General features: G+C 67.7%; 47 protein-coding genes, 1 other RNA gene, 1 pseudogene and 1 riboswitch (1 of these 50 only partly in view). Of the genes and pseudogenes, 31 read left to right on the forward strand and 18 right to left on the reverse strand.

From position 1 onward, the window contains the following. The 7 genes from AC5P9I_RS06210 to pncB form a co-directional block, all read left to right on the forward strand. Positions 1 to 509, forward strand: partial view of a PilN domain-containing protein gene (locus AC5P9I_RS06210; RefSeq protein ID WP_049464292.1) — the final stretch only. 637 nt of this gene lie to the left of the window's left edge; 509 of the gene's 1,146 nt are visible here — the last part of the coding sequence; its start codon lies off the left edge, out of view; the stop codon is at positions 507 to 509. Further along, the gene (gene gspM, locus AC5P9I_RS06215; RefSeq protein ID WP_049464295.1) at positions 484 to 1,197 is read left to right on the forward strand and encodes a type II secretion system protein GspM; all 714 of its coding nucleotides are present in this window, start codon (positions 484 to 486) and stop codon (positions 1,195 to 1,197) included. The genes AC5P9I_RS06210 and gspM overlap by 26 nt, the downstream gene beginning before the upstream one ends. Then, positions 1,187 to 1,984: a type II secretion system protein, XpsN-like gene (locus AC5P9I_RS06220; RefSeq protein ID WP_049464297.1), complete on the forward strand. Its 798-nt coding sequence runs from the start codon at positions 1,187 to 1,189 to the stop codon at positions 1,982 to 1,984. The genes gspM and AC5P9I_RS06220 overlap by 11 nt, the downstream gene beginning before the upstream one ends. 9 nt (positions 1,985 to 1,993) lie before the next feature. Continuing rightward, a complete protein-coding gene (gene gspD, locus AC5P9I_RS06225) occupies positions 1,994 to 4,204 on the forward strand; it encodes a type II secretion system secretin GspD (RefSeq protein WP_049464299.1) in 2,211 nt (736 codons plus the stop codon). A gap of 665 nt (positions 4,205 to 4,869) precedes the next feature. Continuing rightward, positions 4,870 to 5,706, forward strand: a complete 837-nt coding sequence (locus tag AC5P9I_RS06230; protein ID WP_049466191.1) for a glycosyltransferase family 2 protein — start codon at positions 4,870 to 4,872, stop codon at positions 5,704 to 5,706. Positions 5,707 to 5,717: 11 nt separating this feature from the next. Then, on the forward strand, positions 5,718 to 6,557 hold the full coding sequence (locus AC5P9I_RS06235; protein WP_049466192.1) for a glycosyltransferase family 2 protein: 840 nt from the start codon (positions 5,718 to 5,720) through the stop codon (positions 6,555 to 6,557). A gap of 105 nt (positions 6,558 to 6,662) precedes the next feature. After that, positions 6,663 to 7,844, forward strand: a complete 1,182-nt coding sequence (pncB, locus tag AC5P9I_RS06240) for a nicotinate phosphoribosyltransferase (RefSeq protein ID WP_053462135.1) — start codon at positions 6,663 to 6,665, stop codon at positions 7,842 to 7,844. 22 nt (positions 7,845 to 7,866) lie between these two features. Here the strand turns inward: pncB and AC5P9I_RS06245 are convergent, their stop codons facing one another. Next, complete coding sequence (locus AC5P9I_RS06245) at positions 7,867 to 8,232, reverse strand: hypothetical protein (RefSeq protein WP_495217346.1); 366 nt, start codon at positions 8,230 to 8,232, stop codon at positions 7,867 to 7,869. Positions 8,233 to 8,690: 458 nt separating this feature from the next. Between AC5P9I_RS06245 and AC5P9I_RS06250 the strand changes: the two genes are divergently transcribed. The 8 genes and pseudogenes from AC5P9I_RS06250 to AC5P9I_RS06285 all read left to right on the forward strand — a co-directional run bounded on the left by AC5P9I_RS06250 (position 8,691) and on the right by AC5P9I_RS06285 (position 22,360). Further along, positions 8,691 to 9,230: a fimbrial protein gene (locus AC5P9I_RS06250; protein ID WP_005415238.1), complete on the forward strand. Its 540-nt coding sequence runs from the start codon at positions 8,691 to 8,693 to the stop codon at positions 9,228 to 9,230. Between the two features lie 85 nt (positions 9,231 to 9,315). Further along, the gene (locus AC5P9I_RS06255) at positions 9,316 to 10,044 is read left to right on the forward strand and encodes a fimbrial biogenesis chaperone (protein WP_049468303.1); all 729 of its coding nucleotides are present in this window, start codon (positions 9,316 to 9,318) and stop codon (positions 10,042 to 10,044) included. Positions 10,045 to 10,136: 92 nt separating this feature from the next. Next, positions 10,137 to 12,701 carry a fimbria/pilus outer membrane usher protein gene (locus AC5P9I_RS06260; RefSeq protein WP_053462136.1) on the forward strand — a complete coding sequence of 855 codons (2,565 nt, stop codon included), beginning with the start codon at positions 10,137 to 10,139 and terminating at the stop codon, positions 12,699 to 12,701. Beyond that, the gene (locus AC5P9I_RS06265; RefSeq protein ID WP_057493413.1) at positions 12,692 to 13,726 is read left to right on the forward strand and encodes a fimbrial protein; all 1,035 of its coding nucleotides are present in this window, start codon (positions 12,692 to 12,694) and stop codon (positions 13,724 to 13,726) included. The genes AC5P9I_RS06260 and AC5P9I_RS06265 overlap by 10 nt, the downstream gene beginning before the upstream one ends. A 266-nt stretch (positions 13,727 to 13,992) precedes the next feature. Beyond that, a complete protein-coding gene (gene wecB, locus AC5P9I_RS06270) occupies positions 13,993 to 15,177 on the forward strand; it encodes a non-hydrolyzing UDP-N-acetylglucosamine 2-epimerase (protein WP_064237632.1) in 1,185 nt (394 codons plus the stop codon). Beyond that, positions 15,174 to 17,375 (forward strand): annotated as a pseudogene (locus tag AC5P9I_RS06275) (hypothetical protein). The gene wecB and the pseudogene AC5P9I_RS06275 overlap by 4 nt, the downstream one beginning before the upstream one ends. 6 nt (positions 17,376 to 17,381) lie before the next feature. Next, positions 17,382 to 19,529: a glycosyl transferase family protein gene (locus tag AC5P9I_RS06280; RefSeq protein ID WP_049468298.1), complete on the forward strand. Its 2,148-nt coding sequence runs from the start codon at positions 17,382 to 17,384 to the stop codon at positions 19,527 to 19,529. Then, positions 19,526 to 22,360 (forward strand): NfrA family protein, encoded by a 2,835-nt coding sequence (locus AC5P9I_RS06285; protein WP_088476241.1) that lies wholly within the window; start codon positions 19,526 to 19,528, stop codon positions 22,358 to 22,360. The genes AC5P9I_RS06280 and AC5P9I_RS06285 overlap by 4 nt, the downstream gene beginning before the upstream one ends. Here AC5P9I_RS06285 and AC5P9I_RS06290 read toward each other — a convergent pair. The 4 genes from AC5P9I_RS06290 to ettA form a co-directional block, all read right to left on the reverse strand. After that, the gene (locus AC5P9I_RS06290; protein ID WP_049468293.1) at positions 22,354 to 23,319 is read right to left on the reverse strand and encodes a DUF4434 domain-containing protein; all 966 of its coding nucleotides are present in this window, start codon (positions 23,317 to 23,319) and stop codon (positions 22,354 to 22,356) included. The two genes, AC5P9I_RS06285 and AC5P9I_RS06290, sit on opposite strands and share 7 nt — an antisense overlap. A gap of 319 nt (positions 23,320 to 23,638) precedes the next feature. Then, positions 23,639 to 24,955 carry an NCS2 family permease gene (locus tag AC5P9I_RS06295; RefSeq protein WP_049468292.1) on the reverse strand — a complete coding sequence of 439 codons (1,317 nt, stop codon included), beginning with the start codon at positions 24,953 to 24,955 and terminating at the stop codon, positions 23,639 to 23,641. 65 nt (positions 24,956 to 25,020) lie between these two features. After that, positions 25,021 to 25,710, reverse strand: a complete 690-nt coding sequence (locus tag AC5P9I_RS06300; protein WP_049468291.1) for an outer membrane protein — start codon at positions 25,708 to 25,710, stop codon at positions 25,021 to 25,023. A gap of 236 nt (positions 25,711 to 25,946) precedes the next feature. Then, positions 25,947 to 27,611, reverse strand: a complete 1,665-nt coding sequence (gene ettA, locus AC5P9I_RS06305; protein ID WP_005415249.1) for an energy-dependent translational throttle protein EttA — start codon at positions 27,609 to 27,611, stop codon at positions 25,947 to 25,949. 254 nt (positions 27,612 to 27,865) lie between these two features. Between ettA and AC5P9I_RS06310 the strand changes: the two genes are divergently transcribed. The 7 genes from AC5P9I_RS06310 to ribD all read left to right on the forward strand — a co-directional run bounded on the left by AC5P9I_RS06310 (position 27,866) and on the right by ribD (position 33,104). Continuing rightward, the gene (locus AC5P9I_RS06310) at positions 27,866 to 28,336 is read left to right on the forward strand and encodes an RcnB family protein (RefSeq protein ID WP_049468289.1); all 471 of its coding nucleotides are present in this window, start codon (positions 27,866 to 27,868) and stop codon (positions 28,334 to 28,336) included. A 187-nt stretch (positions 28,337 to 28,523) separates the two neighbouring features. Further along, the gene (glyA, locus tag AC5P9I_RS06315; RefSeq protein ID WP_057494411.1) at positions 28,524 to 29,777 is read left to right on the forward strand and encodes a serine hydroxymethyltransferase; all 1,254 of its coding nucleotides are present in this window, start codon (positions 28,524 to 28,526) and stop codon (positions 29,775 to 29,777) included. Positions 29,778 to 29,894: 117 nt separating this feature from the next. After that, positions 29,895 to 30,368 (forward strand): hypothetical protein, encoded by a 474-nt coding sequence (locus tag AC5P9I_RS06320; protein ID WP_130768506.1) that lies wholly within the window; start codon positions 29,895 to 29,897, stop codon positions 30,366 to 30,368. 6 nt (positions 30,369 to 30,374) lie between these two features. Then, a complete protein-coding gene (locus AC5P9I_RS06325; protein ID WP_130768505.1) occupies positions 30,375 to 30,830 on the forward strand; it encodes a hypothetical protein in 456 nt (151 codons plus the stop codon). Continuing rightward, complete coding sequence (locus tag AC5P9I_RS06330) at positions 30,823 to 31,272, forward strand: hypothetical protein (protein ID WP_049468281.1); 450 nt, start codon at positions 30,823 to 30,825, stop codon at positions 31,270 to 31,272. The genes AC5P9I_RS06325 and AC5P9I_RS06330 overlap by 8 nt, the downstream gene beginning before the upstream one ends. Positions 31,273 to 31,418: 146 nt before the next feature. Continuing rightward, positions 31,419 to 31,940: a transcriptional regulator NrdR gene (nrdR, locus tag AC5P9I_RS06335; RefSeq protein ID WP_005415256.1), complete on the forward strand. Its 522-nt coding sequence runs from the start codon at positions 31,419 to 31,421 to the stop codon at positions 31,938 to 31,940. A gap of 78 nt (positions 31,941 to 32,018) precedes the next feature. After that, positions 32,019 to 33,104 (forward strand): bifunctional diaminohydroxyphosphoribosylaminopyrimidine deaminase/5-amino-6-(5-phosphoribosylamino)uracil reductase RibD, encoded by a 1,086-nt coding sequence (gene ribD / locus AC5P9I_RS06340; RefSeq protein ID WP_130768504.1) that lies wholly within the window; start codon positions 32,019 to 32,021, stop codon positions 33,102 to 33,104. 35 nt (positions 33,105 to 33,139) lie between these two features. On the opposite strand, the gene AC5P9I_RS06345 is transcribed toward ribD, so the two are convergent. The 5 genes from AC5P9I_RS06345 to AC5P9I_RS06365 all read right to left on the reverse strand — a co-directional run bounded on the left by AC5P9I_RS06345 (position 33,140) and on the right by AC5P9I_RS06365 (position 36,715). After that, the gene (locus AC5P9I_RS06345) at positions 33,140 to 33,529 is read right to left on the reverse strand and encodes a hypothetical protein (RefSeq protein WP_057494409.1); all 390 of its coding nucleotides are present in this window, start codon (positions 33,527 to 33,529) and stop codon (positions 33,140 to 33,142) included. 212 nt (positions 33,530 to 33,741) lie between these two features. Continuing rightward, positions 33,742 to 33,948, reverse strand: coding sequence for a hypothetical protein (locus AC5P9I_RS06350; protein WP_074725563.1), 207 nt, complete (start codon positions 33,946 to 33,948; stop codon positions 33,742 to 33,744). A gap of 293 nt (positions 33,949 to 34,241) precedes the next feature. Continuing rightward, complete coding sequence (locus tag AC5P9I_RS06355; protein WP_130768503.1) at positions 34,242 to 34,892, reverse strand: hypothetical protein; 651 nt, start codon at positions 34,890 to 34,892, stop codon at positions 34,242 to 34,244. Between the two features lie 165 nt (positions 34,893 to 35,057). Continuing rightward, positions 35,058 to 35,942, reverse strand: a complete 885-nt coding sequence (locus AC5P9I_RS06360) for a hypothetical protein (RefSeq protein ID WP_130768502.1) — start codon at positions 35,940 to 35,942, stop codon at positions 35,058 to 35,060. A 152-nt stretch (positions 35,943 to 36,094) separates the two neighbouring features. Beyond that, a complete protein-coding gene (locus AC5P9I_RS06365) occupies positions 36,095 to 36,715 on the reverse strand; it encodes a hypothetical protein (protein ID WP_049468274.1) in 621 nt (206 codons plus the stop codon). Between the two features lie 303 nt (positions 36,716 to 37,018). Further along, positions 37,019 to 37,163: riboswitch (FMN riboswitch) on the forward strand. Between the two features lie 77 nt (positions 37,164 to 37,240). Here AC5P9I_RS06365 and AC5P9I_RS06370 point away from each other — a divergent pair. The 5 genes from AC5P9I_RS06370 to thiL all read left to right on the forward strand — a co-directional run bounded on the left by AC5P9I_RS06370 (position 37,241) and on the right by thiL (position 41,103). Beyond that, entirely contained in the window at positions 37,241 to 37,843 is a 603-nt protein-coding gene (locus tag AC5P9I_RS06370) for a riboflavin synthase (protein ID WP_049468273.1), read from the forward strand. After that, on the forward strand, positions 37,840 to 38,940 hold the full coding sequence (ribB, locus tag AC5P9I_RS06375) for a 3,4-dihydroxy-2-butanone-4-phosphate synthase (RefSeq protein WP_049468272.1): 1,101 nt from the start codon (positions 37,840 to 37,842) through the stop codon (positions 38,938 to 38,940). The genes AC5P9I_RS06370 and ribB overlap by 4 nt, the downstream gene beginning before the upstream one ends. 136 nt (positions 38,941 to 39,076) lie before the next feature. After that, on the forward strand, positions 39,077 to 39,544 hold the full coding sequence (ribH, locus tag AC5P9I_RS06380; RefSeq protein WP_010481977.1) for a 6,7-dimethyl-8-ribityllumazine synthase: 468 nt from the start codon (positions 39,077 to 39,079) through the stop codon (positions 39,542 to 39,544). Then, positions 39,541 to 40,020 carry a transcription antitermination factor NusB gene (nusB, locus tag AC5P9I_RS06385; protein ID WP_130768501.1) on the forward strand — a complete coding sequence of 160 codons (480 nt, stop codon included), beginning with the start codon at positions 39,541 to 39,543 and terminating at the stop codon, positions 40,018 to 40,020. The genes ribH and nusB overlap by 4 nt, the downstream gene beginning before the upstream one ends. A 120-nt stretch (positions 40,021 to 40,140) precedes the next feature. After that, complete coding sequence (gene thiL, locus AC5P9I_RS06390) at positions 40,141 to 41,103, forward strand: thiamine-phosphate kinase (RefSeq protein WP_130768500.1); 963 nt, start codon at positions 40,141 to 40,143, stop codon at positions 41,101 to 41,103. A 118-nt stretch (positions 41,104 to 41,221) separates the two neighbouring features. Here the strand turns inward: thiL and AC5P9I_RS06395 are convergent, their stop codons facing one another. Further along, on the reverse strand, positions 41,222 to 41,632 hold the full coding sequence (locus AC5P9I_RS06395) for a hypothetical protein (RefSeq protein ID WP_130768499.1): 411 nt from the start codon (positions 41,630 to 41,632) through the stop codon (positions 41,222 to 41,224). 456 nt (positions 41,633 to 42,088) lie between these two features. After that, a complete protein-coding gene (locus AC5P9I_RS06400) occupies positions 42,089 to 44,422 on the reverse strand; it encodes an autotransporter family protein (RefSeq protein WP_235644964.1) in 2,334 nt (777 codons plus the stop codon). 414 nt (positions 44,423 to 44,836) lie between these two features. Between AC5P9I_RS06400 and AC5P9I_RS06405 the strand changes: the two genes are divergently transcribed. Together AC5P9I_RS06405 and AC5P9I_RS06410 are read left to right on the forward strand one after the other, a co-directional pair. Continuing rightward, positions 44,837 to 48,052: an autotransporter family protein gene (locus AC5P9I_RS06405; protein ID WP_130768496.1), complete on the forward strand. Its 3,216-nt coding sequence runs from the start codon at positions 44,837 to 44,839 to the stop codon at positions 48,050 to 48,052. A gap of 196 nt (positions 48,053 to 48,248) precedes the next feature. Then, entirely contained in the window at positions 48,249 to 50,270 is a 2,022-nt protein-coding gene (locus tag AC5P9I_RS06410) for an acyltransferase family protein (RefSeq protein WP_130768495.1), read from the forward strand. A 79-nt stretch (positions 50,271 to 50,349) separates the two neighbouring features. Here the strand turns inward: AC5P9I_RS06410 and AC5P9I_RS06415 are convergent, their stop codons facing one another. The 4 genes from AC5P9I_RS06415 to AC5P9I_RS06430 all read right to left on the reverse strand — a co-directional run bounded on the left by AC5P9I_RS06415 (position 50,350) and on the right by AC5P9I_RS06430 (position 54,494). Beyond that, complete coding sequence (locus AC5P9I_RS06415; RefSeq protein ID WP_130768494.1) at positions 50,350 to 51,735, reverse strand: FAD-binding oxidoreductase; 1,386 nt, start codon at positions 51,733 to 51,735, stop codon at positions 50,350 to 50,352. After that, on the reverse strand, positions 51,732 to 52,340 hold the full coding sequence (locus tag AC5P9I_RS06420; protein ID WP_130768493.1) for a metal-dependent hydrolase: 609 nt from the start codon (positions 52,338 to 52,340) through the stop codon (positions 51,732 to 51,734). The genes AC5P9I_RS06415 and AC5P9I_RS06420 overlap by 4 nt, the downstream gene beginning before the upstream one ends. Positions 52,341 to 52,414: 74 nt before the next feature. Then, positions 52,415 to 52,783: a YraN family protein gene (locus tag AC5P9I_RS06425; RefSeq protein ID WP_057494395.1), complete on the reverse strand. Its 369-nt coding sequence runs from the start codon at positions 52,781 to 52,783 to the stop codon at positions 52,415 to 52,417. Next, entirely contained in the window at positions 52,773 to 54,494 is a 1,722-nt protein-coding gene (locus tag AC5P9I_RS06430) for a penicillin-binding protein activator (protein ID WP_130768492.1), read from the reverse strand. The genes AC5P9I_RS06425 and AC5P9I_RS06430 overlap by 11 nt, the downstream gene beginning before the upstream one ends. 81 nt (positions 54,495 to 54,575) lie before the next feature. Between AC5P9I_RS06430 and rsmI the strand changes: the two genes are divergently transcribed. Continuing rightward, the gene (gene rsmI, locus AC5P9I_RS06435) at positions 54,576 to 55,394 is read left to right on the forward strand and encodes a 16S rRNA (cytidine(1402)-2'-O)-methyltransferase (protein WP_074725577.1); all 819 of its coding nucleotides are present in this window, start codon (positions 54,576 to 54,578) and stop codon (positions 55,392 to 55,394) included. Positions 55,395 to 55,526: 132 nt separating this feature from the next. Here the strand turns inward: rsmI and AC5P9I_RS06440 are convergent, their stop codons facing one another. Together AC5P9I_RS06440 and AC5P9I_RS06445 are read right to left on the reverse strand one after the other, a co-directional pair. Beyond that, the gene (locus AC5P9I_RS06440) at positions 55,527 to 56,396 is read right to left on the reverse strand and encodes a nucleotidyl transferase AbiEii/AbiGii toxin family protein (protein WP_130768491.1); all 870 of its coding nucleotides are present in this window, start codon (positions 56,394 to 56,396) and stop codon (positions 55,527 to 55,529) included. Next, positions 56,393 to 57,052 carry a type IV toxin-antitoxin system AbiEi family antitoxin domain-containing protein gene (locus AC5P9I_RS06445; RefSeq protein ID WP_130768490.1) on the reverse strand — a complete coding sequence of 220 codons (660 nt, stop codon included), beginning with the start codon at positions 57,050 to 57,052 and terminating at the stop codon, positions 56,393 to 56,395. The genes AC5P9I_RS06440 and AC5P9I_RS06445 overlap by 4 nt, the downstream gene beginning before the upstream one ends. Positions 57,053 to 57,197: 145 nt before the next feature. On the opposite strand from AC5P9I_RS06445, the gene rnpB reads away from it, so the two are divergent. Then, an RNA gene (gene rnpB / locus AC5P9I_RS06450) (RNase P RNA component class A) lies at positions 57,198 to 57,549 on the forward strand. The last annotated feature ends 122 nt before the right edge of the window (positions 57,550 to 57,671 follow it).

A 57,671-nucleotide genomic window follows, 5' to 3' on the forward strand; every position in this document is an offset into this window, starting at 1 on the left:
GGAACCTGCTGCTGGCGGTGGCGGCAGCGGTGATGCTGGTGCTGGCAGCAGTGCAGCTGCTGGACAACCGCCGGGCCGCCGCCGACGCGCTGCGTGAGCAGGTCGAGCGCAGCGCGCGGAGTGCGCGTGGCGTGGCCAGCGAACGCGCGCAGCTGCAGGCGCTGATCGATGGTGCCGCGTTCCTGGAGAAACAGCGCAGCCAGCGCGCCGGTACCGTGGAAATCTGGAATGAACTGACCCGGCGCCTGCCGGAAGGCACCTATCTGGAAAAGCTGGCGATCGAGAACAACAACCTGCAGCTGATCGGCCTGAGCCGCGAGGCATCGCAGCTGGTGCAGCTGCTGCAGGATGCACCTCAGTGGCGCAAGGTCAACCTGACCGGGGTGCTGCAGGCCGATGGCGCCGCCAGTGGCCGTGACCGCTTCACCATGACCGCCGAGCTGCAGCCCTTGCCGGCCGCGGCACCGAGCCCGGAGGCGGCCGATGCCGATGCCAAGCGCACGCCGTGACCGCTGGCTGGCGCTGGCACTGCTGCTGGCCGTGCTTGGCGTGGCGTATCTGTTGCTGGTGCACCCATGGTTCACACAGCCGCTGCGTGCGATCGATGCCGATGTCGCCGCGCTGCGCGAGCGCGAGGCGCGCGTGCAGGCGCAGCTGCAGCAGCAGCCGCAGATCGAACAGCGCCTGCGTGCCACCCGCGAGGCATTGCAGCAGCGGCCGGGCTTCCTGCGCGAAGCCACGGCCGAAGCCGCTGCCGCCGCACTGGGTGCCCGCCTGCAGGATGCCGTGGCGATGGCCAGCCCGGGCAACCGCAGCTGCACCATCAGCAACCGCACGCCGCTGGCCGACAACCGCCGCGATGCCGAGTTCGTGCGTGTCGCGATGCAGGTGCGGCTGCGCTGTGGCGTGGCCGAACTGGCCACCGTGCTGCACAGCCTTGAAACCGGCAGCCCACGCCTGTTCGTCGACAACCTCAACCTGATCGCGCAGCGTTTCCAGCAATCGCCGAATGAATCGGGGCTGGGCCTGGACGTGTCGTTCGAGCTGGCCGGCTACCTGCTGCCGGGCGCCGCCGCCGACGGCGCGGCGACAACGCCTGCCGCAGCGCCCGCAGTGCTGCCTTCACCGGCCGAGGCGACCCCTGCGCCGCCGCCGGCCGCCCCGTCCGAAGGACAGGAGGTGGCCGATGAAACGTGAACAGATCAGCCTGCGCACCGGCTTCCTGCTGGCGTTGGCCGGTTGGGCCGCCGCCGTCTGGCTGGCCACCGGCTTCGGGCTGGGCAGCCATCTGCCCGGTGCCGGCGGTGATGCCGACGCCGCGCCTGCGCTGCCGTCATTGCCGCCGCTGGCGGCCGAGCGCATGGCCAGCGCCGACAGCTACAGCGCAATCGGCGAGCGCCCGCTGTTCGCCGAAGACCGCAGGCCGCGCCCGTACCTGCTGGGTGGCAGCGAACCCGCGGCCAGTGCCGCGCTGCGCCTGACCGGCGTGCTGTTGACCGGCGACTTCGGCATGGCCACCTTCACCACCGAGCAGAACCGCTCGCTGCGGCTGCGCCTCAACGGCGAAGCCGTGGACGGCTGGCAGCTGGTGGCGCTGCAGCCGCGGCAGGCGACCGTGATCGGCCCCGGTGGCAACCAGGTCCTTGAACTGGCGGTATTCAACGGCCAGGGCGGAGAGCCGCCGACCGTGCTGCGGGGTGCCAATGGCGCGGTGCCGCCAGCGCCGGGCAGCGGGGCACCGCCACCGGTGCAGCCCCCCGCAGCGCCGGTCGCTGCACCGGGGGTCAGTGCACAGCGCGGTACCGGCAATGCCGCTGCCGCCGCCGCGGCGGCCGCACCCACGAACACGCCACCGGCCAACACCAACGGGCCCAGCGAAGCGCAGATGCAGGCCATCCGCGAACGCATCCAGGCCCGCCGTCGCCAGCTGCAGCAACAGCAGCAACAACCGTCGCCGCCCCCGGGCGATGGCACCAACCGATAGAGTGAATGCATGAACCTGCGTTTTCTTCCCTGGTCCTTTGCCCTCGCGCTGCTGGTCGGCTGCAGTACGGTGTCCGCGCCGCACGTGCAGCGCAACGGCAACCTGTCGCCCAGCGCCGGCGCCGGCGCCGGCCAGGCGGCCGATGGCGTCGCCGATGCCGCCCGCGAGAGCCAGGGCGCGCCGCAGGCGGTGATCCGCCGTGGCACCGGCACGATGATCAACCGTGAGGCCGCGCGCGCCCCGGCACCGGCGCTGCATGGCGCCAGCACCGGCGAGGCCACTTTCAACTTCGAGGGCGAATCGCTGCATGCGGTGGTCAAGGCCATCCTCGGCGACATGCTGGGCCAGAACTACGTGATCGCACCGGGCGTGCAGGGCACGGTCACCCTGGCCACGCCCAAGCCGGTCTCGCCGGCGCAGGCGCTGAACCTGCTGGAGATGGTGCTGGGCTGGAACAACGCGCGCATGGTCTACAGCGGCGGGCGCTACAACATCGTCGCCGCCGACCAGGCCCTGGCCGGCACGGTGGCACCGAGCACCGCGCCGGCCGCCAGCGCGCGCGGCTTCGAGGTCCGCGTGGTCCCGCTGCAGTTCATTTCCGCCACCGAGATGAAGAAGGTGCTGGAGCCGTATGCGCGCCCCAACGCCATCGTCAACGTCGACAGCGGGCGCAACGTGATCACCCTCGGCGGTACCCGCGCCGAGCTGGAAAATTACCTGCGCACCGTCGAGATCTTCGATGTCGACTGGCTGTCGGGCATGTCGGTGGGCGTGTTCCCGATCCAGTCGGGCAAGGCCGAGCAGGTCGCTGCCGACCTGGAGAAAGTGTTCGGCGAGGAGAGCAAGACGCCCAGCGCCGGCATGTTCCGCTTCCTGCCGCTGGAGAACGCCAACGCCGTGCTGGTGATCACCCCGCAGGTGCGCTACCTGGACCAGATCCAGCAGTGGCTGGACCGCATCGACACCGCCGGCGGCAGTGCCCGCCTGTTCTCCTACGAACTGCGTTACATCAAGGCGCGCGACCTGGCCGAGCGCCTCAGCGAGGCCTTTGCCAGCAGTGGCAACCGGGGCGGTTCCAGCCCGGCCTCGCTCGCGCCGGGGGCGATCCCGTCGCAGCTGGGCAGTGACGGCGATCGTGGCATGGATACCACCAGCAGCACCCTGGGCTCGACGCTGGGCGGTACCAGTGGCAGCGGCGGCAGCGGCAATGGCAGCCTGAACCTGCCGCAGCGCCAGCCCGGCAACGTCAGCGTCAGCCTGGAAGTGGAAGGCGACCGCGTCGGCGTATCGGCGGTGGAGGAAACCAACACCCTGCTGGTGCGGTCCAGCCCGCAGGCCTGGCGCTCGATCCGCGAGGTGATCGAGAAGCTGGACGTGATGCCGCTGCAGGTTCACATCGAGGCGCAGGTGGCCGAAGTCGCGCTGACCGGCGACCTGAAGTACGGCGTGAACTGGTTCTTCGACAATGCCGTGGCCGGTCGCGCGCTCACCGGAGCCCTGGCGGGCCTGACCCTGCCGCCGGCTTCAGGTGGTTCGTGGAACACCTTCGCCGGCGGCGTCACCGGCAACGACGGCGTCGGCTGGGCCTTCACCGGCCACAACGCGGCCGCGGTGGTCAGTGCGCTGGACAAGGTGACCGACCTGCGCCTGCTGCAGACGCCGTCGGTGTTCGTGCGCAACAACGCCGAGGCCACGCTCAACGTGGGCGACAAGGTGCCGATCAATACCACCACGGTGAACACCGGCGTCGGCACCAGCACCTACAGCTCGGTGCAGTACATCGACACCGGCGTGATCCTCAAGGTGCGCCCGCGCGTGACCCGCGACGGCACCGTGTTCCTGGACATCGTGCAGGAAGTCAGCAGCGCCTCGGACGTGCCCGACAGCTGCAACCCCACCGAGCGCAACTGCAACCCGCGCATCTCGACCAAGAAGCTGTCCACCGAAGCAGCGGTGCAGAGTGGCGACACCATCATGCTGGCGGGCCTGATCACCGACTCGGCCACCGATGGCAGCAGCGGCATTCCGGGCCTGAGCAGGATTCCGGTGGTCGGTGCGCTGTTCGGGCAGAAGACGCGCACCAGCCGTCGTTCGGAAGTGATCGTGCTGCTGACGCCGACCATCGTCCGCAACAACCAGGAGTCGCGCAACCTGACCGACGAGTACAGCAAGCGCTTCCGTGCGATGGAGCCGCTGAACGCGCCGCGCGCGAAGAAATAAGGGAGTTACGGCCGGGCGGCGCCCGGCACCCGCGGTAGTGCCGGCCGCTGGCCGGCAACAGCAACGGCGACAGCCAAAGCCAAAGCAACAGCGGGTTTACTGAGGGAGGTGGGTCGGCGTGGGGTGGCAGAACACGCCGTAAACCCCCAGACCGGCCCAGCCGCTGGCGGCTGTGCGTTCGGGCGCTTGCGAAGCAGTGTTTCGCAAGCAAAGCGCCCTCACCCCTGGGGGCGCGATGGCGCCATCCATGGCGCCATCGGTCCTGCCCACCCACACCGCCCCGCCTCTGACAGATCCCTGCGGCTGTTGGTAGGTGTCGACCTTGGTCGACACATCTGTCAGATATCGAAATGGAACCGGGGTCAGATCCGTTTTCCTTCGGAAAACGGATCTGACCCCATGACGTCCCGACAGACCGCAGGAAACTGTCGAAGGCGGGGTGGGTCCGGTTGCGGGGGTGTCCGCGGCATGGATGCCGCGGCCAAGCCCCCATGGATGGGTTTACGGCGTTCCCCGCAACCGGACCCACCCCGCCAACCCACGGAATGTGGGCCTCTGCTCTTGATGTTGCCGGCCAGCGGCCGGCACTACCGCGGGTGCTGGGTGCAACCCGGCCGATACCCGCCCGGTGCTACGCTGTGGCCACCGACAACCACGGAGGCGGGATGGGGGCGATCGTGTTGTTGCCGCTGTGCGTGGACGATACCGCGCTCGACCGCTGCTTGGCCGCGCTGGATGCCGGCACGGCGCCGGGCACCGCGGTCTGGCTGGCCGATGACGCGCAGACCGGGCCGCGTGCGCAGGCTGTGGTCGAACACTGGTTGGCACATACGCCGTTGCAGGCCGAATACACCCGGCGCGCGCGGCCACTGGGCGAAGTTGCCCATCTGGACGAAATGCTGCGCGCCTGCGATGGCCTGGACGTGGCCGTGCTCGCACCGGACAGCGTGCCCGCGCCGGGATGGCTGCAGCAGCTGCAGGACGCCTTCGCCCGCGATGCCTCCATTGCCACCGCGACGCCCTGGTGCAACGCCGGCGAGACTGCGGCCTGGCCACGGCTGGGCGAGATCAATCCCGAACCCCATGACCCCGCGGTGCTCGCGCAGACCTGCGCCGCGCTGCCGACGCTGCATCCGGAACTGCCTTCTGCAGTCACCCATGCGGTGCTGGTGCGCGGCAACGCGCGCCGTCGTGCCGGTGGCCTGGACGTGGAGAGCTATGCGGGCTGGAATGCCGCGCTGGTCGATCTCAGCCTGCGCATGGCTGGCCTGGGGTGGCGCAATGTGTTGTGCGAGACCGCCTTCGTCACCCGGGCAGGGGAGGCGGTCAGCCGCGACGGTGATCTGGAAGCGCTGGCGGCGCGCTGGCCGGCCTGGGTGCCGCGCCTGGCCGACTTCCTGATGCATGATCCGCTGCACGGGCTGCGTGCCGACCTGCAGCAGCGCATGCGGCAGGCGATAATGCCGCGGGAACAGGGCGACCTGTTCGTTCCGTCCGCGTAGGAGTTCCCCGTTTGAATGCAGCCATTGCCGCCATCGTCGTCACCTACCAGAGTGGCAGCACCATCGATGCCTGCCTCTCGCGGCTGCGCCAGGCAGAGGAGGTGGCCGAGATCCGGGTGATCGACAATGGTTCGCTGGACGGCACCCTGGACATCGTGCAGCGCCATGCCAGCCACGATGCGCGCGTACGCTTCGTCGGCAACCCGGACAATCCCGGCTTCGCCGCCGCCAACAACCAGGGCGTGGCCGACTCGCACAGCCCGTGGCTGGCCTTCATCAACCCGGACCTGATGGTCGAGCCGAGCACGCTGGCCGAGCTGCGCCGCCGGACCGAAGCGCTGGGTGACTGCCTGCTGGGCGTCGAACAGGTGGACGAGCAGGGTCATGCCGACGAGGCGGTGCGTCGCCGCGATCCGGATTTCCTGATGATGCTGCGCTCGCCCGGCAAGGGCTCGAAGCTGGCGGTGGCGCGCGACCCGCACCAGGCACTGCAGCGGGTGCCGGCACTGTCCGGCGCGCTGTTGATGATGCCGCGCGCGCTGTTCGACCGTATCGGCGGCTGGGACGCGGGCTACCGGCTGCATGCCGAGGACCTGGACCTGTGCCGGCGCGCGCGCCAGGCCGGTGCGGTGGTGGCCATCGCCAATGATCTGCAGGTTACCCATGTGCGCGGTGTCTCCAGCCGCTCGCGGCCGTTCTTCGTGGAGTGGCACAAGCACAGGGGGCTGTGGCGCTATTTCCAGAAGTTCGAAGCCGGGCAGCGTTCGCTGCCGGTGCGGGCTGCGGTGTGGGCCGCGATCTGGGCACACGCGCTGATGCTGGTGCCGCGCCTGCTGCGCAGGTCGCTGTAGCACCGGGCCCACGCGCGGCTCAGGCAACGCTCGGGCCGAGCGTGGCTCGGCCCTACGGAAGGCGGCGCGCCCACGGTTCACTCCGCCGGGCGCATAATCCGCCCCATGCCTATCATCCAGTCCCTGCTCGACACCGATCTGTACAAGTTCACCATGATGCAGGCGGTGCTCCACCAGCACCCCGGCGCCCAGGTGCAGTACCGGTTCAAGTGCCGCACCCCCGGCATCGACCTGGCCCGTTACATCGACCAGATCGACGAAGAAATCGACCACCTGTGCAGCCTGCGTTTCAGCGACGCGGAACTGGACTACATGCGCGGCCTGCGCTTCGTGAAGCCGGACTTTGCCGATTTCCTCGGCCTGTTCCATCTGGACCGCAAGTACATCCAGCTGCGCGCGTCGACGGCCGTGCCCGGCGAGATCGAGCTGGACATCACCGGCCCGTGGCTGCACACCATCCTGTTCGAAGTGCCGCTGCTGGCGATCATCAACGAAGTGTGGTTCCGCAACACCACCACGGCCGACTTCGCCGAAGGTGAGCGCCGCCTGCAGGCCAAGGCCGCGCTGCTGCGCGATACCCCCGGCTTCGAGCAGTGCCGCATTGCCGACTATGGCAGCCGCCGCCGCTACTCGCGTGACTGGCATGCCCGCCTGCTGCCGCTGCTGCGCGACGCCCTCGGCCCGCAGCTGGTCGGCACCAGCAACGTGCACTTCGCCCGCCTGTACGGCATGACCCCGCACGGCACCATGGCGCACGAGTACCTGCAGGCATTCCAGGCACTGGGCCCGCGCCTGCGGGATTCGCAGGTGGCGGCGCTGGAATCGTGGGCGCGCGAATACCGTGGCGACCTCGGCATCGCGCTGTCCGACGTGGTGGGCCTGGACGCGTTCCTGCGCGATTTCGACATGTATTTCTGCAAGCTGTTCGACGGCGTGCGCCACGACTCCGGCGATCCGTTCGACTGGGGCGACCGCATGCTGGCGCACTTCCAGCAGCGCCGGGTTGATCCGCGCAGCAAGGTGCTGGTGTTCAGCGACGGGCTGGACATTGCCAAGGTGATGCGCCTGTACGATTACTTCCGCGGGCGCTGCCAGGTCGCGTTCGGCGTCGGCACGCACCTGACCAATGATCTGGGGCCGACGCCGCTCAACATCGTCATCAAGATGGTCCGCTGCAATGGCCAGCCGGTGGCCAAGCTCAGCGATTCGCCGGGCAAGAGTATGTGCGACGACCCGGGTTACCTGGCCTACCTGCGCCAGGTTTTCGAGCTGCCTCAGCCGGCGTAACGCCGCCGGCCCTCAACGGCGCTTACAGGTAGTCGACCACCACCAGGTAGGCGCCCTGCAGCGGCTGCTGCTTGGCGGCCTGCACGCTGTAACGCTCGGAGAAGGCGATATCGCCGGCGCGCATCGCGCTGGCCGACACCGACAGCTTCTGGCCCTGGCGCTTGCCATCGCGCAGCGTCGCGGCCTGGCCATCGGCCAGCGCCGTCACGGCCACCGTCGAGCCCTTGGCCGATGGCGGGCACCCGGCCAGGCTCAGCTCACCCTGGGACAGGTTCGTCGTGCAGCCCGGCTCGGCGATGCGGCCGCTGAAACGGATGCTGCCACTGCTGGCCTGGGCCAGCGCACTGACGGACATCAGGGCCACGCACAGCAGAATGGAGTTCCTCATGACACGTTCTCTGGTTCGGTGTGTCCTAGTTAGCGACAGGTTCGATCAGCCTTTAATAGGACGATTCCGAATCTGCTAGGGCCATCACCAAGAAAGAGTGATGCGCATCAAACAAAGCGATTTCCGCCTGAAAAAGCCTGTTTTCGCGCATGCCGAACGCGTCAGCCATTGCGTCATTTACGGTCGCTTGTGCCCCGCCCATGGCTGCGTCAATTCTCCCGCGCGCCCAGGGATACGATTTCGCCTATCACGTCACACTTGGAGCGTCAATAAATCGACGTTCAGAAAAATAATGAGACTTTCATCACAGTTGTGCATATACTTGCGTCACGGATTCAGGGAGAGGTACGTCCGAGTCCGGCCACAGGTGAGACGCAAGGATGGGTCTTGTTAGCCCGGCAGTGCTCCTTGCTTCCTCCTCTACTTCTCATCTCTTCAGTAGGGTTAGGTAAAAGCGAATGCACAAGATCAACCTCATTGCCGCTCTGATGCTGGCCGCCGCTCCGCTGGCCGCCAACGCCGCCGACGGCACCATCACCTTCAATGGCAAGGTGACCGACAAGACCTGCACCATCTCGACCCCGGGCGGCAAGGACTTCGCCGTGACCCTGCCGACCGTGTCCAAGAACACCCTGGCCACCGCCGGTGCCGTTGCGGGCCGTACCCCGTTCGCCATCAACCTGACCAAGTGCAGCGCCGGCAACGTCGCCACCTACTTCGAGCCGGGTTCGACCGTTGACTTCAACAGCGGCCGTCTGGTCAACCAGGCGTCGGCCAACGCCGCCACCAACGTGCAGCTGCAGCTGCTGGGCTCGAACAACCAGTTCCTGCCGATCAAGGCTGCTGGCGCTGGCCTGGCCCAGACCAACTCGCAGTGGGTCACCGTCGGCACCGACGGCTCGGCCGACCTGAACTACTACGCTGAGTACTACGCCACTGCCGCCGCCACCCCGGGCGACGTCACCAGCAGCGTCAAGTACACGATCATCTACAACTGATCGCAGTCGTGCCCGCACTGGCCGGCGTTCGCGCCGGCCGGTGTTCCGCGGCCCCTGGCCACACCCCTCGAGCGTAGTACTTCCGATGAAAGCACTCTTTCCCCGGGCGCTGCTGCTGGCAGCGTTCACGCTGCCCTTCTGCCAGAACGCACTGGCCGGCGTGGTGGTCAATGGCACGCGGGTGATCTACCCGGCACAGGCGCGCGAAGTCACCGTGCAGGTGGACAACGTGGGCGACTCGCCCGCACTGGTCCAGGCCTGGATCGACAGTGGCGACGCCAACCAGACCGCCGACACCAGTGATGCCCCGTTCGTGCTGACGCCGCCGATCGCGCGCGTCGAACCGGGCCGCAGCCAGGCGCTGCGCCTGATCTTCTCCGGCGCGCAGCTGCCGACCGATCGCGAGACCGTGTTCTGGCTCAACGTGCTGGACGTACCGCCGTCGCCGGACAACGCCGACAGCGGCGACCAGAATTACCTGCAGGTCGCGTTCCGTTCGCGACTGAAGCTTTTCTACCGGCCGCAGGGCCTGAAGGGCGTCGCCAACGACGCACCGGCAGCGCTGCGCTGGACCCGCGCCGGCGACCGCCTGCGGGTGGACAACCCGAGCCCCTTCCACGTCACCCTGGCCGAAGTCCATGCCGTGACCGGCAGCAGTGAAAAGGCGGTCGAGGACAAGGGCGCGATGGTCGCGCCGAAGCAGAGCCTGGAGTTCGCCGCACCGGCGGGCACGCAGCAGGTGCGCTTCATCACCATCAATGATTACGGCGGCCGGGTCGAGCACACCGTCCGCCTCGACAGCACCGGGGGCTGAACGCGCCGCGCCGGCCATGGGCCTGCGCATCCCGCCACCGCCGCCGTGCGGCGAATTGAAGGAATGTCAGTGTGATCGGAAACAGATTGACATTGTCGATCCATCAGGCGCTTTGCCTGTTGGTTGTTGGCGCGGCCTGCCCAGGATGGGCGTTGGCGGCACCGGCCAATCTCGGCGAACAGGCGCTGATGGCGCAGAGCGGTGCGGCCACTGCGCGTGCACCGGAATCGGCCCAGTTCAATTCCAGCTTCCTGTCCGGCCAGGCCAAGCAGGTCGACCTGGCCGCCTTCAGCAACGGCAACCCGATGGTGGCCGGCAATTACCGCGTCGATGTCTACGTCAACGGCGCCTGGCAGGGCCGCCGCGACCTTCAGTTCAAGGCCGATGCACAGGGGCGCGTGGACGCCTGCCTGCCGCTGCCGATGCTGGAAGAAATGGGCGTGGACAGCGAGGCCGTCCTGCTGCAGCAGGACCCGACGCTGCCGACCGACACCACCAGCTGCGTGCCGGTGCAGCAGCGCATGGCCAACGCCTACGGTGTCTACGACAGCGGCAACCTGCGCTACGACCTCAGCATTCCGCAGGTGTTCCTGCGCCGTGAGGCGCGCGGCTACGTCAACCCGGCGCTGTGGGACCGCGGCATCAATGCCGGCTTCGTCGGCTACAGCTTCAATGCCATCGACAGCAACAGCCGCGTCGAAGGTGGCCAGCGCAACCGCAGTGCCTATCTCGGCCTCAATGCCGGCCTGAACCTGGGCGGCTGGCAGTTCCGCCACGATTCCAACCTGACCTGGTCCGAAGGTGACGGCCGCCATTGGCAGAGCATCGCCACCTACGCACAGCGCGGCATCCCGCAGGTGCGCGGCATGCTCACCATCGGTGAGGCCTACACCACGGGCGAGCTGTTCGACTCGATCGGCTACCGCGGTGCCAGCCTGGCCAGCGACGACCGCATGCTGCCCGATTCGCTGCGCGGCTACGCACCGGTGGTGCGCGGCATCGCCGAGACCAATGCGCGCATCGAAGTGCGCCAGAACCAGCAGCTGATCTACTCCTCCACCGTCTCGCCGGGCAGCTTTGTCATCGACGACCTGTACCCGACCGGCTACGGCGGCGACCTGGAAGTGAGCGTGATCGAGGCCGATGGCCGCCGCCGCGAATTCAAGGTGCCGTTCGGCTCGGTGCCGCAGATGCTGCGTGAGGGCGTGTCGCGCTACTCGCTGACCGCAGGCCAGGTGCGCAACAAGCTGCTGGCCGACGAACCCTGGCTGGTGCAGGGCACCTACCAGCGCGGCATCGGCAACCAGCTGACCCTGTACGGCGGCAGCGCGCTGAGCGATGGCTACCTGTCGCTGCTGTACGGTGTCGGCCTGTCGACCCGGGTCGGCGCGTTCGCTGCCGACGTCACCCATGCGCGTACCTCGTTCGACCACTACGGCAGCCACACCGGCGCCAGCGTGCGGCTGAGCTACAGCAACATGATCGGCGAGACCGGCACCAACCTGACCCTGGCCGCCTACCGTTACTCGACCGAAGGCTTCTACAGCCTGCAGGACGCCCTGTATGGCCGTGATTCGGACGCGCGCGGCATCGATCCGACCACCCGTGGCCGCCAGCGCAGCCAGTTCCAGGTCACCCTGAACCAGCCGCTCGGCCGCCGTGGTGGTGCGCTGTACGTGACCGGTTCGGTGCGTGACTTCTACGACCGTTCCGGCACCTCCAAGCAGTACCAGGTGGGCTACAACAACGCCTGGCGTTCGGTGAACTACGGCTTCTCGGCGCTGCGCACCGAAGAGGGCGTGCTCGGCCGTTCCGATACCCAGTACCTGCTGTCGATGAGCGTGCCGCTGGGCCGGGGTACCCACCCGGTGTCGTTCAGCGCCGATCTGGGCATGCGCGATCGTGGTGGCTACGACAACAGCCGCGTCGGCATCACCGGTTCGGCCGGCGTCGACAACAACTTCAGCTACGGCGTGGCCCTGTCCGATTCCCGCGAGGGTGGCACCACCGCGGTCGGCAATGCCGAGTACCGCAGCCGCTACTCCGCGTTGAACGCCACCTACAGCCACTCGCGTGATTTCCGCCAGGCGTCGGTCGGTGCCAACGGCAGCGTGGTCGTGCATCCGGGTGGCTTCACCTTCACCCCGCAGCGGGGCGACACCATGGTGCTGGTCGAAGCACCGGGCGCGCGCGATGCGATCGTCAGCAATGCCCCGGGCCTGCGCGTCGATGGCCGCGGCTATGCGGTGGTGCCGTACGTGTCGCCGTACCGCCTCAACACCGTCACCCTCGACCCGCAGGGCATGGCCCACGACGTCGAACTGGAAAGCACCAGCCAGTCGATCGCACCGTTTGCCGGCGCCATCAGCTACCTGCGCTTCGACACCCGCAAGGGCAACGCGCTGCTGATCCAGGTGCGCAACCCGGATGGCCGCAGCATGCCGTTCGGTGCGCAGGTCAAGGACGAGCAGGGCCAGCCGGTGGGCATGGTCAGCCAGGGCGGTCGCCTGTACGTGCGCAGTGAAAAGAACCAGGGCCGCCTGCTGGTGGAGTGGGGCGCCGGTGCCGAGCAGCGCTGCACCATCGATTACCAGGTTCCGGCGGGCGCCGATGCGTCCAAGACCGGCTTCATCCCGCTGGAGGCAGCATGCCGATGATCTCTTCCCGTGGCCGCACGCTGCTGGCCGCCTTGACCGTGATGGGGGGCGTGCTGCTGGCGCAGCAGGCCAGTGCATCGTGCCGCATCCAGAACAGCTGGTTCGTGGCCCAGGACGTAACCATGGACATGGGGCAGATCGTGATCCTGCCCAGCACGCCGGTCGGCGGCGTGATCAAGGAGATCAGCGAGCCGATCAACCAGCAGAACAGCGTGGCGCGCTGCGACTGGTCCGGCGGGCGTTCGATCGGTGAGTACGTCAATGCCGCGCAGAAGCGTCCGGTGGCCGGGTTCTCGAACGTCTATGAAACCGATGTGGCGGGCGTGGGCATCCGCCTGTACCGCGACTCCGGCGCGATCCAGACCTACTATCCGCACACCATCAACTTCGCCAGCAACAGCACCATCTCGCTGGTCGGAGGCACGTTCCGCATCCAGCTGATCAAGACAGCGGCACAGACCGGCTCGGGCGTGATCGCACCGAACGGTCGCTTCACCACGTATTACTTCGACGGTGATGGCGCCGGCCGACCGGTGCTGACCTCCACCTTCAAGGGCTCGGGCACCACCGTGGTCAGCCCGACCTGCGAAGTGCAGGCCGGCAGCCGCAACATCGCCGTCGACTTCGGCAGCGTGCCCAACACCACCTTCACCGGTGTCGGCTCAAGGGCCGTCGACCGCGATTTCGAGATCCGGCTGAACTGCCAGGGCAGCAATGTCGCCGCCTACCAGAGCAAGATCGGCATCCGCCTCGATGCCGACCAGGACAGCTCGAACATGCCGGGCGTGCTGAAGCTCAGCGCGGCTGCCAACAGCGCGACCCGCATCGGCATCCAGATGGTCCAGCGCGATGGCACCACCGAGCGCGAAGTGCGCTTCGGCCAGACCATCAACGTCGGCACCACGGCGCCGGGGACCAGCGTCATGGCGCTGCCGCTGCGCGCGCGCTACGTGCAGACCCAGGCCGGCACGGTCGGTGCTGGTGTCGCAAACGGCCAGGCCACGTTCACCATCCAGTACGAGTAAGGCCGCCCCGGCGGCTGTCCCTGCTGCGTTCCGCCGCAACGTCGCCCGGCTCACGGGCGGCGTTGACTGCGTCTTGATCTTCCAACGATGAAGATCAGTGCCACGACGCACGTACCATCAATCGAATGTGATGTACGTCGCGATTTTGGAGTTTCCTCATGAGGTGACCGTCTCCTGCCTGCGGGCATTGGACGGTAACGCCGAAAGGATCCAGACGTGGCTACAGCTCCTGGCATTCTCCAGCACCGTCCTTCCGGAGCGCCCCGGTGAAGGTCCTGTCGGTGTTCGGCACCCGACCGGAAGCAATCAAGATGGGGCCGCTGGTGCGCGCCCTGGCCCAGGCCGCGGACATCGAATCGGTGGTCTGCATCACCGGTCAGCACCGCGCGATGCTCGACCAGGTGATGTCGCTGTTCGAGATCACCGCCGACCATGACCTCGACGTCATGGTGCCCAACCAGACCCTCAATGGCCTGTGCGCCCGGCTGCTCGAGCGGCTCGATGCGCTCTACACGCAGGTCCGCCCCGACTACGTGCTGGTGCACGGCGATACCACCACGGCGATGACCGCCGCCCTGGCCGCGTTCCACCACCGCATCCCGATCGGCCATGTCGAGGCCGGCCTGCGCACCGGCGACATCCACCGGCCCTGGCCGGAGGAGATGAACCGGCGGGTGATCGATGTGGTCGCCCAGCAGCTGTATGCGCCCACCCCGGGCTCGCGTGCCAACCTGGCCCGTGAACACCTGGGGGGGCAGGTCCTGGTCACCGGCAACACCGTCATCGATGCCCTGCAGCAGACCGTGCAGCGCCTGGATGCTGATCCGGCACTGCGTGCCCGGGCCGACGAACCCTTCCACATGCTCGACCCCGGGCGCCGCCTGCTGCTGGTCACCGGCCATCGCCGCGAGAGCTTCGGCCAGGGCTTCGAGGACATCTGCCGTGCGCTGGCCGAACTGGCCCGGCGGCCGGACCTGCAGGTGCTGTACCCGGTGCACCTCAATCCGAACGTGCAGGGACCGGTCAATGCCCACCTCGGCACGCTCGACAACGTGCACCTGGTGCCGCCGCAGGATTACCTGCGTTTCGTGCGCCTGATGCAGCGCGCCGACGTCATCCTCACCGACTCCGGTGGCGTGCAGGAGGAAGCGCCGGCCCTGGCCAAGCCGGTGCTGGTGATGCGCGACGTCACCGAGCGCCCCGAGGCGGTCGAGGCCGGTGTGGTGACGCTGGTCGGCACCACGCCCTCGCGCATCGTCGCGGGCGTCAACGCGGCACTGGCCCAGCCACCGCAGCCGACCCGCTTCGACCCCGATGCCAGTCCCTACGGTGATGGCCGCGCCAGCGCGCGCATCGTCGCCGCGCTGCGCGGCATGCCCCTTCCCGAGTTCACGCCCGGTCTCCGCAGTGGCGGTGCCGCCCAGCCCCTTCCGCATGAAGTGACGCCATGACCCTGACCGGCCGCTCCCCCCTGTTTGCCTCCGCCGCCGCGTTCGTCCTGTCGGGCGTGGTCGGTACTGCCCATGCCGCTGACACCGTCGCCGGCCAGTTCACCGAATGGAGCAGCGACAGCACGGTGAACCGGCAGATGACCCTGCGCGAACTCGGTTTCCGCCAGCCACTGGTGCTGAGCGGGCAGGAAAGCCAGCGCGAGGTCTATCTGCCGGTGCCGGCCGGAGTCGCCACCCGCGACGCGCAGCTGCAGCTGGATGGGCGCTATGTACGCGGCCACGCCGGGCGTACCTCGGGATTGTGGTCGGTCGATGGCGACCCGATCGCGGCGCGTTCGATCACCGATGCGCAGGGCGATGCCAGCCAGTTGCTGGCCATCGACGGCGAACCCCGCCCGAGCGGCTTCGTGCGCGTCGGCGTCGGCTGGTGGTCGATCGTGTCCGATTACCAGTGCGCCGACCAGAGCGCGCCGGCCAACGTGCTGCGGCTGTCGCCGGACTCGCGTTTCAGCTACCGCTTCGACGGCCGCGCCGTGGATACCGTGGCCAAGGCCTGGGGGGCGCTGCCACCGCGGGTGCGCCTGCTGGTGGATGGCAAGGCGCTGCAGGCACCGGCCTACGATGCGGCCTGGCGCATCGGTACCGCGTTGCAGGCCGGCGGCAAGCAGGTGCAGGTGGTGGCCCTGCCCAAGGTCGGTGACAGCGTCGACCTGGCCGGTATCAGCATCCCGGCCAGCCTGCAGGGCGTGCCGGCCTACGCTGCGCTGGCCACGGGGGAGCGCGCGCATGCGATCAGGGATCTGGCCGAAGTAGGCGCGCTGCTGACATTGCGCGACAGCGGGCCGTTGGCTGCCGATGTGATGATTGGCAGCGATGCACTGCGCGCCGGCGTGCGCGCGGCGCTGGATGCGCTGGGCGCGCAGGTCGGCGCAGCCGGTGCGGATGCAGGCAGCGCGTTCGCCGCGTGGCGCGCGGGTGGCATGGCGGGCCTGGAAAACCCCGCAGCCACTGCCTCGGTCGGCGTGGTGGCCGTTGCCGGGCGTCCGACGCTGGTGGTCGATCCGGCGGCGGCGGGCAAGGTCGCCGGGCTGCTCGCCGAGCAGTGGCGCAGCTATGCACTGGGCCGCAGCCTACAGGTCAGCGCAGCGGGCACGCCCAGACTGGACGGTGACCAGGTGCTGCTGAGCCGGCTCGGCAACATCGCCGGCACCATGGATGTGGTGACCCGCGCCGACCGCAGCGCCAGCTTCGACCTCGGCGCACTGTCGGCCGATGGCCGCCTGCCCGAGCAGGTGGTGATCGATGTCTCGGCGGCCCCCAACGCGGCCGGGTAGGGCGCGGTCGCCACGATCTACCTCAACGATTACCTGCTGGGCGGCAAGGTGCTGTCGGCCAACGGCCAGCCGCAACGCCTGGTGGCCAAGGTGCCGGCCTACGCGCTGTCGGCACGCAACGAGATCCGCGTCAGCTTCCTGCGCCAGCCGGCGCGTCCCTACTGCCACGATCCGGCCACGGGCTATCCGGTCTCGATCCTGCCCAGCAGCCATCTGACCCTGGCCAAGCGATCGCTGGGCAATGATTTCGTCGGTGCCAGCAGCCAGCTGTCGCGCGGTAACCAGGTGTTCGTGCCCGGCGCGTGGCTGCAGGACGCGCCGGCCTCGCTGGGCAAGGTCATCGCCGTGGCCAGTGCAGTGGGCGCCTCGCCGGAAGCGTCGGAACTGAAGGTGGTCGACGCCGGTGCCGCCGTCAGCCCGGGTGCGCCGTGGCTGGCCTTCGCCGTGGCGCCGGCCGGGGTTGATGTGGCCGGCCTGAAGGACGGCCACCTGCGGATCGGGGGCACGTCGCAGCCGTTGCTGGATGTCAGCGGCTTGGATCGCGCCGCCGTGGTACAGGTGGGCACCTCCGGCGGCCAGCTGGGCGTGCTGTACAGCGACCTGGGCGCACAGGCACCGTCGTTCGGCGCACCGTTCCGGCTGCTGAAGGGCGACCTGGCCGTGCTCGACGGCAGTGACGCCGTGCGCGAATTCGACCGCCAGGATCCCTATGGCACGCGCGTCGCGCAGGACGGCAACCCGCAATCGAAGTGGGAACGGCACATGGTCTGGTTGCTGCTGCTGGTCGGCGTGATCGTGTTCGCGCTGCTGGCCGCCCGCGTCACCCAGGTGCGCCGCCGCAAGTCCGCCAACGCAGGGCACTGATCCACCGTGGACGGTCTGTTCTGGAACATCCAGCTGGCCAACTACTACGCCGCCCTGGAAACCACGGCGGCGGCAGTGGCCGTGCTGATCCTGATCTCCAGCCTCGATGACCTGTTCATCGACGTCTGGTACTGGGTGCGCGAGAGCTGGCGGGCATTGACCATCAAGCGCCGCGACGCATACCGGCCGCTGACCCAGGACGACCTGCTGCAGCGCCCGCAGCAGCCGTTGGCGATCATGGTGCCGGCGTGGATGGAGTACGACGTCATCGCGCAGATGGTGGAGAACATGATCAACGTGCTCGATTACCGCGAGTACGTCGTGTTCGTCGGCACCTATCCCAACGACCAGCAGACCATCGATGAGGTCGAGCGCATGCGTCGCCGCTACAAGCGCCTGCGCCGCGTGGAAGTACCGCACGACGGGCCGACCAGCAAGGCCGACTGCCTGAACTGGCTGATCCTGGCGATCTTCGATTACGAGAAGCGCCACGACATCGAGTTCGCCGGGGTGATCCTGCACGACAGCGAGGACGTGCTGCACCCGATGGAGCTGCGGTTCTACAACTACCTGCTGCCACGCAAGGACATGATCCAGTTGCCGGTGACCTCGCTGGACCGCGAGTGGTACGAACTGGTGGCCGGGGTCTACATGGACGAGTTCGCCGAATGGCACGCCAAGGACCTGGTGGTGCGCGAGAGCGTTTCGGGGATGGTACCGTCGGCCGGCGTCGGTACCTGCTTCTCGCGGCGCGCGTTGCTGGCCCTGAGTGCGCAGACCGACAACCAGCCCTTCAACACCGACAGCCTCACCGAGGATTACGACGTGGGTGCGCGGCTGGCAGCCATGGGCATGCAGTCGATCTTCGCCCGCTTCCCGGTGCAGTTCCGCGTGCGCCGCCCCTCATGGTTCGGCTGGGGGCCGGTGCGCGAGCGCACCCAGCAGATGGCCCTGTGCGTGCGCGAGTACTTCCCCGACAATTTCCGCGCCTCCTACCGGCAGAAGGCGCGCTGGGTGCTGGGCATCGGCCTGCAGAGCTGGGAGTCGCTGGGCTGGCGAGGCTCGCTGGCCACCAAGTACCTGCTGGCGCGCGACCGCAAGGGCATCATCACCTCGTTTGTCAGCATCATTGCCTACCTGATCTTCCTGCAGCTGCTGCTGTTCTGGCTGTTGAAGATGACCGGGGTCTGGACGATGCAGTTTCCCAGCGTGTTCCAGGCCGGCACCTGGCAGATGACGGTGGCGCTGCTGACCACCGCAGCGCTGGCTACCCGCGTCGTGCAGCGCTTCTACTTCGTCAACCGGCTGTACGGCTGGGAGCATGCCTTGATGTCGATTCCGCGGATGGTGGTCGGCAACATGATCAACTTCATGGCCACCGCCCGCGCGTGGAAGGTGTTCCTGGCCTACCTGCTGTTCGGCAAGCGCATGGTCTGGGACAAGACCATGCACGACTTCCCGGATGCGGCGCAGCTGGTGCAGACGCGCAAGCAGCTCGGCGAACTGTTGACCACCTGGCAGGCGGTGGAGCCGGAGCGCCTGCAGCAGGCACTGGAGCAGCAGCAGGACGGCCGGCAGCAGCCGCTGGGGCGCATCCTGCTCACCCAGGGGTGGCTGGATGATGAGACCCTGGCCGAGGCGATTGCCTTCCAGGGCGACCTGCCACGTGCGGTGATCGACGTGGATTACCTGCGGGCCGGCCCGTTCCCGGTCAGTGCCGACGCCTGCGTGCAATGGCGCATGCTGCCATTGCCGCCGCGGCAGCCGGGAACCCTGCGGCTGGCCGTGGCCAGCCCGCTGCCCGAGGAGGCACTGGCGCTGCTCAAGCAGGAAACCCGCAGCGACCACATCGAACAGAGCATCGCCCGCGAGAGCGAGATCAACGCAGGGCTGCGCCTGATCGGCAGTGACCGGGACTGGCAGCTGGACAACGTGCCGCTGCTCGGGGACCTGCTGGTGGAGATGCGCCTGATCGACCACGCGCGCTTCGAGATCGCACTGGATGCCTACAAGCCGCAGCGCGATGGCCGCATCGGCGACTACCTGGTCAAGCAGGGCGTCACCACCGAGGACGCCGTCGCCCAGGCCATGCAGGAGCAGCGCCGGCGTGCGGCCGTGCTGCAGTCGCCGCCTCCCGGAGCCTTGCCGGCATGAAGACCACGCTGCTGTCCACCGTCATTGCCGTGGCACTGGCCACGGCCGCCACGCCGGTACTGGCACAGGCCGATGCGGTCCTGCCGCTGTCCGGTGCTGCATACCGCGTCGCCGAGCAGGCCTTCGCCGCTTACGAGCGCGGCGACTATCAAGCGGCTTACCAGCAGTCCACCGAAGCGATCCGGCTGCGCCCGGACGTGGTGCGGCTGCGCCTGCTGCAGATCTACGCGCTGCAGAAACTGGGCCGGCCGGCGGAGGCGCAGCAGCAGGCGCGCCGTGCACTGGATGCGGGGTTGAAGGATCCGGCCTTGCCGGCGTTGGCCGCTGCCACCGCTGCACGCAGCACGCCCCCGGATGCCAGGGGCACGCGCGCATCCTCCCCACCGCGTGCGGCCGGCAGCGGCGCAGACCGCGCCAGGCAGCAGGCCTACACGCTGGCCACCGAGGCCTATGCCGCCTATGACGCCGGGCGCATGGGGGAAGCGGCCAGCAAAGCCGAGCAGGCCTTCCGCCAGCAGCCGAAGCAGGGCGCCTGGGCGATGCTGTGGGTGGCGGCGCTGGAAGCACAGCAACAGGCCGAACTGGCCGACGCAGCCATCGGCACGGCGCTGCAGCTGGGCGCACCGAACGTCGAGGAACTGCGCGCCCGGCGCGTGGCGCTGGATCGACAGCGCGCGCTGCTGCAGGCCCAGCAGGCGTATCGGTCGCTGTCCACGCAGGATGATGCCGCGGCCGTTGCGCAGGCACGTGCCGCCGTCGAACTGGCGCCGGATGTTGCTTCGTACCGGTGGCTGTTGATCACCGCGCAGCTGCAGCAGGGGCAGCTGGCCGACGCCGAGCGCAGCGCCGACCAGGCACTGCAGGCCGACGGCGGGGATCTCAATGCCCGGGTGATGCGTGGTTATCTGCGCCAGCGCCAGGGCAACACCCTGCTGGCCAATGAAGACTTCGACGCCGCACTCGCCGCGCCGGGGTCAACCATGCAGCAGCGCAACGTGCGCCTGCTGGCCGTGGATGCGGCCCTGGCCGCTGGGGACCGCACACGTGCGGCTGCACTGCTGGCGCCACTGCAGGCGGCGTCGCCCACGGATGCGGGCGACGCACGCGCGCAGCAGCTTCTGCAGCAGGGCATCGAACAGCGCGCCAAGGCGATCCGGTCCAGTCGTGCACCTGCGGGTTTGAGTGCGCAGGCGTATCCGGCGCCGTTCCAGCACTGCCCGCCTGCTGACACCGGTGATGCCTGCACGCTGATGCCGGTCGACCTGCAGGGCGACGGTGGTGCCGCACAGCGCGCGTATGCGGCCTACGCGCGGCAGGACTACGCCGAGGCCATCGGCGAGGCGCGGCAGGCCGTGCAGCTCGCACCGGAGGACGCGAGCCTGCAGGGGCTGCTGACCACCACGCTGGCGGCAGGCAACCGCAGCCAGCAGGACGAAGCACGGCTGCGCCTGGACGCGGCACTGGCGCAACGCCCTGATGACGCCGGGCTGCTGATGCAGCGCGGCTACCTCAACCAGAAGGCCCACGAACCGGCGCGCGCACTGGCCGACTTCCGTGCCGCCGAGTCCACCGGCAGGGCACCGAAGAGCGTGGTGCTTGACCAGGCCTACGCCAGCGCGGCCGGCGGCGATCACCCGCAGGCGGTGGCGCTGCTGCGGACGGCCATTGATCGTGCCGACGCCGGCGAGCTGCCGCTGGATGAGCGCCAGCGCTACAACGTGCGCAGTGCCATCGCCAGTTACTCGCGCGAGTGGGGCGTGATCGCCTCGGCGGGCTTCCGCGGTGCACGCCAGGCGGCGACCAATGTCGGCGGCGCAGCGATCAGCACGCCGGGCGATTCGGTGTTCAGCACGCTCGAGGCGTTCTGGCGACCGCCGGCCTTCAACGACGCCCATGGCACGCTGGAACTCTACGCACGACTGCTCAACACGCTGTACGACCAGGGCGGCACCTATGAATCGATCCGCGCGGTGGACCCGTGCACCGGCGAATCGACGCCCGACGCACGCGCACGCGCCGAACGGCTCAGCCGCTCGCGTTCCACCACCGGCTGGCCGTCCACCATCGCCTCGTTCGGCCTGCGCTACGCCTTCGGCCAGACCGGCCTGAGCGCCGGCATCGAGCGTCGCCAGTTCCTCGGCAGTGCCACCCGTTCGGGTGATGTCTATCCGGCATCGGCGGCCGTGCAGTGCCGCCTGCAGTTGGCCCTGAACCCGCCACTGGAAGCCAGCACGCTGGCCCGCTACCGCCTGGCCAGCGGTTCTGGCGGCTGGATGTCCTACCTGACCTACGGCTATTACCACGGCACCGACCTGCGCACCGACGTCAACCAGTGGTGGATGGTCAGCGGCTACGCGCAGGGCGGTTACACCTGGGACGACAACAGCGCCCACTTCACCCTCGACGCGCTGGATGCCAACGGCACGCCGGTGCGGCGGATCGGCGATGCCCACGGGAGGTTGCATCGCGAGCAGTGGTTCGCGGCCGCTGAACTGCGCGCCGGCCGCAGCTTCCGCTTTGGCGCCGGGCAGACCCACTGGGTGGTCACGCCGTATGTGGTGGTGGGGGCGGACTGGCTGGACCAGCGCTCGCGGGTGCGCGACATCCGTTACCCGCTGTTCCCGGCGCAGTCGTTCGCGCTCAACGATACGCAACGCAGCTGGTCGCTCGGCGCAGGACCGGGCGTGGGCGTGCGCTACTGGTTCCGCGAGGACCACTACAACACCCCGCGTTCCTACCTCGACCTGACCGTGCAGTACCGCTTCGCGATCGGCGGCGGAGATACGCAGCGCGCCAAGGGCCTGTTCGCCACCGCCATCCTGTACTACTGAGCCAGCCCCCAGCGTCGCCGCAGCGCCGCCGCCTGCGGCGTGTCCTGGGTCAGCCAGGGCTCCAGCGCATAGACCAGCACGTGCTGTGCGCCACTGCCGCGTGCCCACGCCAGCTGCCGCTGGATGCGTGCGGCATCTGCGGTTTCGCCCTTGAACCCGCTGCCATCAGCGGCGCTGCCAGGCAGTTCGCGGAACAGTTCGACGATCGCATCGAAACCGATGTCCTGTGCCTGGAAATGGTCGAGCAGGGGTTGCAGCTGCTGCACGTTGCCGGCGCCGGCAACACCCACCCCGTCCTGCACCATCGGCCGCAGCGTGGCCTGGGCCAGTACCGCCTGCCATAGCGTGACCAGATTGCCATCGGACTGCAGGCGGCTGAAGTAGCAGGAGATCGCACAGTCACCGCCGCGCGCGCTGGCGGCCTGCACCAGCCCGTGCAGCCACTGCGCCAGCCATTGCTGGCGGGCCGGATCGGCCCAGTGGAACTGCTCCAGTTCGTAGGGCAGGTACCAGCCGCCGAAGGCCGGCTGCTGCACCCATGGCGCCTGTGCCAACCAGCTGCGCGCGTGCGCCAGGCTGTTGGCCAGGAACGCCTGCAGCGTGGCGTCGTCGGCGCCGATGGCCTGCCACCAGCGTTGCTGGAAGGGCAGGCCGACGCGGATCCGGAGGTCATTCTCGCGGGCCGCAGTGAACAGCTGCTGCAGGCTGCCGTCGGGCAGTGACCAGTCGCCATCGCTGCCACCGACGATGCCGGTCCATTGCAGCACCAGCTGCCGGCACCCCAGCGCATGGGCCAGCTTCAACGAGCGTTGCCAGTCGGCCAGGCCCCATTGCAGATGGCTGCGCCACGGTTGCAGGAAGGTGCCATCGACGTGCACCGGCAGCGAGCAGCCGGGCAGGGTGGCGAGCGTACCGGCCAGCGGCGCCAGCAACGCCGCGCGCAGCAGCCGGCGGCGCAATGGCGAAGTCGGATCCGTGGGAAGGCCAGGCCGGAGCATGCCCGCATCATCCCAGAGCACCGTGGCTGGAAGGTGAACCCCGCACCAGATAGTACCGGCCGCTGGCCACCGCGTGCTCTGGTAGTGCCGGCCGCTGGCCGGCATCGCCCCCGGGTGGCAGGTGAATCACCACCCGGTAGTGCCGGCCGCTGGCCGGCATCGCCCCCGGGTAGCAGGTGAGTCACCACCCGGTAGTGCCGGCCGCTGGCCGGCATCGCCCCCGGGTGGCAGGTGAGTCACCACCCGGTAGTGCCGGCCGCTGGCCGGCATCGCGCCCCGATTATTCCAACGCGTAGCGCAGCGCGAACAGCACCGCCACCAGCCACACCGCCGGATGCACCTCGCGCCAGCGCCCGGTGCCGGCCTTCAGCGCGGCATACGCAATGAAGCCGAACGCCAGGCCGTTGGCGATCGAATAGGTGAACGGCATCGCCAGCGCACACAGGGCGGCCGGCACCGATTCGGTCAGGTCGCTCCAGTCCACGTCCACCAGTTCGCGCAACATCAGGCCGGCCACGAACAGCAGCGCCGGTGCGGTGGCATAGCCGGGCACCATCGCCGCCAGCGGCGAGAACAGCAGTGCGGCCAGGAACAGTGCCGACACCACCAGTGCGGTCAGGCCGGTGCGGCCGCCCACCTGCACGCCCGAGGCGCTTTCAGCGAACGCGGTGGTGCTGCTGGTGCCCAGCAGCGAACCGGCCACGATCGCCGTGCTGTCAGCCAGCAGCGCGCGGCCGAAACGCTTCTGCGCGCCCGGCAGCTTCAGCAGTCCGGCGCGACCGACCACGCCATACAGGGTGCCGGTGGCATCGAACACTTCCACCAGCACGAACACCAGCACCACCTGCAGCAACACGGCGATCGGCGCGCCACCGTTGTGGTGCAGCAGGCCCGGCAGGTCCAGCTGCAGGAAGGTCGGCGCCAGGCTCGGCGGCAGCGAGACCAGGCCCTGGTACTGCACGTCGCCCAATGCCCAGCCCGCGCCGGTCACCGCCAGGATGCCGATCAGGATCGCGCCACGGACACGGCGCGCTTCCAGCACGGCAATCAGCAGGAAGCCGGCCAGCGCCAGCAGCGGCGGCGCCGTGTTCAACGGGCCCAGCGCCACCAGCGTGTCTTCATTGCCGACGATCACGCCGGATTTCTGCAGCGCGATGATCGCCAGGAACAGGCCGATGCCGGCCACGATCGCCGAACGCAGCGAGGCCGGGATGCCCGACACCAGCCACGCCCGCACACCGGTCAGCGACAGCACCAGGAACACCAGGCCGGAGATGAACACCGCAGCCAGTGCCTGCTGCCACGGCAGGCCAGCGGCACCGACCACGGTGAAGGCGAAGAACGCGTTCAGGCCCATGCCCGGTGCCATGCCCACCGGGAAGTTGGCCGCCAGCGCCATCACCGCCGAACCCAGCGCAGCGGCCAGGCAGGTGGCCACGAACACCGCACCCGCATCCATGCCGGTGGTGCCGAGGATTTCCGGGTTGACGAAGACGATGTAGGACATCGTCAGGAAGGTAGTGACACCGGCCAGCAGCTCGGTGCGCACGGTGGTGCCGTGCTGCTGCAGCTGGAACAGGCGTTCGAACAGGGACATCGCAGATCTCTCATGCCTGCGCGCCCTGCCGCCCGTAGGGGAGCTGCGGGTGCGTCGTCAGGCGCTTAGAAGTGGTAGTTCAACTTCAGCGTAACGCTGCTGTAGTCGGTATGGAAGCTGCGACGGGCCGCAGCAGGGTAGTTGGGGTCTTCCAGGGTCACCGGGCTGGAACCCAGGTGGGTGTAGCGGTATTCGGCACCGGCCGAAAGGCGCTCGTTGAAGCGGTACAGCACGCCTGCGGTGGCGTGGGCGCCGGTTGACAGGTGCGACGCGCGGGTCTCGAACTCGGCCACGCGACAGCCGTGGGTGGCCTCCACCAGCGACTTGTCGCAGCCCAGGGTGAACTCCTGCTGGGCCACGGTCACGCCTGCGCCGACGTAGGGCAGCCAGCGGCCCATCACGCGCCCCAGCGTCACATCGAAGGTGCCCGAACGGGTCACCGCATCCTTGCCGTAGTACGGGCTGTACTGGTGCTGTTCGCGATCCTTCCAGTCACGGCTGACGTTGCCGAACGACAGCGCGCCTTCAACACCGACCACGATGTTGTTGTCGAACTGCCAGCGACGGCCACCCTGCATGCCGCCGGTGAAACCGCGCACGCTCTTTTCCGAGGCGTTGGCATTGCTGCGGTCGTTGCTGTGCCCCTCGCCATGCGAGGCCTGGGCACCCAGGTAGAAGCCGTCCCAGTCGGTGGTCGCGGCCGTGGCGGTGCCCGACAGCATCAGGGCTGCCGTGGTGATGATCAGTGCTTTCATTGCGGTTTCCTACGTTGGGGGGATGGAGCGGGGACGTAGGAAAACCGATGTGGGCGGGTGAATACATACAAGGAATTGCAAAGTCCGGCGGCGACAGGCTTTCACGCCTTTTGGGGCTCGGGCGTTCATCAGCGGTTGAATTCCGACCGGCGAAAACACCTGGAAAAACTGGCGACAGGACGGCCTGAAAGACGAAAGGCCGCGCGAGCGCGGCCTTTCGTGTTCTGCGGTTTGGCTTACTTCAGCGCCTTGAAGCGCAGGCGCTTCGGCGCGGCATCGTCGCCCATGCGACGCTTCTTGTCTTCCTCGTACTCGCGGTAGTTGCCCTGGAAGAACTCCACGTGCGAGTCGCCTTCGAACGCGATGATGTGCGTGGCGATGCGGTCCAGGAACCAGCGGTCGTGCGAGATCACGAAGGTGTTGCCCGGGAACTCCAGCAGCGCGTCTTCCAGCGCACGCAGCGTTTCGATGTCCAGGTCGTTGGACGGTTCGTCGAGCAGCAGCACGTTGCCGCCCTGCAGCAGGGTCTTGGCCATGTGCAGGCGGCCACGCTCACCACCGGACAGCGAGCCGACCATCTTCTGCTGGTCCTGGCCCTTGAAGTTGAAGCGGCCGATGTAGGCGCGCGACTGGATCTCGATGCCGTTGATGTTGAGGATGTCCAGGCCACCGGCGATTTCCTGAAAGACGTTGTGGTTGCCTTCCAGCTTGTCGCGGCTCTGGTCCACATAGGACAGCTGCACGGTCGGGCCGATCACGATCTCGCCCGAATCCGGCTTCTCCTGGCCGGTGATCATCTTGAACAGCGTCGACTTGCCGGCGCCGTTCGGGCCGATGATGCCGACGATCGCGCCCGGCGGAATCAGCATCGACAGGTTGTCGATCAGCAGGCGGTCGCCGAACTTCTTGGAGACGTTCTTGAACTCCATCACCATGTTGCCCAGGCGCTCGCCCGGCGGGATGAAGATTTCGTTGGTCTCGTTGCGCTTCTGGTAATCCTGCGACTGCAGCTCTTCCAGGCGGGCCAGACGGGCCTTGCCCTTGGAGCGGCCGCCCTTGGCGTTCTGGCGCGACCACTCCAGTTCCTTCTGGATCGCCTTCTGGCGGGCCTTTTCCTGGTTCTCTTCCTGCTTCAGGCGCTCATCCTTCTGCACCAGCCATTCGGTGTAGTTGCCCTTCCACGGAATGCCGCGGCCGCGGTCCAGTTCCAGGATCCACTCGGCGGCGTTGTCCAGGAAGTAGCGATCGTGGGTGACGGCCACCACGGTGCCGGTATAGCGCGCCAGGAACTGTTCCAGCCATTCCACCGACTCGGCGTCGAGGTGGTTGGTCGGTTCGTCGAGCAGCAGCATGTCCGGCTTCTGCAGCAGCAGGCGGCACAGTGCGACGCGGCGCTTTTCACCGCCGGACAGGTTGGCGATCTTGGCATCCCACGGCGGCAGGCGCAGCGCATCGGCGGCCACGTCCAGCTGGTTTTCCAGGGTGTGCGCGTCGCCGGCGGCCAGGATCGCCTCCAGGCGCTCCTGTTCCTTGGCCAGCGCGTCGAAGTCGGCGCCTTCCTCGGCGTAGGCGGCGTACACCGCCTCCAGCGCGGCCTGGGCCTGCAGCACTTCGCCCACGCCTTCCTCGACCGACTCGCGCACGGTCTTGTTCGGGTCCAGTTCCGGTTCCTGCGCCAGGTAACCGACCTTGATGCCGGGCTGCGGACGGGCTTCACCCTCGAAATCGGTGTCCACGCCGGCCATGATCTTCAGCACGGTGGACTTGCCGGCGCCGTTCAGGCCCAGCAGGCCGATCTTCGCGCCCGGGAAGAAGGACAGGGAAATGTCCTTGATGATCTGCCGCTTGGGCGGGACCACCTTGGACACGCGGTTCATGGTGTAGATGTATTGCGAGGACATGCGGTCTCCGTAGGCGCGGCCCTGCGCCCGACCCGTCACGGGAACATCCCGTTGCGGCAGCGGGCACAGACTGGAATGGAATACCGCCAATTATAGCCGGAACCGGTTCCGGCCCGCGCCCGGCCGGAGCCGCGCAGGCTGGCCGTGGCCTGAATACTCCGTCACAGTCCTGCAGCGGGAAGCGTTTCCAGCCGGAAACGGTTCAGATCGGTTGCGCAATATGGGCTCACCACCCACCCAAGCAGAGGTCTGACATGCGCATCAATCGAGTAATGGCCGGAGCCGTGGCCTCTGTGCTGGCGCTCGGCGCGGTGGCCCCCGCCTTCGCCGACAACGACCACCGTGACCGCCGCGAATGGCGGGAGGATCGCCGCGAGTGGCGCCAGGACCGCCGTGACTGGGAACGCGACCGCCGTGAGGCCCGGCGCGACTGGGAACGCGACCGCCGCGACTGGCACCGCGACCACGACCGCTACTATCGCCCGGCACCGCCGCCGCCGCGCGTGGTCTACCGCCCGGCCTATGGCCCGGGCTACGGCTGGAAGGTCGGACACCGCTACCGTGATTACTACCGCGGCCCGATCTACGTGGTGAACGACTACCCGCGCTACCACCTGCGCCGCCCGCCTTACGGCCACCAGTGGATCCGCGATGACCGCGGCAACATGCTGCTGGTGGCCATCGCCAGCGGGATCATCGCCGACTACATCGTCAGCAGCCGCTGACGATCGCGGCCGGGGTCGGATCCCTTTCCAACGGAAAGGGCTCTGACCCCACAACTGTCGATTGAAACCATACGGGGCCGGATTCCTTCGGGAATGCCGGCCCCGTCTGTTTCGGCCCCGGCAGGCCGGTGCGGGGCTACAATCAGGGGCTGAGTCGTACCCCTTTCCCTGCCTGCTGGAGTACCCGATGTTCCCGCGTGACGTCCGCATCGAAACCTACGATCCCGAACTGGCCAAGGCCATCGCCGCCGAAACCCAGCGCCAGGAAGACCATGTCGAGCTGATCGCCAGCGAGAACTACACCAGCCCGGCGGTGATGGAAGCGCAGGGCAGCCAGCTGACCAACAAGTACGCCGAAGGCTACCCGGGCAAGCGCTACTACGGTGGCTGCGAATACGTGGACATCGCCGAGCAGCTGGCGATCGACCGCCTGAAGCAGCTGTTCGGCGCCGACTACGCCAACGTGCAGCCGCACAGCGGCTCGCAGGCCAACCAGGCCGTGTACTTCGCCCTGCTGCAGCCGGGCGACACCATCCTCGGCATGAGCCTGGCCCACGGCGGCCACCTCACCCACGGTGCCAAGGTCAATGCGTCGGGCAAGCTGTTCAACGCCGTGCAGTACGGCGTCAACGACCAGGGCCTGATCGACTACGACGAAGTCGAGCGCCTGGCCCTGGAACACAAGCCGAAGATGGTCGTCGCCGGCTTCTCGGCGTACTCGCAGGTGATCGACTGGGCGCGCTTCCGTGCCATCGCCGACAAGGTCGGTGCCTACCTGTTCGTCGACATGGCCCATGTCGCCGGCCTGGTCGCCGCTGGCGTCTACCCCAGCCCGCTGGACCACGCCCACGTGGTCACCTCCACCACCCACAAGACCCTGCGCGGCCCGCGCGGCGGCATCATCATCGCCAAGGGTGCCGACGAAGACCTGGTCAAGAAGCTGCAGTCGATCGTGTTCCCGGGCATCCAGGGCGGTCCGCTGATGCACGTCATCGCCGGCAAGGCCGTGGCCTTCAAGGAAGCGCTGGAGCCGGGCTTCAAGGCCTACCAGCAGCAGGTGGTGAAGAACGCCCAGGCGATGGCCAACACGCTGATCGCGCGCGGCTACAAGATCGTTTCCGGTGGCACCCAGAACCACCTGATGCTGGTCGACATGATCGGCAAGGACGTGTCCGGCAAGGACGCGGAAGCCGCGCTGGGCAAGGCCCACATCACCGTCAACAAGAACTCGGTGCCGAACGACCCGCGTTCGCCGTTCGTGACCTCGGGCCTGCGCCTGGGCACCCCGGCGGTGACCACCCGCGGCTACGTCGAACAGGACTGTGTGGACCTGGCCAACTGGATCGCCGACGTGCTCGATGCGCCGAACGATGACGCCGTCATCGCCCGCGTGCGCGACGCCGTCAGCGCGCAGTGCCGCAAGTACCCGGTCTACGGCTGATCGGGGCCGGGGTCAGAGCCCTTTCCTGGCGGAAAGGGATGCGACCCCGCCACGACGCAGGGGTCGGATCCCTTCCCGCACGGAAGGGCTCTGACCCCGTCACCAGGAACCCCGCGCATGGATGAGCGCCGCCTCAAGTACCTGTACATCGCGCTGGCGGTGCTGTTCGGCCTGCCCAGCCTGTTCTTCGGCGGTGCCGGCGCCTGCATCGCCGTGGTCATGGGCGTGATCGGGCTCGTCTCGCTGGACGCGGACAAACTGTGGTTTGCCGCCGGCATGTTCGCGTGGGGATCGTGCGCGATCGCCGGCCTCGTGGCCTGGGTCGCGCTCAGCATCGTCTGGCTGCGCGATGGCGCACGCGGGCTGCACAGGGCATCACGCCGCTGGTGGCTGCTGCTGGGCCTGGGCGTGCTGGCAGGCCTGCCCTTGCTGGCGATGGCGCTGTACTACTTCGCCGAGCTGGGTTCGTCCGTGCTCAGCGGGCTGTTCGCCGGGCCGTCCCTGCTGGTGCCCACCGGTATGTTGATCCTCCTGCGGCTGCGTGCTGACGCCCTGGGCGAGCCATCCGGCCCGGCACGGTCAAAGGAGTAGGCCCGCGTGGATGAGCGCCGCGCCCGGTATCTGTATGCCGTCCTGGCGGTGATCCTCGGCCTGCCCAGCCTGGTGGCGGGTGGTGCCGCGGCGACGATGCTGCTGCTGACGGGGCTGGGCCAGTTCGGCCATGGCACGCTGGCCGCGGTGACCCTGATGCCGCTGTGGGGCCTGGCCGGCATTGCCGGCTGCCTGGCCTGGTTGTGGCTCAGCGCCGGGTATCTGCTGCAGGGACGTGCCGGGCTGCAGGTGCACCGCCTCTGGTGGTGGATGCTGCTGGCCGGCAGTCTTGCCGCCGTGCCCCTGCTGGGGCTGGCGCTGTGGTGGAGCATCACCGTGCACACCGAAGGCATCGCCCTGTTGCTGCTGGGCCCGTCGATGCTGGTACCGGCCGCTAGGCTGGTGTGGGTCAAGCGCCGCGGCCGGGCACAGCCCATCGAAGGAAACGGAACGCATGGATGAGCGTCATCACAAACGCTGGATGGCCATTGCCGGCCTGCTGGTGGGCCTGCCCGCCGTGGCGGCAGGCGGCACGGGGGCCGTGCTGGGGCTGATGGTCGTCTGGGAGGGCAAGTACCTGACGGGCGACGAGTACACGTTGTTGCTGCTGTGGTCGTCGGCCGGCCTCATCGGCCTGCTGTCGTGGTTGTGGCTGAGCGGCCTGTTCCTGTGGCGCGGTGTTGCCGGCCTGCGCCAATCACCGGCTGTGGCCTGGGTCGGCCTGGCGCTGGGCAGCCTGGCCGCGTCGGGCGTGGTCGTCGCCACGCTGTACTTCACTATCAGCAATGGCGAGATCTCGACCTTGGGCCTTCTCGGGTTTGGTCCGCCGCTGCTGGTGATGGCCGGGCACCTGGCCTGGCTGCGCTGGGCACGCGCCGCATCGCCGCCACCCGCACCCGGTTGAGCGGCGCGTCGCGGCCTCGCCCGGGCTGGCGGGCTGAATTGCAGGCGCTTCCGTGCAGGCAGCATTTGCTGCTGCGCCCCTTCTCAGGTACCTTTGCGACGCTGCCATGACCGTGGCAATAGGTACTTCCCTGAGCCAGGCGTTTCATGCATTGCCCCTTCTGCCAACATGCCGATACCCGGGTCATCGACTCGCGCGTCTCCGAAGACGGCGCGACGATCCGTCGTCGGCGGGAATGCGAAGCCTGCGGCGAGCGCTTCAGCACCCTGGAAACGGTCGAACTGAAACTGCCGGCCATCGTCAAGAGTGACGGCACCCGCGAGGCCTTCGACCAGCGCAAGGTCCGCGCGGGGTTCGACCGCGCGCTGCAGAAGCGCGCGGTGCCCGAAGACAAGATCGAAGCGGCGGTACGGGCGGTGGTGCACCAGCTGCGCATCAGCGGCGAGCGCGAAGTGCCCTCGATCAAGGTCGGCGAGTTCGTCATGAACGAACTGCGCAAGCTCGACCACGTGGGCTACGTGCGCTTCGCTTCGGTGTACCGCAGCTTCGAGGACGTGGCCGATTTCCGCGAGGAGATCGAGAAGCTCGAGCGCGATCTGCCGTCCAGTACCGAACAGCTGCAGCTGCTGGGTGATGTGATCGCCCTGACCAAGAAGAAGAAGGGCTGACCGCCTCTGCCTGGGTGAGTGCCCGCACTGGTGGGCACTGATGGCGTGCATCGCCACTGGCAGCGTTACCATGGTCGCATGACCACCCCGTTCTCCGTCCTCGATCACCTGCACATGGCCAACGCGCTGCGCCTGGCCGAGCGCGCTGCCTATACCACCCGCCCCAATCCGATGGTCGGCTGCGTGATCGCCCATGGCGAACGCGTGGTGGGGCAGGGCTGGCACCAGCGGGCCGGTGGCCCGCATGCGGAAGTGTTCGCGCTGCGCGATGCCGGCAGCGAGGCGCGCGGTGCCACCGCCTACGTCACCCTGGAGCCCTGTGCCCATTACGGGCGCACACCGCCGTGTGCACTGGCGCTGATCGAAGCGGGCGTGTCGCGCGTGGTTGCGGCGATGCGCGATCCGTTCCCCAAGGTGGATGGCGGTGGCTTCGATCTGCTGCGCAACGCCGGCATCGAGGTTGCCGAAGGGCTGATGGCAGCGCAGGCGCGCGAACTCAACAAGGGCTTCCTGTCACGCGTGGAGCGCAACCGCCCGTGGCTGCGGGTGAAGCTGGCCGCCAGCCTGGATGGTCGTACTGCGATGGCCGATGGCAGTTCCAAATGGATCACCGGGCCGGCCGCGCGCGAAGACGTGCAGCACTGGCGGGCACGCGCAGGTGCGATCCTGACCGGCGCCGACACGGTGCTCGCTGATGACCCGATGCTGACCGTGCGCCTGGCCGATACCGAGGTGATGCCACCGCTGCGGGTGGTGCTCGATTCGCGCCTGCGTTCGCTCGAATGCAGCCGTGTGCGCGAGGGCGGGGCACCGACGCTGTACCTGCACGCTGCGGCGGTGAGCGCACCGGACGCGGCCGATGCCGAATTCGCCAGCATGCCCAGCGTTGATGGGCGGTTGGATCTGGGCGCGGTGCTGGCGCTGCTGGCCGAGCGCGGCATCAACGAAGTGCACACCGAAGCCGGTGCCACGCTGGCCGGTGCGCTGCTGCGCGGCGGCTGGGTCGATGAGCTTCTGCTTTATCAGGCCCCCACGCTGCTGGGCGACAGCGGACGCCCGCTGCTGGCTGGCCTCGGCATCGAGGCGATGGATCAGCAGCGTCGCCTGCGCGTGGTCGACCAGCGGCAGGTGGGCGAGGACATCCGGCTGCTGCTGCGCCCGTGAGGGACTAACGCAGAGCAGGCGCTATGCCCTCGGCGTCAGGTCGCTTCGTCGTCCTCTTCGCCAACGGGGCATTGGCCTTTCCATTGCTGCTTCCACAGCACATGCAGGTCGCGGCAGTACGCGCCCAATGCCTCGCCCGGCAGCTGCCTGGCCTTCAATCGCAGCTGGTGGCGGGTGAAACCGTCGTCGTACTGATCCGGCAGTACCAGCACGGCGCATTGATCGTGGTACATCAGGAAGTCGCGGCAGTGATCATCCTCACTCATCCACGCATCCAGGTGCCTGTCGCTCAGCTGCGTTGACTCGAAGGCGACCGAGGGTTGGACGACGATGATCTTCGTGGCTTTGAACCTGGAGGCCTCGGCCTGCCAGCACGCCATCAGCGCCAGCACCATGATCGCGGTCGACGTCATACGGTGGTTCATGCGGTTGCCCCCAGTGGAAGAGGGCAACAGCATTGACCATGGAGGCTGCACAGGGCCATGCAACGGTTCTGAAAAGTGCGATTACTTTTGCCGCAGGAAACCTCATGCAGGGGCCCATGCACCTTGTCTGAAAATGTGTGGCGTTGGGAAAGGCGCCGCGCTTGACCCGGCGCTACAGAGTCGCGCGAGCCTGGCGGTCAGCATCATTGATGTCATGGCTCGCGGAATCGGACCGAAGCGGCCATGGTGTCAACCGCGTCGTCCACTGCCTTGGCGGCGATCTGTGCTTCAGCATCGGTGTCACCTTCCAGCATGAACCGCGCGAACAGGTCGAAGCTCTGCTCCGGTGTTGGCACGGGTGTCTGCGCAGAGGCGGTCGAAGCAATCCACAGCAGGAAGAACAGCAGGCGCGGCAACATCGGGCCTCGTCGGGCAGGTGTTCATTCCATTCGAAGAATGGTAGGAATGCATCGGCAACCGTGTTCAACAGCGGTGTCGGGTTGCCGATGCGAACATCTGGAAGTCCTTCATGCTGTCGATGCTGACGCGTCGGTCTCGGGTGCGATGAGGGGAATGGACTGCAGCAGCGGAAGACAGCGCGTCAGCATCATGGAAGCCTTGCGGAACAAAGCGGACGGCGGAGCATACGCATCTGCGTTTCCGCGCGACTTTTTGTAGAGGAAGACTTGCTCTCTACAGTGTGCTGCGCGCGTCAGTTGACCTCGCACAATTCTGCGGAATCTGCCTCGTCCTCGCCGGCGTCCCACGTGTCCAGCGGCATGAGCTTCATCAGCACGGTCCGCGAAAGTTGTTGACCGCGCGCGGCGTCGGCGGCTTCGTGATTTCCCAGATACCAGCCCGTTACCGGTATGCAGTGCGTGCCATCCGGGGCATCGCGCAGTAGGGTGGCCCAGCGGCTGAATAGCTCATCGCTCTGCGCTTGGACGTCGGGTTGTTTCGTGTTGCGAAGCGCTAGGTAAGCCTCGCGCAGGGGTGATACGTCCGGGTGGGTGCACGCCAGCGCGAACATGCCGATTTCCGGTGAACCCAGGGGCAGGAAATTTCTGGCTTCGCAGCGAATCAGGGCCAACCGTGTGCGCAGTGCCTGGGCAAACCCGCGCCCGATGGCAGGGGAGGGCGCCGGAAAGGCCTGCCTCCCCAGCCACGCAGGCACATCATCAATGACGGGCTGCCAATCGATGCGTTCGCTGGGCACCCAGCCGGGGCCCAATGCCTCAAGCGATGCCTTCGCTGACGCATCACCCTGCAGGTAGACGCGGGCCTGCAGCGTGTACGCCTCTTCCGGCGATGGCGGTGAACTGGCCGCCCTTGCCGATGATGCCAGCAGAACGAACAGTGCCAAGGCGTGCGCACTCGGCGGCAGGGCATGGAGAGGCTTCAACATGGAGATGTGGCAAGGAAAAGATGGCGAAGCATCGCCAATACAGTCGTAGGCTGTCCATGCGAATTGTCCGAATTGTGCTGGCTGAAAAGCCGCGCACATCGCGCGCGGCCCGCCGTTACCACCTCACGCGCATTCGTCGGTCCACATCATCTCGGCGATCGGGCGCAGTGCCTTGCATTCCTGCGTCATGTCTTCGGCCGACTTCACCTTGGCCTTGGCCTTCAGTTCCTCGGCCATCGCGTCCACGCCACTGATCTGGTCCGGCGCGATCTTCGCCACGCAGGCGCGATGCTGCTGCAGCAGCAGGTCGCAGCCCGGTACGCCGGTTACTTTCGGCGCGGTGGCCGCCTGCGCGTCCTGCATCCAGTCTTCGAACGGTGCCAGCGCGCCGGCCACGGTGCCCACCAGATCATCGAAATTGCCGCTGTACCAGTAGCCGTTGTCCTTGGCCGGGTACAGGGTGAAGGTGCCGCTGACCGGCACGCGCGCGCCGCTCTGCAGCGCCTGCGTGTAGGCGTCGGTGAACTGCTTGCGCGCGGCCGGGCTGGCATCGGCTGCAAGGCTGGCGGCGAACAACGGGCGCACGTTGCCCAGGTCGGGCACCTGGCAGCTGAAGGCGATGCGCGCCAGCTTCTGGCCTTCGACGTATTCGTTGTCTTCGATCACGCTCTTGGTCGCGCGGCACTTCGAATCACGCAGGGCCTTGGCATACAGCGCTTCGGTGGCGGCTGCGTCGGCCTTGGCACCGGCGCTGGCAAGCACCACCTGCCACGGTTCGGCCAGCGCCTTGGCCAGTGCGCCCGGGTTCGGGGTTACCGCATCCTGGCCTTCAAAGGCGGGTTTCAGCGCATCGTTGAGCGTGCGGGTCGCGGCGGCATCGTCTTCCAGCAGCACGCGCGCGTACAGGTCGAAGGCCTGTTCGGGCGTCAGCGTGGCCGGGGCGGCGCCGGCCAGCAGCGGGGCAGCCAGCAGGGCGCTGGCCAGCAGGGTACGCAAGGGGGTCTTCATGACAGTGTTTCCGGTTCCAGATGCGCGCAAGCCTAGCGCATCTGTTCGCGGGCGTGATGACGCCCGGTCGCCACGGGCCGGTACGCGCGGGCCAAAAAAAACGGGCCCCTCGCGGGGCCCGTTCGATCGCACGACGAGGAGCGATCGTTGGATCAGAAGCTGGCGCGCACGCCAACCGAGTACTGGGTGACGTCGCGATAGCCGGCGATCTCGCCCACCAGACCCCAGGTCTTGGTGAAGTTGATCTGGCCGCCGACGGTGCCGACCCAGGTGCCCTTGTAGTTGTTGCCGCCATCCATGTAGCCGGCCTTGGCCCAGGCTTCGGTCATGCGCGAGGGCTTGCCGCGGATACCCAGGGTGACGCGGCCCAGGTTGGTGTGGTCCTTGCCGTGGTAACGCACGCCGTCGTAGCGCAGGGTCGATTCAGCGTTCTGGCGCACCCAGGCGGCATCGGCAGTGAAGTCCAGGCGGTCGGTCCACGGCATGTGGTAGCCGATACCCAGCTCCGGCTGGTTCAGTTCCAGCTTCAGCGAATCTTCGCCGTAGTGGCGGGTCTTGCTGGTGCGCGACCAGCCACCGAACACGTAGACCTGCTCGGCCAGCGCGACCGAACCACGCAGGTAGCCGCCGTCGACCTTCGGGTCGTCCAGCACGTTGTCGTCAACCTGGACCTGGGTCCAGCCGCCTTCGACGTAGGTGTAGCTCAGGGCGTCGGCCGAGGCCGAGAACGGGGCAGCGGCCAGCAGGGCAGCCACGATCAGGATCTTGCGCATGGGAATTCCTGTGAATTTCAGTCCATTGGCGGGCCTGCCATCGCAGCTGCCCGTGGCGACCTCATGTCGTCCGCTGCGGATTTTAATGAAAGTTTTACAAAATGCGAGAGACCGTCGTCACAGGCTGGCCAGACGTGGCCGGGGTCGGATCCGTTTTCCCCTTGGGGAAAACGGCTCTGACTCCTCCGCGATTCCGAGAGGCCCAGGGTCAGAGCCCTTTCCTGCGGAAAGGGATCCGACCCCGGGCATCCCACCCCGTTCAGCCCGGGCTGGTACACTAGCCACGCCGGTTCGCCGGTACACAAACGTCTTCAGGGCGGGGTGCAATTCCCCACCGGCGGTAGGTGCGCAAGCACGAGCCCGCGAGCGCCCCGGCCCACGGCCGGGGGTCAGCAGATCCGGTCCGATGCCGGAGCCGACGGTATAGTCCGGATGAAAGAAGACGGTGCCACAGGGCCTTCGCGGCCCTGCGCCCGCCTGTTTGCCTTGCGGCGTTTTTCGCTCACTTTTCGCGGAGAACGTTACTTGTTTACTGGAATCATCGAAGGCGTCGGCCGTCTGGCCGCACGCGAATCCATCGGCGGCGATGTCCGCTTCACCTTCCATGTCGGGAATCTGCCGTTCGACCACGTGCAGATGGGCGAGAGCATTGCCATCAACGGTGTCTGCCTCACCGTCATCGCATTCGACGCCAACAGCTTCCAGGCCGATGCCTCCACCGAGACCCTGGGCCTGACCACGCTGGGCCAACTGGGCGAAGGGGCGGTCATCAACCTGGAGCGCGCCATGCGCCCGACCGATCGCCTGGGCGGCCATCTGGTCAGCGGCCACGTCGACGGCCTCGGCCAGGTGCTGTCCATCCATGACGACGCGCGGGCCCAGCGCTGGCGTTTCGCCGCGCCGGCCTCGCTGCGCCGCTACATCGCCAAGAAGGGCTCGATCTGCGTGGACGGCGTCAGCCTCACCGTCAACGAAGTGGACGACGAAGGTTTTGAAGTCGCCCTGATCCCGCACACCGTGGCCAACACCGCCTTCTCCGCCACCGGCGTGGGCAGCGCGGTCAATCTGGAAATCGATCTGGTGGCCCGTTACGTCGAACGCCTGTTGGGCGAAGGAGCACGCGCATGAACTTCGCCCCGATTCCGGAAATCCTGGAAGACATCCGCTTGGGCCGCATGGTGGTCATCGTCGATGACGAAGACCGCGAGAACGAAGGCGACCTGATCATGGCCGCCGAGCTGGTCAAGCCGTCGGACATCAACTTCATGGTCACCCACGGCCGTGGCCTGGTGTGCCTGCCGCTGACCCGCACCCGCGCCGCCGACCTCGGCCTGGCGCCGATGGTGCAGGCCAACACCGCGCAGTTCCAGACCAACTTCACGGTCAGCATCGAGGCCGCCGAGGGGGTTACCACCGGCATCTCGGCCCACGACCGCGCCCACACCATCCGCACCGCGGTGAAGCCCAACGCCAAGCCGTCGGACCTGCACCAGCCGGGCCACATCTTCCCGCTGATCGCCCAGCCGGGCGGGGTGCTCACCCGCGCCGGCCATACCGAAGCCGGCGTCGACCTGGCTATGCTGGCGGGGCTGGAGCCGGCCGGCGTGCTGGTGGAGATCCTGAATCCGGATGGCAGCATGGCGCGCCGCCCGGAGCTGGAAGTGTTCGCCCGCGAGCACGGCCTGAAGATGGGCTCCATCGCCGACCTGATCGCCTACCGCCTGGCCACGGAAAAGACCGTCGAACGCGTGGACGAGCGCGAGATCGACACCGAATTCGGCCCGTTCAAGCTGGTGACCTACCGCGATCGCATCGCCCACGACCTGCATTTCGCGCTGGTGCGCGGCACGCCGGATGCGGAAACACCAACCCTGGTGCGCGTGCAGGTGGAGAATCCGCTGGCCGACCTGCTGCACTGGCGCCGCGACGACTTCGGCGTGGCCGCCACCGATGCCCTGCGTGCGATCGATGCCGAAGGCGCCGGCGTGATGGTGGTGCTGTCGGCCCCGCGCGATGGCGAAGCCCTGCTGGCCCGCCTGCGCCAGCAGCCGGCGCCGGTGGTGCCGGGCAAGGACAAGGACGTGGGCCAGTGGCGCCGCAACGGTGCCGGCGCGCAGATCCTGTCCGACCTGGGCCTGGGCAAGCTGCGCGTGCTGGGGACCCCGCGCCGCCAGGTTGGCCTGGCCGGTTACGGCCTGGAAGTGGTGGAGACGGTCACCCTGTAATGGGGATTGCCGGCCAGCGGCCGGCACTACCGGTGGGTGCCGGCCGTTGGTCGGCAGCCCCTGCGGGCCCCCGCCAGCCACGGCCGGGGCCCATCCACGCTAGAATTACCCCCTTATCGAGTTCCCCAAGCCGCATATGAGCCACTACGAAGGCGATCTTCGCACTCCCGAGTCGGCGCGCTTCGCCATCCTGGCCAGCCGCTGGAATGCCCGCATCACCGACACGCTGGTCGCTGGCGCCCGCCAGAGCCTGGCCGGCAACGGCATCACCGAAGCCAACATCGACGTGATCCGCGTGCCGGGTGCGTGGGAACTGCCGCTGGTGGCCGCACGCCTGGCCGCCGCCCATGAACACGCTGCCATCCTCACCCTGGGCTGCGTGATCCGTGGCGACACCCGCCACTACGAACACGTGGCCGACCGCTGCGCCGAAGGCCTGATGCGCGTGCAGCTGGATTTCGGCGTGCCGGTGCTGAACGGCGTGCTGGCGGTGGAACGCGTGGAAGACGCCGAGGCCCGCGCAGGCGGCAGCCACGGCAACAAGGGCGAGGAAGTCGCACTCGCCGCACTGGAAATGGTCAATCTGCTGGAGCAACTGCCATGAACAAGAACACCCAGGGCAAGCCCTCCGGTAAACCCGTCCGCCGCGATGGCGTCGATCCGGTGCTGCGCTCGCGCGCCCGCCGTCGTGCCGTGCAGGCCATCTACGCCTGGCAGATCTCCGGCGGCAACGCCCAGTCGCTGATCGCCCAGTTTGCCCACGAGCAGGCCCGCGAAATTGCCGACCTGGCGTACTTCGAGGCGCTGGTGCACGGCGTGCTCGACAACCGTCGCGACATCGACGAGGCGCTCGGCCCGTACCTGGACCGTGGCATCGAGGAAGTGGACGCGATCGAGCGCGCGGTGCTGCGCCTGGCCGCCTACGAGTTGCGCCACCGCCTGGACGTGCCGTACCGCGTGGTGATCAACGAAGCCATCGAATCGGCCAAGCGCTTCGGTTCCGAACACGGCCACACCTACGTCAACGGCGTGCTGGATCGTGCCGCCGTGGAATGGCGCAAGGTCGAATCGGGTCACTGACCCGCCTGTGGTAGTGCCGGCCGCTGGCCGGCAGCTGCAGGGATCCTGAGGTTGCCGGCCAGCGGCCGGCACTACCGCCCACCGCGCGATGCGCGGCACGAACAACAGCGGGAACGCCCCATGTCCCTGGCCGAATTCGCCCTCATCGACCGCATCCGCGCCCGTACCCTCGAGCGCGACGACATCCTGCTCGGCATCGGCGACGACGCCGCGCTGCTGCAGCCGCGTGCCAACGAACAGCTGGTGGTCACCGCCGATACGCTCAACAGCGGCGTGCACTTCCCGGTGGAGACCCCGGCCTTCGACATCGGCTGGAAGACCCTGGCGGTCAACCTGTCGGACCTGGCCGCGATGGGCGCGCGCCCGGCGTGGTGCACGCTGGCGCTGTCGCTGCCGGAAGCCTCTGAAGACTGGATCGAGGCCTTTGCCGATGGCTTCTTCGCCCTGGCCGACCAGCACGACATCGCGCTGGTCGGTGGCGACACCACGCGCGGTCCGCTGTCGCTGTCGGTGACCGCGATGGGCCAGGTCGGGCGTGGCCAGGCCCTGCGGCGCGACCGCGCGCAGGTGGGTGATGATGTCTGGGTCAGTGGCACGCTCGGTGATGCCGCCGGCGCGCTGCGCCTGTGGCAACAAGGCGCGTTGAGCATCGCCACCGCCACGCTGCTGGCCGACTACGAAAGCCTGCGCCTGCGCCTGCTGCGGCCGGCGCCGCGGGTGACCCTCGGCCTGCGCCTGCGGGCCTTCGCGCACGCGGCGGTGGATGTGTCCGACGGCCTGCTGGCCGACCTCGGTCATATCGCCACGCGCAGCAACGTGGCCGCGCATGTGGACGCCGATTCGCTGCCGATCTCGCACGCGCTGCGTGAACTGCTCGGCCGCGACGCTGCACGCGACTGCGCACTGCGCGGGGGCGACGACTACGAGCTGTGCTTCACCGCCGCCGCCGACCAGCGCGACGCGCTGCACTATCTGGCCGAATCGCTGGACGTGCCGCTCACCCGCATCGGCCGCATCGCCGAAGGGCAGGGCGTGCACGTGGACGGCGAAGCCGCCGACGGCGGTTACCAGCACTTCGCGTAGCCGCAGGACTGCACTGCTGGGTGCCAACCTTCCGGCGTGGGGTCTGATCCCTTTGCGCCGCAAAGGGCTCTGACCCCGAGTGCGCACTATTTTGGTTGACGTGGCTCTACAGAAGCCATCATACCGCCCGCAACTGCACATCCACATACTCGGCCAGCCCACGGCAGGCCAGCAACAGCCCTTCGCGCGCGCCGTCATCCATGTGCTGGTCGATATCCCCGTCCACGCGCACGCGTTCGGTGGCGTGCAGCAGTTCCAGCAGGAAACTGAGCCCCGCATTGGCGCGGTCGATGCGCGCCAAGGCCAGGCGCTGCCCGGGTGTGCGGTTGCCGCCGGGCCACGGCTGGCCATCGGCGGCATCGCCCTGGCGGATGTACTGCAGGCAGGCCTGCAGGGTGATGGCGCTAGGGTTGTTACCGGTCTGCAGCGCAACGAAGGTGTCTTCCAGCGTGCGGGCCAGGTCATCGGGCAGGCGCGTGGCGGCCTCGCCCAGGGTGGCGAACAGGTGCGGGTAGGGGGAAGCGGTCATGGTGGCGTCCTTGTGCAAGCGGCAAGGGGCCACCCTCCTTAACAGCGGGGGTGGCGGACGGTGCGTGGTTGCAATACCGGTGGAGGATCTGCAAAAGGCCGGCGGGCACGAGGCCCCCACGCACCGCCCGCCATAGGTGCGCGGACAGAATGTCTGCCGACGCCACGCATAGGGAATGCGCGACGCCGGCAGACAAGCGTAACCAACAGATCCTTCCTACGGGATTGCAAGCCCGTGCCACCCGTTGTCGGTGGCGCTACATGATTTGCATGAAGCGCCAATGCTGCCAATGAGAATTGTTGGAAAACTCGAACGCGTTGCAATCGTGCGGCGCACGCCACAGCGTGGCAATCGCGACATTCGTGTAGAGCCGAACCGGCGCTCGGCTCATCACAATCTCATTGAGAAGCAGCCGAGCATGGCTCGGCTTTACAGAAAGTAGAACGCGCTTCTACCTCACCACTTGTACGACATGCTCAGATTGGCAGTCGCTTCGCGGTAACCATGGTCACCGCGCATCACACCGAAGCCGCCCCAGGCGCTCAGGCCGGAACGGAAGTCCACACGCGCACCGGCATTCAGCTCGTAGCGGTTGCGCGGCACGCTGGCCTTCAGCGCTTCATCGTCGAACGCCATGCCGTTGCTGGCGCGATCGCGGTACCAGTTGGCCACCACATACGGGCTGACCGACGCACCGGCAGCCGAGCGCGATTCACCCTGCAGGCGCAGACCCACGCGGCCGGACAGGCCGCTGTCGCCCAGGCTGCGCACCACCGTGCCGTTGGCTTCCTCATGGCGATCGGTGTTGGCGTCGGTGTAGACCAGCTGCAGTTCCGGTTGCAGGTTCAGCGCGGTGCGGCCGATCTGGCCGATGCCAATGCGGTAGCCGGCTTCCAGCGAGCTCTGCCAGATGTCCGAGTCGTAGCGTTCCTCGGCCAGGCCTTCGCCCTGCACGCGGTTGCGGAACTGGCCGCGCTGCACGCTTGCATCCACATACAGTGCATCGTTGCTCCAGTTGCCGTACACGCCCAGCGCGCCACCGTTGACCTTGCCGCGTGCGCTGTAGCCGGTCAGCTGCGAACGCGAGGTGGCATCGGACTTGGCCAGCGTGCCCATCACACCCACGCGGCCCTGGCCGTTGTCGAACACGCCGATGTCCGCACCCAGCTGCAGGCGCGAGCGGTCCACGCGCAGGTCCAGCTGGTCTTCCACGGCAGACAGCTTGCTCTGCGCGCCGTCCACCCGCGCCCAGCCACGCACGCCATCAACGGCGGAGGTGTTGCCGCCCTGGCGGTCGCGCCAGCCGTGGCGCAGCATCTGGTCCATCGCGAACTGGTTGGCCAGGTAGGCGCCGGCTTCCGGGCGCAACACCGGCGTGGGGTCGATCGGATCGACCGGGTCCACCGGATCGATCGGGGTGCACTCCGGCAGCGTGGGATCCACCACGCACGGGTCCGGCGTGCCGGCCAGCTCCGAGCGCAGGTACCAGCCGCCGTTGGTGGCGTCCTTGAACAGGAAGTACTCGTACTGCCCGCCCACCGCGCGGCCTTGCAGGTCGAACTGCGCATTGGACGCACCGCCCACGCGGATCAGCTCGATGCCCTTGTCGGTCTTGGCGCCTGCGCCGCCGGCATTGAGCACGCGTACGTTGGCCTTGCCATTGGCGTCGCCCTTGATGATCAGCCTGTCGGTGGCCGAGCTGTCGTCGCCCAGCTGGGTGTTGAACAGCAGGGTGCCACCGGCGCCGTCGAAGGTATCGACGGTAAGCGTGTTGAACGTGCTGCCATTACCCAGTGCTACGGTGCCGGTGTTGCCCAGCGCCAGGTGGCCGACATTGCTGTCGCCGGTCATCAGCCAGGTGCTGTCGCTGTCGATGCTGGCCGAGGTGACGTTGATGAAGCGGCCATCGATCTGCGCCTTGTTGCGCAGGATCACATCCAGCGTGCCGTTCGGTACCGAGGTTCGGTCATAGGTGATGTCGCCTGCCAGGCGCGAATCATCCACCGTGAAGTGGACCTCAGGCGTGGCAGTAGAGGGAGTCGCTTCATAGGCTTGCACCAGCAGCAGATTGCCATCGCCACCGGTGACGTGCGAATCATTGGCGATCGTGATGTCGTAGCGCTGGTCCTCCCTTCGCGGAGCGACGCGAAGGGCTGCGCCACGCCGGGAATTGATGGTTGAGGCATCCACACGCAGTGTGTTGTCAAAAGGCCCGACCGAACCCAGGAACAGGACGCCAACATTGTCTGCGTCGATGAAGGAGCCATTGACGATGTCCACCGTGCCAAAGCCCATGCGAACACCTATGCCGCTACTGCTGTCCCGGGATGCGTCCGGCGCGTCGCCCACCCGGACGTGGGTGCGGTCCAGCACCCCGCGTGGATCGATTGGCGTGGCGGGCACGGTCGGATTGTGGAACAGGTCCAGACCCACCGACAGCTGACGCCCCGCTTCGCCACCCGGGATGTTGATACTGCTGTTGACCAGTCGCGCCGTAGCACTACCGTTGGACAGGGTAATGCCTCCTCCCTGGAACAGCGTGCCGACCGCTTCAAGGGATGCGTCGTCCTGCAAAGACACGTTGTAGTACTCGCCGCTGACGCTGGGGTCGCGGGTGATCACAGCATTGTTCAGCGTAACGCGGGAGTCCTCACTTGCACTGATCTGGTTGGCCTCACCCCCATTGATGGTCAGCGCACCGCCGTTGCGCACACGCCACTGCTCGACCGGATCGCCCGCGACCACCTCGGCGGTGCCGCCATCGAGATCGCCGGCCCAGGCGGCGCCCATGGGCATCGTCAGGGCCAACAGCAGGCAGCGCGCCAACGGGCGCAGAGAAGGTGTAGCTGCAGAGAAAGATTGAACGCGCATGGTCGGGTCCTCCAGGTGGGAATGGTCGGGACACTGCACTGCTGCGACACCCTGTTCAGGCTGGTGACGTATACGCCTGGATCCTGTGAATGGCAGGTGATTTCGGGTGTATCACGTCAGTGCATGTCTTGATTGGTGGCCAGTGTCCGTGCGTGGCTCACCCGTTCCCATGCAATTAGTTGCAAAGGCTGCTTGGCACAGGCGAGGGCGTGGGCGGCGGTTCAGTTCAGCGTTGACGGCATGCGACGCTTGGTCGCACCGGGGCTTGCAACACATTCGATGGCGCTGCCGGTCGCGCCTGCGGAGCATGGCCGCTCTTTCAGGAGAGCTGTCATGTCGATTCATCATGCACGCCGCAGTCATCTATCGCTGGCGCTCGCCAGTGCCTTGATTGCATCCCCCGCGCTGGCACAGCAGGTTGTTGCCGATGGCGATGAGCAGAATCCGGCGGCGGGCAACTACAGCACTACCGAGCCGGTGGAGCCAGGCAACCCCGCCGGGTACGCGTTCCATGCCATCAATGGCGGTAGCATCGTGCCGCTGGGCAAGGTCAATCTCGCCACCGGGGGCATGTATGCCGCCGCTGCACGGGCTGAGGGCGCGGACAGCCGCATTGAACTGGAGCAGGGTAGCGTGACCACCTCTGGCTATGGTGCAGCGGGCCTTTCCGCCGCTGCGGGTGGAGAGGTGCATGCCACTGGCGTAGAGATCCTGACCCTGGGCACTGCTTCCAATGGTGCCGAGGCTATCGACGGCAACCTGGTGCTTGATGGTGTTCAGATAAGAACCCAGGCCGGCCTGTCACACGGCGTCTTCGTAAAGGGCGGTAACGCGCGCGTGTCTGACAGCGTGATCCAGGTTTCCGCCAGCCAGTCCAACGGACTGGAGGTGCGTGGTGGCACGCTGCAGGCCGAACGTGTCCGCATCGATGTGGGCGGTGGTGGGTATGGCGTGTGGGTGCAGGACGGCGGTAGCGTCCATCTGCGCTCGGTGCAGATCAATGGCGTGGGTGCAGGTGCAGACGGTGTGTTGGCGGGCATTGGAAGAACCGTGCTTGAGGACGTTGACATCAACCTCACCCACGAGCGTTCAGGGGCAGGCCTGTACATCGGGGGCGACGTGGAGATGCGTGGCGGCCGCATCCAAGCCGGTGGAATAAACGCCAGTGTTGCCAGCTTCGCTGCCGGTAGCAGCGGCACCCTGCTGCTCGATGGCGTCGAGATGTCCGGGCACCATGGGATCAACATGACCGTGGGTTCGCAGCTGACCATGCTCAACAGCCTGCTCGAAACCACTTCGGTGGGCATCAACATCAACCAACGCGATGGTGTGGCCAGTGTGCAGGGTTCATCCATTATCGCGCGCAATGGTGTTGGCATCCTGATGATGGGCAAGGGCGAGCTGGATGTGGAAGGTTCGGAGATCACGGCAGACGGCAATTCCTGGCAGGCCATCTCGGTCCTGGATGGAGCCGCACGGGTGAGCTCCAGCCGATTGCGCACGCTCGGCCAGAACGGCCACGGCCTGTATGCGGAGGGTTCCGGCGGGAAAAATCCGCAGGTGAGCGCAGGCATGACCGACATTCTGACCGAAGGACATGGCGCCATCGGTGCGATCGCGCGCCTGGGTGGCACCGTGCATCTGGCCGACAGCGTGGTGCGCACCACCGGCATCAACTCGCACGGTGTGCTGTCTGGCGGCACGGGTGAAATGACGCTGAGCAACACCCATGTGCGCACCGAAGGCGAGGGCGCGTGGGCGGCGGTGATCAATGACAACGGGCGGATGGACATCGACGGTGGTTCGCTGGTGAGCGCCCAGCATGGCGGTGTATGGCTGCGCAGCAGCCGCGATGCGGGCCTGACACTGTCGAACGGCGCGGTGGTATCGGGCGGCAACGGCATCGCGCTGGCACTGGATGCCGCGGTGGCCGGGCGTTTCGATGTGGTACTGGAGGGTCGCTCGCAGATGGAGGGCGACATCGTCATCACCCCGGAAGACGAGGACGCGGGATTGCCGCCACAGTCGGATGTACATGTGCGGCTGGCGAATGGATCGCTATGGCAGGGTTCGTCGGATCTGGTGCAGACGATGGCGATTGAAAGCGGTAGTCAGTGGACACTGACCGGTGACGCTACGGTCGGCGAACTGCAGATCCTTGATAGCGGCGTGGCATTGTCCGACGGGAGCGGCCGATTCAACACGCTCATCGTGGATGGCGACCTGCACAGCGAGGGCGCGACATTCCTGTTCCAGGGCGCGCTGGCAGGCGATGACAGCGCGATGGACCGCCTGCATGTGCGCGGGGACACCTCCGGCGATGCGCTGATTGCGGTGAAGAACATCGGTGGTGTGGGCGCTCAGACCACCGATGGCATCCAGCTGATCGAAGTGGATGGTGCATCGTTGGCGACCTATGCGCTGGCCGGCCGCGCCGTGGGCGGCTCCTATGAGTACTTCCTGTTCAAGGGGGGCGTGACAGATCCCACCAATGGCAACTGGTATCTGCGTTCGCAATGGTTCGATATCTGCAAGGACAATCCGGCCGCGCCGGGCTGTGTGGTAGACCCGGTTGATCCGGTTGACCCCATCGATCCGGTGGACCCCGTGGATCCGGTGGACCCGGTGCCGGTGCTGCGTCCCGAAGCCGGAGCGTACCTGGCCAACCAGTCCGCAGCCATCAACCTGTTTTCCCATCGTATGAACGACCGCATCGGTGCCGTTTCGCTGGATGAAGGGCGTGCCGCGTGGGCGGGCGTGGGCCGGCAGCAGGCGGACTTCAGCGCGGTCGGTGGCCAGCTGTCGATTGATGGCAACACCTCGGTGCTGCAGATTGGCAGTGACCTGCTGCGGCGTGGCAATGCGGTTGCCGGTGTGATGCTGGGCAGCGGCCGCGCCGACAGCAGCGCAGTGTCCGATCTGACCGGCTACAGCGCCAAGGGCCGGGTGCGTGGCAGCGCGGTGGGTGTGTACGGCACCTGGCTGCAGGAAGCAGACGGCACGCGAGGCGCGTATGTGGACGCCGCCCTGCAGTACGGCCGCTTCGATAATCGCGTGCAGGGCATCGGCCTGGAGCCGGAGCACTACGATTCGCGCATGGCCAGTGCGTCGCTGGAGGCCGGCTACACCTTCAACGTGTGGCAGGGCACCGCCAGCGCGCTGTACGTGCAGCCGCAGCTGCAGCTGAGCCATGTCGATTTCCGCGCCGATCGCCACGTGGAGAGCAATGGCACGGTGATCGACCATGCCGATGCTGACGGCCTGAGCGGGCGCCTGGGCGTGCGTGTGTTTGGCCATGGCACTGCAGCCGGCAACACGCTGCAGCCGTACCTGGGCGTGAACTGGCTGCGTGGCAGCGGCAGCAGCACGTTGCAGTTCAACGGTGACACGCTGGGCGCAGACGTGCCGCGCAACCGTTATGAGGTGCAGGCCGGTGCCGAGTTGAAGCTGGGCCAGCGCTGGGGCGCGTGGGGTGGCGTGAGCGTGCAGCGTGGTGATTACGGCTACCGCAACGTGGGTGGCCAGCTGGGCCTGCGCATGGCTTGGTAACAAGCGAAGGGAATGCGGAAGCGCCGGGTGATGCCCGGCGCTTCCTTGTAGAGTCGAGCCATGCTCGACTCACCGCGCGCAGCGCGGCTTCCTGGCGGTTTGCACGAATCGCAGCCGAGCATGGTTCGGATCTACAATCGCGTCGCTCCGGGACCGGACCTGAACGATGTCCATGTCTGTCGCGATTGTCCATTGAATGACTGCGCAAACGGTAGCGATGCTGCCGCCCTGTCTTCTGCCGGTTGCCCGCATGACCCCTGCCGAACGTTCCCACAACGCCGCCATCGATGGCCTGCGCGCACTGGCGGTGCTGGCTGTCGTGGTCTTCCACGCCAACGCCACGTGGCTACCCGGTGGCTTCACCGGTGTGGATCTGTTCTTCGTGGTGTCCGGCTTCGTGATCAGCCAGTCGCTGGCCTCACGCACTCACGCATCGCTGGGCGCGATGCTGCTCGATTTCTACCGGCGTCGCGTCTTGCGCCTGTTGCCGGCCTTGCTGGTGATGCTGATGGCCACCTTCGTGCTGTCGGCGCTGTTCATTCCCCGCGCGTGGCGCAATGAACAGTTCGACCAGACCGGCTGGGCCGCGCTGGTCGGCCTCAGCAACATCGTACTGGCCGGCCAGCAGGACGATTACTTCTCGCCCGGTGCTGAACTCAATCCGTTCCTGCATACATGGACGCTGGGCGTGGAGGAGCAGTTCTACCTGGTCTTCCCGCTGTTGTTCTTCGTGTGGCTGCGCGGGCGTGAGCGCTGGCCGTGGTCGCGTTGGTTGTTGCCGGTGCTCACCGTGCTGTCGCTGGCGTGGGCGGGTTGGCAGGCGCAATCGGCACCGGCGGCAGCGTTCTATCTGCTGCCTGCACGGTTCTGGGAGCTGGCCGCGGGCGCGCTGCTGTACCAGTGGATGCGTACGCGTACACCGGGCCGGAACGGTGACGCGGTTGCAGTGGCCGGGCTGGCGCTGCTGGCCGCAGGCGTGGTGATTGCCCCGCAGCTGGCGATGCCAGTACCGGGTGTGCTGGCCACCGTGGCCGGTACCCTGCTGTTGTTGGCGAGCGTGTCGACAGCGGGGAGATCGAGCATCGCCGGTGCGCTGGGCTGCGCACCGCTGGCCTACCTGGGCCGGCTGTCCTATTCGCTGTACCTGTGGCATTGGCCGCTGCTGGTACTGCTGCGCTGGACGTATGGCCTGCACGGTGCCGCGTTGTGGCTGTATCCGGTACTGCTGCTGGCGGTATCCGCCGTGTCGTATCACTTCATCGAGCGCCCGCTGCGCAGTGCGGCGCCGCTGCTGCGGCTGGCACCGGCGAAGGTACTGGCGATGGCGTTGCCGCTGGTGGCGCTGTGCGGTGCCGGCGCCTGGGCCACGGTGGAGTACCACGAGCAGGTCTCGCTGAGCGTTACCCGTGACGGTTATGCATGGCAGGCGCGCCGCTACCCGGCGTGGCGCCCGCTGGAACCGGTGAGTGCGCCCGCGCTTGAAGGGCGGCGCCTGTTCGTGGCCGGCGATTCGCATGCGGCGGCCTACCGCACGATGACCAGCATGGTCGCGCGGCAGACCGGCATGGAGGTGCGCCAGCAGGACCGCGGCGGCTGCAGTTTCGTCAACCTGCTGCGCGCCAGCCCGGCCGACTGCCAGGACTTCATTGAAAACACGCTGTCGACCATCGAACGCGAGGCGCGCCCGGGTGACATCGTGCTGCTGGCAGCCTTGCGCATGCCGGAGCTGCGTGGATTCGACTGGCGGCGGCAGGATGCACAGCCGATCTATCAACAGCTGCTGGCCGAGCGCACGCCGGCGCATGCACAGGCTGCACGCGACGAAGCAGATCGCGTGATGGGGCGTTTGCAGAAGCTGGGCGTGCACGTGGTGATCGACGCGCCGCTGCCGCTGTTCAAGGCCGGTGCGTACCGCTGTTCGGACTGGTTCAACCGCCGCAATCCGGCGTGTGCCGGCGGTCTGAGCATGCCGCGTGCGGATCTGGAAATGTTGCGCGTGCCGCAGATGGAACTGCTGGATGACCTGGCGGCACGTTACCCGTCACTGACCGTGTGGGATCCGCTGCCGCTGCTGTGCGGGCCGCAGACCTGTTCGGCGGTGGAAGAGGGCGAACCGCTGTTCTTCGACAACGATCACCTGAGCGGGCATGGCAACCGCGTGCTGCTGCCCAGCTTCCGGCAGACCCTGATCGATATCGCAGCCGACAAGACGGTGTAGCGCCGAGCCCACGCTCGGCTTGTGCGATCTGGAGGGAGAGCAGCCGGGCACGGCCCGGCTCTGCAGGAGAGCGTTCGGTCTATGCCGGCGGCAGCACCTTGCCCGGGTTGAGAATGCCGTCCGGGTCCAGCGCGGCCTTGATCGCGCGCATCGTCGCCAGCGTTTCCGGGGTGAAGGCCTGCGCCATGAAATCGCGCTTGGCCAGGCCAATGCCGTGTTCGCCCGACAACGTGCCGCCCAGCGCCAGCGTCAGCGCGAAGATCTTCGGCAGCGCGGCATGCGCGCGCGCGTTTTCGTCGGCATCCTCCGGGTGATAGAGGATGTTGACGTGCAGGTTGCCGTTGCCGGCGTGGCCGAAGGTGACGATGGTGAGCGCGTAGTCACGTGCCAGGGCCTGCACGCCGGCCACCAGTTCCGGAATGCGCGACACCGGAACCACCACGTCTTCATTGATCTTGCCCGGCGCGACGCTGCGCAGCGCAGGCGACAGCGCCCTGCGCGCCGCCCACAGCTGGTCGCGTGCACGGCCTTCCATCGCCACGTCCAGCTCGATCATGCCGTCGCCTTCGGCGGCGCTGGCCAATGCCTGCAACAGATAGGGCAGGGTGTCGTGGTCACCATCGGCCTCGACCAGCAGCATCGCGCCTGCCTCCGGCACATCGGCGCCATTCAACCGCAGCAGCTCCAGGCTGCGCGCATCCATGAATTCCAGGCGGGTGGGTACCACCGGCTGTGACATCAACCGCGACACGCCGGCCGCAGCAGCATCGGCATCGCGGTACAGCACGCGCAGGCCGGCCTGGCTGACCGGCAGCGGGGTCAGTTTCAGCGTGGCTTCCACGATCAGTGCCAGTGTGCCTTCGCTGCCCACCAGGAGATGGGTGAGGTCGTAGCCGGTGGCGTCCTTGGTGTAGGCACCACCGCAGCGGATCACCTCACCGGTGCCGGTCACCGCCACCAGGCCCAGTACGTTGTCGCGGCTGGTGCCGTACTTCACCGCGCGCGGGCCGCCCGCATTGCAGGCCAGGTTGCCGCCGATGCTGCAGATCTCGGCGCTGGACGGGTCCGGCGCCCAGAACAGGCCGTGCGGGGCCAAGGCCTGCTGCAGGGTGCCGTTGAGCACGCCCGGCTGCACGACCGCGCAGCGATCACCGGCGCGGATCTCGATGATGCGGTCCATGCGGGTGAACGACAGCACGATGCTGCCCGGTTGTGGGACGGCGGCGCCGGTGGTGCCGGTGCCGGCACCGCGCGCGACCAGCGCCACGCCATGTGCGCGACAGGCGCGCACCAGTGCCTGCACCTGTTCGATGTCGGCCGGCAGCGCGACCGCCGCCGGGCGCTGGCGGCGCCATGAGTTGTCCTGCGCGTTGGCCTCCAGCGCGCTGTCATCCATGCGCCAGCCCTCCGCGCCCAGCAGGGCGGACAGTTCGGCAACCAGGGCAGCAGGCAGTGCGGTACTCATGACGGATCTCGCGGGGCAGCAGGAGCGGGTTGGATCAGTTTCCAGGCGACAACGGCGCCGGCCAGCGGCAGCCACACCCAGCGCAGTTCGGAGAGCAGGGTAGCCAGGCCGCGTGCGCTGAAGAACTGTGGGGCAAACGGTGAAACCCGGATCGGTCGCCACGGTGCGAAGAAGCGCTGTTCGCTCCACGGCCAGGCCAGCGCGACGCCGAGGCCGCCGGAGGTCATCGCATCGAGCAAGGGATGGCTGGCCGCGCATACGAAGACGAATACAGCGGCTTGTACGGTCGATGCCACCGTTGGCCCTGCCTTGGCAGGTGCCAACCTTGGTTGGCACGAAACCGCCGACCAAGGTCGGCCGCTACCAAAGAACGCCAACACCGCGGCCAATGCCGCCAGCACGCTGGCAAACAGCAGTGAATGGCTGGCGCCGCGATGGCCGAAGGCATCCGCATAGGGAATGTGCAGCGCAAAGGCCAGTACATCGGCATCGGGCAGCATCGCTGCGATCACGCCGGCCGCCAGCAGGCGCGGTGGGATGCGGCCACGATCAGCGGCGCACCACAGCGCCAGCGGCACAGCGGCATGGGTGATGATCGACGGCATCAGTCACGCACCATGGTAGTGCCGGCCGTGGGTCCGACGGGTAGTGCCGGCCGCTGGCCGGCAAACAGTAACCATCAGCAGTCATCCAATCGGAACGCATCCCGCAGCCAATGCAGCTGCGGCGGCTCGCCGGTGGCCTCGACCACATCGAAGCGGCAGGGCGCATTGGCCAGCGCCGGGTGGTCCTGCAGGTACAGCTGCGCGGCATGGGCCAGGCGCCGGCATTTGCGCGCATCGACCGAAGCGGCGCCACCGCCGAAATCCGATCGCGCACGGTAGCGCACTTCCACGAACACCACGGTGCCGGCATCGTCCATCACCAGGTCCAGTTCACCGCCGCGATAGCGCACGTTGCGTGCACGCGGCCGCAGTCCGGCCAGTTGCAGGTGCTGCTCGGCGGCGGCTTCCACCGCCGAGCCCCGTTGGCTGCGCTCAGCGACCACCGACGATCGGCATCGGCCGGCCGCCACTGAAGGTCGACCATGCCGGCTGGCGCAGGATGTTGCCATTGCTGTCCAGGAACAGGGTGCCGGTGGCACCGTCCAGGCCGCCTTCGTTGGACAGCTTGTCCAGGTAGGCGGTGATCTTCCAGGCGTCGGCACCGAAGGCGAACAGGCGGCCGGCCGCACCGCGTGCGCTCGGCAGGGTGCTGGCCACCTGGCTGGCCGACGGCAGGCCGGACACGCTGCGCACGTTCCAGGCTTCGTTCGGGTAGACGATGCCGTCCAGCGCCACGTCTTCTTCCACTTTGCCGCTGCCGACGGTCAGCTGCGAGGTGCCGACGCGGGTCGCGCCACCGGCACCGGCCAGCGCCAGCTGCGGCGCCAGCAGGCGCGCCTGCGGCGCACGCACGGCGAGGAACACGGCATCGACCTGGCCGGCGTTGCGCACCTGGGCGCTGACGTCGCCCACCGCATCGCTGACGCCGACCGTGGCCACGACCTGGCCACCGCGCTGGGCGAAACGCTGGGCGAAGGCGGCGGCGGCACGGCGGCCGGTGTCGTCGGCGCTGTTGATCACCAGCGCCTTGCCGCGCTCGCGGCCGCGCAGGTACTCGGCCGCGACGATGCCGTCGTCTTCCGGTGCCAGCGAGAAGCCGGCACTGCCGGCCGGCGGTGCGTCCTTGCCGCGGTTCAGGGCCAGCACCGGCACCTGCAGCTGCTGGCGGCCGTACACCGCGTCCACCTCGTCGCGGCCCAGCGGGCCGACCACGAAGTCGGCACCGGAGGCAACGGCCTTGTCGTAGGCGGCGAGGGCGCCGGCCGGGGTGCCGGCGGTGTCGAAGAAGTTGATGTCCGGGCGGCGGCGGCTTTCACCGTAGTAGGCGCTCAACAGGCCATCGCGCACCGGCTGTGCGGCGGTGGCCAGGCGGCCGCTGAGCGGCAGCAGCACGGCCAGCTTGGCCGGCGGGCGGTAACCGTCGCTCATCGCCGGCGGGCGCTTGCTGGTGTCGAACTGGGCCGCGCCATCGCGGTCGAACGGGCGCGGCAGCGGCAGGCCACGCGCGATCAGTGCGCGGCCGGCGAAGTTGTAGAGCGGGTCGTTGGCCGGCAGGGCGGCGGCGCGGCTGCGCAGGGTGGCATCGTCGAGGGTACCGAGCAGGCCGGCAATGGCGGCCTGGTTCTCGCTGCGCGCGCTGCCGGTCAGGCTGGAATGGGCGCGGGCGCGCTCGGTGGCGGCACCGAAGGCATCGCCGGTGCCCTGCAGGGCGCCGGCACGGGCCAGGTACCAGCGCGTACGCAGGGCCGGCAGCACGTTGTCGCCATGGTCCTTCAGCAGGGCCAGCGCCTGCGCCGGCTGCTTGTCGGCCAGGGCCAGCTCGGCACTGGTCAGCTGGTAGCGCTGCAGGCTGGCGCCGGACAGCTGGCGGGCGGTGAGCTGGCCGAGCAGGCTGCGCGCGCGGGCACTGTCACCGGCGAGGTGCCAGGCCCAGGCCGCATCGGCCAGTGCGTTGCTGCGGGCACCGCCACGCAGCGTGGCGGCCAGGCCTTCCAGCTGCAGTGCGGCGTCGCGCGGCTTGCCCTGTTCGATCAGCGCCAGCGCCTGGCCCTGGGCCGGCGAATCGGGGGTGCTGGTCAGGCTGGTGGTGGCACAACCGGCCAGCAGCATCAGCGACAACGACAGGGCGGAGATCCGTGCGGCGGGCTTGTTCATGATCGGGTCCATGCGATGAGGGCAGCGGCCTTGGCCGGGTACACGCTACGATTCTACCCTTGCCCCGTGAGTACCGCTGAAATGAGTGTCCCAACCCTGTACGTCGTCGCCACCCCGATCGGCAACCTGGCCGATCTGAGCCCGCGCGCGCAGGAGGTGCTGCGCTCGGTGGCGGCCATCTGTGCCGAGGACACCCGCCGCAGCGGCCAGCTGCTGTCCCATTTCGGCATCCAGCAGCCGCTGGTGGCCCTGCACGAGCACAACGAGGAGGCGCTGGCGCAGCGGCTGGTCTCGCGCCTGCAGGCCGGCGAGTCGCTGGCGCTGGTCAGTGACGCCGGTACGCCGCTGGTCAGCGATCCGGGGTTCCGCCTGGTGCGTGCCGCGCGCGCGGCGGGCATCAAGGTCAGCCCGGTGCCCGGCGCCTGCGCCGCCATCGCCGCGCTGAGCGTGGCCGGCCTGCCCAGCGACCGTTTCAGTTTCGAGGGCTTCCTGCCGGCCAAGGCCAGCGGCCGCCGCGACCGCCTGCAGGCGCTGGCCGGCGAAGTGCGCACGATGGTGTTCTACGAATCCTCGCACCGCATCGCCGAATCGCTGGCCGACATGGCGGCGATCTTCGGCGGCGAGCGCCCGGCGGTGCTGGCCCGCGAGCTGACCAAGCTGTTCGAGACCGTGCTTGATGGCGACCTGGCGGGCCTGCTGGCGAACGTCGAGGCCGACGACAACCAGCGCAAGGGCGAATTCGTGGTGATGGTGCAGGGCGCCGGCGATGACGAGGAAGCGCAGCTGGCCCACGGCCGCCGCGTCTACGCGAAGCTGAGCGAGCACCTGCCGCCGTCGACCGCCGCCAAGCTGGCCGCGGAACTGACCGGTGCGCCGCGCAAGGCGTTGTACGGCAGTTGATGGATCGTGCGGACCAGGGGCCGCACCCACCAGAGCAGCGGAACCGGTAGATCCACGCCATGCGTGGATGAATGGACCGCGCCACGGCCTGCACCCACCCAGGCGGAACCGTCCGCGCCATGCCTTGCGGCGTCAGGACTGCAGGGGTGTGGCGAGGGTGTCCAGATAGTCGGCAATCTCGGCAATCACCGAAGAGAGATCCGGCGCGATCAGGCGGTTCCTGCGCAGGAAGGCGCGCCACTGGGTCTGCTTCTGGGTATCTGCGGCGAACGACTGAGTCAGTCCGTAGGGCAGGGGCGTTGGCGCCGGGGTCCTTCGTCGATCAAACGTCGCGCCAATGGCCGCAATGAGGTGCGGGCGATCCATGGCGTCTTCGCGGATCAGTGCCAGCAAGTCGAAGTAGTCCTTCATCCTGCTGTTAGCGATGCCCAGTGCCGCTATGGCCTCCAACTTCTCGGCAAACACGGTTTCGCGCGGATAGACGTGCAGGCACGGTGGAGGAAAGCCATCGAGCATCACCGGGTAGGTGATTTCCTGCGGTGGAGGAATCACCGCGTCGCCAAACCCCACGTCCCACTGTACGTGGCAGCGCGATCGACCAAGATGTGCTATCAGGCGCATTCGCAGCCCCTCATACTCCGCTTCTTCGCGGGTGGCCTCGATGGCGATGCTGCGTGGGTCGAAGCACAGGCCGTCGTCGCCCGCTATTGCGCAGAGCGACCGTGCGATGTGCAGCAGATGGCCGGGATGTGCAGAGCCGAATCGCAGAAAGTCGGCATCCCGCGTGGGACGGTGGGGCGCGTCGAACCACACTGCAAACAACATGGCCCCCTTCAGCAGGAACTGGTCGCGGTATCGGGAAGCGGAGAGCCGGTAGAGCAGGCGCTCAACGGCGAACCGGTCCAGAACGAACTGAAAGTCCTCGCCTCGGCTGCGCGCGAGATCAAGCAGCCGTTGCCGGATGGAAGCAACGCGCCGGGGAAGCGTTGGAGAGTGGGTCACGCCAAGGCATCGAGGTACGGTCTCATCAGTCTGGCAACGCGGCAGATCCGCGCATACTCCATCAACGCATCCGGGGTGGTTGCACGGCTGTGAAGCGCGTCACGCAGGGCTTCAAGTGCGACATCAAGTCCTACGAGATTGCGGAACTTGAAGCAATCGACGACGGTTTTGGCTACGTTACTGACGTATATGAGACGCCTGCCTACGCGACGTTCTTCCAGCCCCACATTGAGGGTCGTTGCCGACATGCGGACCACACGGAGGGGGGGCCAGTCGATCCGCGGAACGCGGTCGTTGTTGCCGATGGAGACCCAGCGTTCGAATGGCGCCTGGGTGGTCAGGCCATGCAGGCGCAGGGCACTCAGCAGGCATAGACGGGGGTGCGGCAGGCGTTCTGCAATGATCTGCAGTCCATCATCGGTGTCGTCGCTGTTTCTTTCCGCCAACGCATAGACGCCACGGGACAACCGGATCAGTGCACCGGCCTCGACGAGGCGAGTCAGCTGGGCGCGGGCGATCCCGGCAGTGACCAGTTCGCGGGCGCGCAGGGTGCCTGCGCGTCGCAGCAGCTTTCGTGCCCGGGCCTCGGGGTTTCCCATGATGGCATTGTTCCATAACGTCGGGTTTTTTGAATATCGACGGACAAAACGGAACATCGTCGGCTGCGATGACTGGACGGTGCGACAAGCTCCGCACCCACCCACGCGGAATCTCTGGAGCCACGCCACGCGTGGAAGGTTGAACCGGACGCCGCGATCGGCACGGCAGGAAGGGCGTGCGTACGCTAGAATACGCGCTGGCGGAGTCGGCCAGACAGTCGCGTCATCCCTTCGGGGGTGCCGAGGAAAGTCCGGGCTCCATAGGGCAAGGTGCCAGGTAACGCCTGGGCGGCGCAAGCCGACGGAAAGTGCAACAGAAAGATACCGCCTACGTCTTCTTCGGAAGGCCGGTAAGGGTGAAATGGTGCGGTAAGAGCGCACCGCGAGTCTGGCAACAGACCGGCACGGCAAACCCCACCTGGAGCAAGACCAAATAGGGATCCTTTGGCGCGGCCCGCGTTGGATCCGGGTAGGTTGCTTGAGCGTTGCGGTGACGTAACGCCTAGAGGAATGACTGTCCACGACAGAACCCGGCTTATCGGCCGGCTCCGCCTCTTTCTTCCATAGGCACGAACTGCGCATCGGTAGTGCCGGCCGCTGGCCGGCAGCTTCACGATGCCCGCAGCGGCGGACAGGGTGCTGCCGGCCAGCGGCCGGCACTACCTCGACGTCGCGC

The sequence above is a fragment of the Stenotrophomonas sp. YJH_SMC_29 genome (assembly GCF_059371235.1).

Coding starts and splice junctions, on each gene's coding strand:
- glyA (WP_057494411.1), top strand. CDS start 28,524: ATGTTCCCGCGTGACGTCCGCATCGAAACCTACGATCCCGAACTGGCC.
- AC5P9I_RS06345 (WP_057494409.1), bottom strand. CDS start 33,529: ATGAACCACCGTATGACGTCGACCGCGATCATGGTGCTGGCGCTGATG.
- AC5P9I_RS06445 (WP_130768490.1), bottom strand. CDS start 57,052: ATGTTCCGTTTTGTCCGTCGATATTCAAAAAACCCGACGTTATGGAAC.
- AC5P9I_RS06410 (WP_130768495.1), top strand. CDS start 48,249: ATGACTGCGCAAACGGTAGCGATGCTGCCGCCCTGTCTTCTGCCGGTT.
- rsmI (WP_074725577.1), top strand. CDS start 54,576: ATGAGTGTCCCAACCCTGTACGTCGTCGCCACCCCGATCGGCAACCTG.
- AC5P9I_RS06405 (WP_130768496.1), top strand. CDS start 44,837: ATGTCGATTCATCATGCACGCCGCAGTCATCTATCGCTGGCGCTCGCC.
- AC5P9I_RS06350 (WP_074725563.1), bottom strand. CDS start 33,948: ATGTTGCCGCGCCTGCTGTTCTTCCTGCTGTGGATTGCTTCGACCGCC.
- AC5P9I_RS06295 (WP_049468292.1), bottom strand. CDS start 24,955: ATGTCCCTGTTCGAACGCCTGTTCCAGCTGCAGCAGCACGGCACCACC.
- AC5P9I_RS06220 (WP_049464297.1), top strand. CDS start 1,187: ATGAAACGTGAACAGATCAGCCTGCGCACCGGCTTCCTGCTGGCGTTG.
- AC5P9I_RS06230 (WP_049466191.1), top strand. CDS start 4,870: ATGGGGGCGATCGTGTTGTTGCCGCTGTGCGTGGACGATACCGCGCTC.
- AC5P9I_RS06395 (WP_130768499.1), bottom strand. CDS start 41,632: ATGACCGCTTCCCCCTACCCGCACCTGTTCGCCACCCTGGGCGAGGCC.
- AC5P9I_RS06400 (WP_235644964.1), bottom strand. CDS start 44,422: ATGGGCGCCGCCTGGGCCGGCGATCTCGATGGCGGCACCGCCGAGGTG.
- AC5P9I_RS06265 (WP_057493413.1), top strand. CDS start 12,692: ATGCCGATGATCTCTTCCCGTGGCCGCACGCTGCTGGCCGCCTTGACC.
- ribH (WP_010481977.1), top strand. CDS start 39,077: ATGAGCCACTACGAAGGCGATCTTCGCACTCCCGAGTCGGCGCGCTTC.
- AC5P9I_RS06415 (WP_130768494.1), bottom strand. CDS start 51,735: ATGAGTACCGCACTGCCTGCTGCCCTGGTTGCCGAACTGTCCGCCCTG.
- AC5P9I_RS06430 (WP_130768492.1), bottom strand. CDS start 54,494: ATGAACAAGCCCGCCGCACGGATCTCCGCCCTGTCGTTGTCGCTGATG.
- gspM (WP_049464295.1), top strand. CDS start 484: ATGCCGATGCCAAGCGCACGCCGTGACCGCTGGCTGGCGCTGGCACTG.
- ribB (WP_049468272.1), top strand. CDS start 37,840: ATGAACTTCGCCCCGATTCCGGAAATCCTGGAAGACATCCGCTTGGGC.
- thiL (WP_130768500.1), top strand. CDS start 40,141: ATGTCCCTGGCCGAATTCGCCCTCATCGACCGCATCCGCGCCCGTACC.
- nrdR (WP_005415256.1), top strand. CDS start 31,419: ATGCATTGCCCCTTCTGCCAACATGCCGATACCCGGGTCATCGACTCG.
- AC5P9I_RS06285 (WP_088476241.1), top strand. CDS start 19,526: ATGAAGACCACGCTGCTGTCCACCGTCATTGCCGTGGCACTGGCCACG.
- AC5P9I_RS06320 (WP_130768506.1), top strand. CDS start 29,895: ATGGATGAGCGCCGCCTCAAGTACCTGTACATCGCGCTGGCGGTGCTG.
- AC5P9I_RS06365 (WP_049468274.1), bottom strand. CDS start 36,715: ATGCGCAAGATCCTGATCGTGGCTGCCCTGCTGGCCGCTGCCCCGTTC.
- ribD (WP_130768504.1), top strand. CDS start 32,019: ATGACCACCCCGTTCTCCGTCCTCGATCACCTGCACATGGCCAACGCG.
- AC5P9I_RS06300 (WP_049468291.1), bottom strand. CDS start 25,710: ATGAAAGCACTGATCATCACCACGGCAGCCCTGATGCTGTCGGGCACC.
- gspD (WP_049464299.1), top strand. CDS start 1,994: ATGAACCTGCGTTTTCTTCCCTGGTCCTTTGCCCTCGCGCTGCTGGTC.
- ettA (WP_005415249.1), bottom strand. CDS start 27,611: ATGTCCTCGCAATACATCTACACCATGAACCGCGTGTCCAAGGTGGTC.
- AC5P9I_RS06360 (WP_130768502.1), bottom strand. CDS start 35,942: ATGAAGACCCCCTTGCGTACCCTGCTGGCCAGCGCCCTGCTGGCTGCC.
- AC5P9I_RS06245 (WP_495217346.1), bottom strand. CDS start 8,232: ATGAGGAACTCCATTCTGCTGTGCGTGGCCCTGATGTCCGTCAGTGCG.
- AC5P9I_RS06310 (WP_049468289.1), top strand. CDS start 27,866: ATGCGCATCAATCGAGTAATGGCCGGAGCCGTGGCCTCTGTGCTGGCG.
- pncB (WP_053462135.1), top strand. CDS start 6,663: ATGCCTATCATCCAGTCCCTGCTCGACACCGATCTGTACAAGTTCACC.
- AC5P9I_RS06255 (WP_049468303.1), top strand. CDS start 9,316: ATGAAAGCACTCTTTCCCCGGGCGCTGCTGCTGGCAGCGTTCACGCTG.
- AC5P9I_RS06250 (WP_005415238.1), top strand. CDS start 8,691: ATGCACAAGATCAACCTCATTGCCGCTCTGATGCTGGCCGCCGCTCCG.
- AC5P9I_RS06420 (WP_130768493.1), bottom strand. CDS start 52,340: ATGCCGTCGATCATCACCCATGCCGCTGTGCCGCTGGCGCTGTGGTGC.
- AC5P9I_RS06330 (WP_049468281.1), top strand. CDS start 30,823: ATGGATGAGCGTCATCACAAACGCTGGATGGCCATTGCCGGCCTGCTG.
- nusB (WP_130768501.1), top strand. CDS start 39,541: ATGAACAAGAACACCCAGGGCAAGCCCTCCGGTAAACCCGTCCGCCGC.